A 57,671-nucleotide genomic window follows, 5' to 3' on the forward strand; every position below is an offset into this window, starting at 1 on the left:
ATCCAGATCTATTCAAACCTGAGTAATTGCAAACAAAGGCAGACTGAGTAAAGCAATGATCTGAGTATTCGATCATATTAAAAAGTTAGTTTTTGTTAGGTGTTAAAAATGTCGTTAATTAATTTTTTAAAATATATAAATTTATGACAGCAATGAGGTTTTTATTATTAATTTGGCTTTTTTTTACCCCGATTTTAATTTACACGTTACACTTTCATAAAAATGTAATACTTAGTCATAATAATGAAAACTTATTCGATAGCTTAAGAGATAAATTGGAATGTCACGTAAAGTACTAGTCGTAGACGACGAAGCACCTATCAGAGAGATGCTTGTTTTTGTATTAGAGCAAAATGGATTTCAGGCAATTGAAGCTGAAGATTATGATTCTGCTATTGCTGCAATGGTTGAGCCTTACCCCGATATGGTATTGCTTGATTGGATGTTGCCTGGCGGAAGCGGTATTCAAATTGCTAAAAAGTTTAAGCAAAACGAACACACGCGCCAAATACCTATTATTATGCTTACAGCCCGCGGCGAAGAAGAAGACAAAGTACGTGGCTTAGAAGTAGGTGCTGACGATTACGTGACTAAACCGTTTTCACCAAAAGAATTAATGGCGCGTATTAAAGCGGTTATTCGTCGTGTGTCGCCAACCTCTTTAGAAGAAGCTATTGAAGTGCATGGCTTGCGTTTAGACCCAATTTCCCACCGTGTTACTTCTGAAGGAAATGAGCTTGATATGGGCCCTACAGAGTTTAGGCTCCTTCACTTTTTTATGACTCATCCTGAACGGGTTTACAGCCGTGAACAATTGTTAGATCATGTGTGGGGAACCAATGTGTATGTTGAAGATCGTACTGTTGATGTTCATATTCGCCGTTTACGCAAAGCAATTGGCCCGTTAGGACACGATCGTTTGGTTCAAACCGTGCGTGGTGCAGGGTACCGTTTTTCAAGTAAACTATAACCTACTTAAACACCAGCTTAGTTTTATACGTGTATAACTACTCTAAGGTAAAGTGAGTGTATGTATCGAGTTGTTAATAAGCAGGCGTTAATAAAACGTCTGTTTATCTATTTTTTACCCTTACTATTAATTGGTGTGCTAATTGGCGCACCTTTTTTGCTTTTATTTTTAGGCTCTTTTTCACTTCTTGTTTGGCATTATCACCAATTATACCGTTTAAGCGATTGGCTTTTAAACCAGCGCAGTTTTAATCCGCCTGAAGGGGAAGGTGCATGGGAGCAAGTGTTTGAAGGCATTTACCACCTACAGCACCGTAACCGAAAAAAACGAAATGAACTGGCCGATTTAATTAGGCGATTTCGTGATGGGGCCGAAGCGGTACCCGATGCCGTTATTGTGCTTCAAAACGATTTAAGCATTGTGTGGTGCAATCAACTGGCGCTTAAAGTGTTAGGACTTCAGTGGCCAACCGATCATGGACAACGCTTAGATAACTTAATACGCGAACCTAAGTTTGCAAAATATATGCACAAAGGTAATTTTGACGAAGCATTAGAGCTTGATAACGGTCATGCTATTGAACAAGTGCTTGAGTTTAGAGTAATGCCTTATGCAACCACACAGCTAATGGTTGTGGTGCGCGACGTAACCCGTTTAAAGCAGCTTGAACAAATGCGTAAAGACTTTGTTGCTAATGTATCGCATGAGTTGCGTACGCCGCTTACGGTGGTTACAGGTTACCTTGAAATGATGGACAGTGATAACTTACCGCCCCCAGCAATGTGGAATAAAGCACAAACTACCATGCTTGAGCAGTGTAAACGCATGGATAGCTTGGTAAGCCAGTTATTATCTCTTTCCCGCATAGAAGGCTCACGCCGACAAGATAAAGATAAAGCCATTAATGTGCCCCAGTTACTGGGTTATATTCAAACTGAAGCGCAGTCAATTAACCAAGATAAAGGTCACGAATTAATATTCGATATAGATAGCACACTCGACATTAAAGGTTCTGAAGATGAACTACGCAGTGCGTTTTCTAACCTAGTATTTAATGCTATTCATTACACTAAACCAGATGGAAAAATACAGGTTAGTTGGCTTCGTAAAAATAATATGGCTTGTTTTACTGTTATTGATAACGGTGATGGTATTGCTGCAGAGCATATTAACCGACTTACTGAGCGCTTTTATCGTGTTGATAAAGCACGAAGCAGAACCACCGGTGGCTCAGGTTTAGGGTTGGCAATTACAAAACATGTATTAACACGACACGATAGTAAATTAAATATTACGAGTGAAGTGGGTAAAGGCTCTTGTTTTTCTTTCTATTTTTCAACAGATAAGATTGTTGATTTGATAAATAAACAACAAGATTCAGTAAAGTCATAAAATTGTCATTTAAGAGTCATATCATTGTCATGTACTCGCTTTAGAGTGAGCAGCAGTTAGAAAATGGGACGAACAAATCGGAGAACCCACATGAAATTTAAAAACTTAGTTGCCGCAATGGGTGTGGCTGTTACAACTTTCGTATCTGCTCAAGCAGTGGCTTTAGATCAAGACATTCCTGAGTATCAAAAAATCAGCGGCGTATCAGGCAACTTTTCATCAGTAGGTTCTGACACTTTAGCTAACATGATGACGTTTTGGGCTGAAGAGTACAAACGTATTTACCCAAATGTAAACATTCAAATTCAAGCGGCAGGTTCTTCTACAGCACCTCCAGCATTAACCGAAGGTACGGCTAACCTAGGTCCAATGAGCCGTGCAATGAAATCAAAAGAAATCGAAGCGTTTGAAAAACGTTACGGTTACAAACCAACGGCAGTTCGCGTAGCGATTGATGCACTTGCTGTTTACGTACATAAAGATAACCCAATTGAAGGCCTTCGTATTGACCAAGTTGATGCTATTTTCTCATCAACTCGTAAATGTGGTGCGCCAGAGCAAGTTAACCGTTGGAGCGATGTAGGCCTTGAAGGTAGCTGGGCAGCTCGTGATATTCAATTATACGGACGTAACTCTGTATCGGGTACTTACGGTTACTTTAAGAAAAAAGCACTGTGTAAAGGTGACTTCCGCAACAATGTAAACGAGCAACCGGGTTCTGCGTCTGTAGTACAATCAATTTCGTCTTCATTAAATGCAATTGGTTACTCAGGTATTGGTTACAAAACGTCAGGTGTACGTACAGTTCCATTATCTAAAAAAGGTACTAACTTTGTTGATGCAACACTTGATAACGTTGCGCAAGGCAAATACCCACTTTCTCGCTTTTTATACGTATATGTTAATAAGCACCCAAATAAAGCCTTGTCTCCAATGGAAGCTGAATTCTTAAAAATGATTCTTTCAAAAGACGGTCAACAAATTGTAGAAAAAGACGGTTATGTGCCTCTTTCTGCAAAGTTAGTTGAAGTAGAGCTTAAAAAGCTAGGTTTAAAATAATAAATCTAAGCAATAAAAAAACCGCTCATTGAGCGGTTTTTTTGTGTCTAAAATTTTAAGCTTGGGGGAATTAAATACCACCTAACTTTTCAGCGCGTGCTTTACATTGATTGTATGTTTCTACACATTTTGCAGAGCACACTTGTTGCTTAAGACCTTCAGCCGTTGTTTGTTGATCACAGGTGCTTTCGCAGCGAAAATTTTGTTGAGCACATTGGTTCATCTCAGCATTTTCAACGTGATTCTGACAACCCGCTAAAACAAAAAAAGTGAGCGCAACTACGCTTGTTTTTATTAATATATGCATTTTTAATCCTTAAAGTGAGCTCAATAAATTAAATATCGACCTGCATGTTGTCAATTAATCTAACAGAGCCTAGAAAGGCTGCGGCTAAAATAACAAAATGGTTATCATCGAGTGTAGCAGTTTTTAAGGTATCTCGTTGAGCTATCTCAAAATAGTCAGGCTTTAAGCCTGCTTGCTCTAGGCTATGTTTAGCGTGAGTTTTAAGCGCGGTGAAATCTTTATTGCCTTGTTTAAGCTGCTCGGCACAATGGGTTAGCGCTTTAAATAAAGCGGTTGCTGTTGTTTTTTGTTCGTCTGATAAGTAGCCATTACGTGAACTCATTGCCAAACCAGATATTTCACGCATGGTGGGTACGCCAATAATTTCAACTGGTATAGATAGGTCGCGAGCCATCGTTTTAATCACTTGCAGTTGCTGAAAGTCTTTTTCACCAAAGCAAGCGTAGTCAGGTTGCACCAAGTTAAATAGCTTAGTAACAACCGTAGCAACGCCTTTAAAGTGCCCAGGGCGCGAACCACCACAGTACCCAAGCGACACGCCAGGTACGTCAACAAAGCTCTGCTCGCCAAGCCCATTTGGGTAAATTGTGTCTACACTTGGGGTAAATACTATATCAGTGCCTAACTCTGCAAGGCCTTGTTTATCTTCTGATAATGTACGGGGGTAATTATCTAAATCTTCGTTAGCACCAAACTGCATCGGGTTTACAAAAATGCTAACAACCACTTTGTCGGCTACGTTTTTTGCTTTTTCAACGAGTGAAAAGTGTCCTCGATGTAAGTTGCCCATTGTTGGCACAAACGCCACACTTAAGCCGGCTTGTCGCCAGGCTTTAATTTGACTACGTAGTGATTTAATTTCAGTAATTGACTGCATTATTTAAACTCATGTTCAGCACTTGGAAAAGCGCCACTTTTTACATCGGAACAATATTTTTGAACAGCCGCTGGCATGTTACCAGTTTCTAATAAAAAGTTTTTTGAAAATTTTGGAATATAACCTGCCGAGATACCGACTAGGTCATGCATTACTAATATTTGACCGTCGGTAACATTACCCGCACCAATACCTATCGTTGGAATACTCAGCGCATCAGTGATTCGCTTTGCCAATACACTAGGAATACACTCAAGTACCAATAATTGTGCGCCAGCAGCTTCTAATGCTTTGGCGTCTTCAATCATTTTTTGTGCTTTGTCTTCTTCGCGGCCTTGGATTTTAAAACCGCCAAATACATGCACCGACTGTGGTGTCAGCCCTAAGTGCCCACACACAGGAATACCTTGTTCAGTAAGCGCTTTAATGCTGTCGTAAAGCCATTCACCACCTTCAAGTTTTACCATGTTTGCACCTGAACGCATAAGTTCTGCGGCATTTTTACAGGTGTCGTTAACGCTTGAATAAGTCATAAATGGCATATCGGCAATAACAAATAATTCACGGCTTCCTGCACGTACACAGCGAGTATGATAAGCAATATCCTGGTTGGTTACGCCAAGGGTGTCATCACCGCCTTGAAGCACCATACCTAACGAGTCACCGACTAAAATAACGTCAACGCTATTATCATGAAATAACTTTGCAAAGCTCGCATCGTAAGCGGTTAATGCCGTGATTTTGTTATTTTCTGCTTTCATTTTATTTAAAGTAGAAACGGTTATTTTAGACATAATATTCCTCGCAGGCATAAGCCTTGGTTAATTACAGAGGTAATTGTTGTAAGTCGTTGAGCGGTAAATTAGTTGCAATGGTTTTTAGTGCAATCCCGCTAGGTAAAATAAGTTCAGGCGCAAGTTCAAGCAACGGATACACAACAAACTCGCGCTCGTTCAAGCCATAATGGGGCACAGTCAAGCGTGCGGTATTAATAATTTTATTGCCAAACAAAAGGGTGTCTATGTCTAGCGTACGTGGACCCCAACGTTCGGCTTTTCTAACACGGCCATGCTTAAGTTCTATTTCTTGGGTTAAATCAAGTAGCTGTTCTGGTTTAAGGTGGGTATTAATACAGGCAACAGCGTTAACGTAGTCTGGCTGGTCTTGTGGCCCCATGGGCTTACTTGCGTAATAATGAGACACGCTTACAAGCTCGCTATGCGGCAGATTTTTAAGTGCCGCAACCGCATTATCAAGCTGCTTTTTAGGTGAGTTTAAGTTTGCACCTAATCCTAAATAAACACAGTTCATGTTATTACTCAGCTGGCTTTCTTGGTGCGCGGCGACGAGAGCGTTTACGCGGTTTTGGACCACCTTGATGACCTAAGTTTTTAACCATGTCTTTTTGACCGTTAATATCTTGGCTAAGGTATTGAGTCCACCACTGTGCAAGCTCTTCATGCTCAGTTTCACCTGCATCAACGCGCAGCAATAAAAAGTCGTAAGCGGCTTTAAAGCGGGGTTGTTGCGTTAACCTGTATGCACGTTGGCCTGCACGTTTATCTAAGCGATGTTGAATGTGCCAAATATCGCGAGCACCCAGTGTAAAGCGTTTTGGCACAGCAATATGTTGGGCGCTTTCGCTAAGTACTTTATTCATTGCTTGTGCAAATGCATCGTACTCGCTAAGTTGTTCTTCTGCTTGAAGCTTTTTGGTTATTGCTAAAAGCGGGAACCACAGTAGTGCGGCAAAAATAAATGCAGGTGTTACTTTTTTATCAGCGTTTATGCGTTTGTCGGTATTTTGAAACATTTGCTGAACAAAGGCATGCTCTAACCCACTAGGGTTGGCTTCTAAAATTTTATCAAGCGCTGGAAATAGCGCACGGAAAAGCCCGTATTGGCGAAGCATTAAAAAGTTAGCTTCAGCTTTACCGTTTAAAAACAGTTTTAGCACTTCTTCAAACAAACGCGCCGGTGGAATGTTATCAAGTAAGCTGGCAAGCTCGCTAATCGGCTTTTCGCTATTAGGCGCAATGCTCATATCAAGCTTTGTTGCAAATCGTATAGCGCGTAACATACGCACTGGATCTTCACGGTATCGTGTTTCGGGATCGCCAATAAGCTCTATTTGCTTTGCTTTAATAGCGGCCAAACCATTGGCGTAATCGTGAATGCTAAAGTCGTTAATTGAGTAATACAAAGCATTAATTGAAAAATCGCGGCGCTCGGCATCTTCTTCAATGCTACCAAATACGTTGTCACGTAATAATTGCCCTTCAGTACTTGATTGGCTTATTTGGTTTTTAGACTCAGGCGCTTCGTGATGGCCACGCATAGTTGCCACTTCAATAATTTCGCGGCCAAAAACAATGTGCGCTAAACGAAAGCGGCGACCAATTAATCGGCAGTTCCTAAATAGCTTTTTAACTTGGTCGGGTGTTGCGTTAGTGACTACATCAAAGTCTTTAGGTTGTTGGCCTAACAATATATCGCGAATACAACCACCAACCAGGTAGGCATCGTAGCCACCGTCTTTTAATCGGTATAACACTTTGATTGCATTTGGGCTAAATTGTTTACGAGAAATACCATGCTCACCGCGTGTGATTACTAATGGTTCGCTGCTTACAGAGGCATTTTCAGCACTCGTATTTGGGCCGATTATCTGTCGGCAAAATTGAAAAAGCTTGGAAATAATAATCCGTCTCCTAGAAGGTGTTGATTGGCATGTCATTGCAATCAAAAACAACCGCAAATAGTGGTATTAAACCCCAATACTTACTGTCTTACTCAAATAGCACATATTTAGGCGGCTATCATATACCAGCAGGGTTTAAAAATTAAGTTGATGTGTTGAAATTAAGCTGTTTTTCGCGATTTTATTTACATAGTTTAGTAAATTAGTTGACTTGAGTTGTTTGCTACTGAGAAATTTGTATTTCAGCAACTTTAGGTACTTGCTTTAACTCAAAGGTATTTACACCCCATTCAACCAGCTCCTCGGTGGTTAAATCCATTAAATCAGCATGAGTTGGCAAGTCTAAAAATTCAAAGGCACTTATTAATGCGGGTTTTGGCTCTATTTTACTAATTGCAGGGGCGTAGTTTTGTTTAGACAGTTTAAAGCCCGGCTTGGCAACGGCTAAAGGTAAGTGGGCAAACTCAGGGATAGGATGATTGAGCTGTTTAAATAAACTGATTTGTCGTGCTGTGGGTTCTATTAAATCGGCGCCTCTAACAATGCGATTTATGCCTTGATCAATATCGTCAACAACAACCACTAATTGGTAGGCAAATAAGCCATCACTTCGTTTTATTATGTAATCTTCGTGGGCCAGCTCACTACAAACACTAATATCACCTTGGATCAGATCGTTAAAATATGTGGTTGCATGGCATTGTGTTAAACGAAGTGCGCCTGAATCGGTTGAGTGCCCAAGATTTTTACACTGACCTTGATAAATTCCACCCAATGCTTTTATTTGTTTTCGGCTACATTGGCAGGCATAAACACATTTTTGATTTTCAAGTGAGCTGACGACGTCTTGGTATAAATCGAGCCGTTTGGTTTGATAAACAACCGGTTCATCCCAGTGGAGGCAATAGGCTTGTAAGGTATTTAGGATATCGGTGTCGGCATCTTTTACCACTCGAGTGGTGTCTATATCTTCGATACGGACGAGCCAAGACCCTTTATTTGATTTTGCATCAAGGTAGCTGCCTACAGCCGCAACAAGTGAGCCAAAATGAAGTGGCCCAGAAGGAGACGGTGCAAAACGACCGCGATAGTTGCGCATAGGCGCAGTAACGGCTGCAGGTGACATGCTAATTAATGAGGTTAATTAGCCGCGTCCAGCTTGTTTTTCTTTAATTTCTGCAAGTGTTTTACAGTCTACGCATAAATCAGCAGTTGGTCGCGCTTCTAAGCGGCGAATACCAATTTCGATTCCACAAGACTCACAAAAGCCAAAATCATCTTCTTTAATTAAAATAATTGTTTTTTCAATTTTTTTAATTAATTTGCGTTCGCGGTCACGAGTGCGAAGTTCTAAAGAGAACTCTTCTTCTTGTGCAGCGCGGTCAACTGGGTCAGGAAAGTTAGCAGCTTCGTCTTGCATATGCGACTTTGTACGATCAACTTCGTTACGTAAATCGTTACGCCAAGTTTCTAAAATCGTTTTGAAATGAGCACGTTGTGCTTCATTCATATACTCTTCGCCTGGTTTTTCTTGGTATGGTTCTAAACCGGCTTGAGCCAATAAACCATGTTTCTTTTGGTCTGGCATAACTCTCTCCTAAATCCTTAATTTAATGCCTCAGCATTAGCCGGCGGTATAAATAACAGAAACTTATAACCTAGGCAAATTTATTTTTAATTATACGAATTAGCTTCAACCATGCTTTGCGAGTAAAAAGTGCGTTAATGATGGTGCTTAATTAACTAACTTACTGGTTTGTAAAACTTGCCTTTATATATAGGCAAAATTTTAAAATACAAGGCTAACTCTGGAATTGATTTTTATTGCATCAATCATTTTCATCGCGTTGTTTGTTCTAATTACCTGATGTAATTGTTTGGTTATACATTACTGTATAAATGCTATTTTTTTATGAAGCACCACTTCATTCTCACAAATGAGTGCTTTATACACTACTACTTCAACACCGCTAGCCATGGCTTTTTGTAAAAGTTGTGCGTATTTTTCATCGATATGCGCTGCTGCGCTCACTGCATTTATACCTTCATGTAAAACAGCGAACAGTAGTACGGCGCGATGGCCTTGTTCGACCACTTCAATGAGCTCGCGAAGGTGTTTTTGTCCACGTAATGTTTGTGCATCAGGAAAATAGCCTTGGCCGCTATGCGGTTCATCTTGGCTTAGCAAGGTGACTGATTTAACTTCAACGTAGCAGTTTTTAGTATTTGGGCTTGTGAGTAAAAAGTCGATGCGACTGTTTTCACTGCCATATTTAACTTCACTTTGAAGTTGCTCATAGCCAGTTAGTTCATTAATTACATTATGATTAATTGCTTCTTCTACCACCTTATTAGCGACCGCTGTATTAACACATATTAATTGCCCTAAATTGTTTTTGGTCAGCTCTAATGAATGTGGATACTTTCGTTTTACGTTATCGCTGGTTGAATAAAAAGCAGTAAAGCCTGGCTCAGCGCAGCCAGTCATTTTTCCTGTGTTAGCACAATGCGCAGTAAACTCAGCGCCATCACCGAGTTTTAAATCAGCCAAAAACCGCTTGTAGCGTTTAATTAATGTGGCTGATTGCAATGCGGGTGTGTACTTCATGGTTATGTCCAATGTGGTTAATAGTGTGATGAGGGTTATTTATCTCAAGCTGTTGGGAACTTAGGCGCACTATAGTAAACTCAACAGCACATTTAAGTGCAAGGATATTCTAACATGAGTGAAAAATTTGTTGTTCAACTAAGCGAACACGCAGCACCGAGTCATTGGGGCGAAAGCGCAACGTTGTCATTTAACGAGCGTGGTGCAACCGTTCATTTATCTGAGCAAGAAACATTAAAAAGTGTTCAAAAAGCAGCGCGTACTATTGCCAATCAAGGTGTTAAGCACGTTGAACTTGCGGGCGATACATGGTGCACAGAAAGCCAATGGGCTTTTTATCAAGGTTTTGTCACACCTAAATTATTAAACGGTGTTGAGTTTGTTGATAACGCACAATCTGATCTTAAAGAACTTGCGCATTTAAAAAGCTCAGCAACGTGGGCGCGTGAAATGGTTAACGGCACTGCAGACGATATTTACCCTGAAAGCCTTGCTGAAAAAGCTGCTGAGTTTATCCAATCACTGGCCCCTGAGCACGTAAGCTATCAAATAATTAAAGGCGATGCGTTATTAGAGCAGCAATGGATTGGTATTCATGCTGTTGGTCGTGGAAGTGTTCGCCCACCGGTATTATTAGAGCTTGATTACAACCCTACAGGCGACGATAACGCACCCGTTAGTGCAGCCCTTGTGGGTAAAGGTATTACGTTTGATTCGGGCGGTTATTCAATTAAGTCAAGCGAAGGCATGCTAGGAATGAAGTGCGATATGGGCGGTGCTGCAACAGTAACAGCTGGTTTAGCACTTGCTATTAATCGCGGTATTGAAAAACGCATTAAATTATTTTTATGTTGTGCTGAGAACTTAATTTCTGGCCATGCTTACAAATTAGGCGACATTCTTACTTATAAAAATGGCACAACCGTTGAAATTGTAAACACGGATGCAGAAGGGCGTTTAGTGCTTGCTGATGGTCTAATGGCTGCTGGCGAAACGGGCGCACCTTTAATTATTGACGCAGCAACATTAACAGGTGCAGCGTTGGTTGCTGTTGGCCAAGAATACAATGCGTTGTTTGCACTTGATAAAGAGCTGGCACGCGAAGTTGAAGGCTTTGCTTCTCAAGAAATGGAAGCAGCTTGGCCATTACCACTTGAAAAGTGGCACCAACAAAACTGTCCATCACCTTATGCTGACACGGCTAATAGCCGCGCGCAAAAAGGTGGCGGCTATGGCGGTGCATCAAATGCTGCTGGCTTCTTATCACGCTTTGTACCAAACGATGGCAAAGGTTGGGTACACATTGACTTAGCGGCTGCATTTAACATGGGTAGCACAAGTCAGTGGGCAGCCGGCGCAACAACACAGGGTATGCGTACAGTTGCTCGTACGCTGCTTGAAAAAGCGTAACGCTAAAAAATACGCTATTGAGAGAAATTAGGCACCATTTGGTGCCTTTTTTGATCCACAAGCAAGCAATTTTATTTAATTTACGGTAAAATCCCTCGCCAACACCTGTTTGAGTGACTAATTTGGTTTTACTCTAAACTACACTCAAATATTATATCCACCACTGGGGTTTCTAACTATGTCAGATAAGTGCTATATCACAGCTCAACAGTTACTTGAAGATTCATTCCGCGTAGCGGCACAAGTATACAAAGACGGCTTTCGTCCTGATTTTATTATAGGTATTTGGCGAGGTGGTGCACCGATTGGTATTGCGGTTCAAGAATATTACGATTACAAAGGCATTGAAACTGACCATATTGCAGTGCGTACATCGTCTTATTACGGTATTGGCCAACAATCAAAAGAAATTAAAGTACATGGTTTACATTACATTGTAGAAAACGCTAATGCGGGTGATTCACTGCTTATTGTTGACGATGTATTTGACTCAGGACGCAGTATTGTTGCACTAAAAGAAAAGCTTTCAGAGCTAATGCGCTTAAACTTACCGCGCGATATTCGAATTGCTTGTCCATACTACAAACCAAAAAATTCAAAAGTAGATACCGTACCTGACTACTACATTCATGAGTCGGAAGAGTGGTTAGTATTCCCGCATGAGTTATCGGGTTTAACACCGGATGAAATTATTAAAGGTAAATCTGACTTAGTAAAAATTCACGACATTTTACTAGAAGATTAATACACCTAGCACATTAAATATACATTTAGCCTTATGGACTGATTATTCGTTTTTAGGGCAATAAAAAAGGCCTTAATTGGCCTTTTTTATTGCGTGTTTAAAGCTGTGCAAAGCTATCTACATATTCACTAAGCATTGGAATATCGACCGCTTGTAAACCTGTTGTGCTTCTTTGCACTAGGCCCTTTTCGACTAATTCTGTCACAACACGCCTGTAAGCTCGCTCAGTGGTCGCAAAGCGTTCGGCCTCAGCGTTAACCGTTGGGTAGGCTCTAAGCAGTGTAGGGTTATTGTTCTCGGCTCTCAGTAAGCAGTCTTTGGCTATGTTATAGCTAAGTGGCAGTAATAACTTATCTAAGTTGATTTTTTGGTTTTCTTGAAACTTAGCAGCAATAGTTTGTGCCGTGTATAAGCTAAGCTCTGGTTTTTCGAGCAATAATGCACGCCAGTGTCTTAATTCAATAAGGTTGTAAGTTACATCGCTAAAGCAGGTTACCGTATAAATACACGGATTGTTGTTGAGCGCTTCTATTTCGCCTATCAGGGTATTATTACAATCCAGTTGTCCTAGCAGCAGGCGTCGTCCGTTTCCTACGTCATAACTAAATGACACAGTGCCACTGCGCACAAGCACAAGCTTGCTTAAAGGCTGATCTTGATGGATCAGCACTTCTTTTTTTGATTGTTGATAACTACTACCGGCAAAGGTGAGTAACTGTTCAACAAGATAACTAGAAAAATGGTATTGAAACATCAATATGCTCTTCGGACATTTGTCCTATTTATTATGTTTTAATGACGGTAGCATTAACACATTAAGAATTTACGCTAACTTGCTACTAATACTTTTAGCTTTGCTATGGGTATTATTTTACCTTCATTTCCCGTGTAATGATTTAAGAATTTGTTGGTTTTTTTGCCGGCAAACTTTTTCAGGTTTTTAAGCAAGTTAGCTTTTTATTTACGTATGTCACTTCGCTTAATTATTAATATAAGAGAGCTACTCTCTTACTAGCCAATTATTTTCAAACTCTAAATAACGCTCATAATTAAGCAAAGTGCTATTACTTTGCAATACTTACAACTGTAATAAGTTAGCATTAGTGTAATGCTAACCCAAAGGTTAGGAGAGAACAATTGAGTTGGGAATATTTAGGCTATATTGCGTCAGCTTTATTGGTTGCATCACTCACTATGACCGATGTAGTAAAGCTTCGTTGGTACAACATGTTAGGGTGTATTGTGTTTACGGCTTATGGCGTAGCTATTGGTGCTGTTCCTGTTGTTTTTACCAACGCGCTACTGGCATTGGTTAACTTGTATCACATTGTAAAATTATATCGCCAGCCAAAAGTTGATCAGCCCGAGGCACAGCAGCCAAAAAGCTAAATGACATGGTTTGTATTAAAAGAGGGTTAACTTGCGTTAACCCTCTTTTTGTTTATTTAGCTGCGCTCTCTTTGTTATCGAATCGCTTCATACCGGCAATCCATGTCTGTAGTACTTGAGTTTTGTAAATATCTTCAACGGGTACTTTAAAATAATCTTTATCCACTAAAATAAAGTCGGCCCATTTGCCTTGCTCTAAGCTCCCTATTTTAAACTCTTGATGCGCGGCATAAGCTCCGCCCAGCGTGAAGGCACGTAGTGCATCTTCGCGGCTTAGTACTTCGCTTGGACGCCAGCCGTTTTCAGGCTGTTTGTTATGATCCATTCGTGTAATTGCTGAATATAAACCATCAAACGGATTTGCAAGTTCCACAGGGTAGTCAGAGCCCGCAGCAACGATTGAACCTTGTTGTAAGAATGTTTGCCATGCGTACGCAAAGCTAAGTTGCTTTTCAGTGAGACGCTGCTCGGCCATATGCATGTCAGATGTTGCATGTACAGGTTGCATAGACGGAATGATTTTTAGTGCTTTAAATCGAGGAATATCGTCTGGCGTTACTATTTGTGCGTGCTCAATTCGGTTGCGCAGTAAAATACCGCCTGTTTTTTTAAACACATTTTCGTAAGCGTCTAAAACCACACGATTGGCCTTGTCACCAATGGCATGTGTGTTGGCGGTAAAGCCATTTTTAAAGCTTTGTGTAAATAAAGCTTCGAGTTTCTCTTGGGTTTCAAGCATTAACCCATGATGGCCAGCACGGTCGGCATAATCTTCAATAAGCGCTGCGCCACGCGAGCCTAATGCACCATCGGCATATACTTTTACACTACGAATTTCCATAAAGTCGTAGTTATCGTGATATGGCCCAGCTTTTAGCATAGCCGGTAAGTCTGGGCTAGCACCGCTAAGCATTGCCACAATACGTAAAGGTAAATTGCCTTGTTCACCGCGCTCTTTGTACACTTCCCATGTGGCTTTATCTATCCCAGCATCGTGAGTAGAGGTAATACCTAAACTTAATAAATGCTTACCTGCGGCATCGAGTGAGTTGCTAATATCTTGTTTTGAAGGGGCAGGCATGTGCTGAACAATTAACGATTCAGCTTTATCAACAAAAATACCGGTAGGATTACCAAATTCATCTTTAATTACCTCACCGCCTTTTGGCGATTTTGTGTCGGCGTTAATACCTGCAAGTTCAAGCGCTTTTGTGTTAACCCAAATTGCATGGCTATCAACACGAGATAGAACAACCGGACGATCGCTTACTACTTTGTCTAAATCTTTAGCGCTAGGGAAGCGTGTATCTGGCCATAACTCTTGGTTCCAGCCACGGCCGATTATCCAACCTTGTTTGCCTTGCGCAAATTGCTTTAATTTATTTGTAACGTCATCAACTGACTTAGCACCACGTACATCTAACTGCGATAAGTTATCGCCTAGCCCAATAACATGGCCGTGGGCATCAATTAAGCCAGGTAGTAAGGTGTTGCCTTTCGCGTCTATTAGCTTGGCATCTGGAAAGCTTTCTTTTAGTGTGTCGCTGCCTACCTTTACAACTTTGCCATCTTTTATAACTAAAGTGCTAAATTGTTGAAGCTCGCCTTTTTGCATTTTGCCTTTATAAAGCGGGGTGTAGCCATTAGCATTATAAATAACTTTGGTTTGTGCAATAGCAAAGCTAGACCCTGCACAGAGACTGGCAAGCATAAGAGGTTTAAGTAATTTTTTGAGTAACATAAGGTACTGTTTTGTTATTTTTAGTGCAATAACACTAGCAAACCCTTTTTTAGAATACCAACAGGATGCGATAAGCTCGTAAAATAGACAGTTAAAGCTAAGCTAGCTGCTTAGCTATTAAATTAATTGCCTAAAACGTTGGGTTAAAAAGGTTAATTAAATTTGGGCTACTTGCTGGCATATAAATGGTATTCGCTCAGTGTTAGTTTTCCGTCTTTATCTTGGTCGTAACTTACAAATTTAGACCACAAGGCTGGGTCTATTGAGGCTTCAGAGCGAGTTAAAAATCCATCTTTATTTCTGTCTATTTTTTTAAATTGGCTGTTAATGCTGTCACTGATGGCAAAACTTGATGCGCTAAATACAGGTAGAGCGAATAAAATAAAAAAGTGTATGGGATTCATTAAAATACTCAGTAAAGATTGTTGGTAAGGTAATTTTTAAATTCAATTAATGAAATTTGTTTATCTTGATTTTTATCCCACATTATAAACGTGCTAAGTAACTGGGGCTGGCGTTCTAGTTCGTTATGAGTAAGGTAACCGTTTTTATCTGTATCGAGGTGATCAAAGCGCTGTTTTACATCAAGTGCAGAAGCATTAAAACTTAAAAGCAACGCTATGGTGGTTACAAAGTAACATATCTTCATGGTAGTCCTTCCAAAAGGGTAATTAAGTTGTATTGAATAACGAGGTATTACGCCTGATAAGATAAAGCACTTGCCATAATTTAACTCCCAACATTAAATCCTTTTACACACTCCCTCAGGGATTATGGCAAATGCTTTAGTACACTTTACAAGTTAAAAGCTTAAGCAAAACTTAATCTGTTATGGCTTAAAGTTTTCAAACTCAGCTTTAGAGATCATCTCGTTGTTGTCTTCGTCTAAATCGGTAAACTGTCTAAGTAGCTCTTTATCCTGCTTAGCTTCAACAAACGAGATGCTTCCGTCCATGTTTGTATCTAAGTGTGCAAATCGCACGGCCGAAGGAGAAGCTAATACCGTTGCACTGATAGCTAAAAATAATAATAAAAAAGCAGCAATAAGTTGTTTCATAATTTCATTCCTTTTGAAGTTAATTTATTGAATAAATTTTCTGAATTCATTTAGCGACAACTGACCATTTTGGTCTGTGTCTATTTGTGCAAAGTTTTCCTTAAGCACGGCGTCCATTTTTGCCTCGGCTTCGCTTAACAGGCCGTTGCTGTCCTTATCTAGTTCTTTAAACGTAGCGTCAACGTCCATAGCGTATGCGCCTGTATTCACAAAACCCAACGCAAGTAATGTTGAAAAAACCAAAGTGTTAATGTTCATGTGTATTTCCCTATTAAATTTATTTATTACACCCATTACAAAAAGGGTGCCAAATTTTATTTTTATTTACTTTCAATGAGTTGTGTTTTTTAGTTTGGGTTTGTAGGTAAAAATTACACTGACTGTGTGTAATTTTGTGTAAATACAGCAACAGGATTGAAGGTATTTTTTGTGATCTTAGTTAAATCAATCAGTTGTGCTGTTGCTGTTTAGCAACATTATGGCGATTTAAAATGAATATGGTTCAGCATGTGTATAGGCGGTATTGATAATAATAGGCGCGTTATTTACTTACAGAGTTTATTGCAATGGCTGCAACGTTTGCTAAACATTACAATGCAATGCTTAATTGGCGCCCTAATTTAATAGGGCAGTTTGCGTTAAGCATGCTGCTGTCGTTATTGCCACTGTCTATTGTGGTTATTGTTTTTTTAAATGCGTTAAATAAACAGCTAGCAACCACTCAGCAAATTGTGAGTAACCATTACCAGCTCACAAAATCGTTCGCTAATTTAAAGCAAGACCTTAATAGCCTTGAGCGCGCAACAAGGCAAAATTGGGTGTTAAAAAGTGATGCGCTCAACATCCTCATTGTTGATAAATGGCAATCGTCTGTGCAGAGCATAAATGAACTCAAACACATTAATGCAAACCCAGACTACATAAACCAATGGGCACAGCTTTTAACTATTTTGCAAACAGCACAACACCAGCTCGTTGAGAAAAAACAGCAAAAGGCAGAGCTCTTCTTACCCATAAGCGAGTCAATTACAGAGCTCACAGTGTGGCTCAAAAATAAAAACGAAGCGCAAATAACCCATAACCAAAACGAGCTAGCCAGCCTACAAGCGTCGTTTATAAATTGGCTAGTGGCACTTATTCCTCTTACTTTATTGGTTGGCGGCGGCTTTTTATGGCGTATAAGTTTGCGTTTAAAAGGGCTTACTAGGGTTATTGATAAGCTAGGGCAAGGGGATTGGCAGCAAAAAATAGCCGTAAAAGGCTCGTCAGAGTTAGTTGAACTCGGAGAAAAACTACAGTGGGTACAAACTCAGCTGCATATGCTTGAGCAACAAAAAGATACGTTTTTGCGCCATGTAACACACGAACTTAAAACACCACTTGCCTCTATGGTTGAAGGAACCGATTTACTAACCGATGAAATTGTTGGCCCTATTAATAATGAACAAAAAGCAGTGCTTGCCCTTATAACTCAATCTACGGTGCGCCTTCGCATGATGATAGACAGCCTACTCAGTTATAACGCTATTAGAACAACTAAAAACAGCTCAAGCGAGGTTAATATTGATCATTTAATTAAAAAAATTAATGGTCATTTCGAGCATCGTCTAACGGCTCGAAAGCAACGTATTCAGTGGCAAAACTCTGTTTCAAGCACTGTCCTTGCGCTTCCTAATGAACTAATAGAAATGATGCTAATTCAGTTAATTTCAAATAGCTTAAAATTTTCTGATGATAACCAAGGTGTGACTGTAAATTTAAAATGCGAGCAACATCAGCTGTGTTTGGAGGTGGCCGATAATGGCTGTGGCATTAAAGAGCACGAAATAAAGCATATTTTTAGTGCGTTTTATCAAGGTAAACATGAGCAAAGCATTACCTTACAAGGCAGTGGTTTGGGCTTAACAATAGTAAAAGAGACGGTTGAGCAGCTACAAGGCACATTAAGTGTTAAGAAAAATAAGCCACACGGTTGCCGTTTTTTAATAAAAATACCAATCAGTAAAAATTTAGGAGTTAATTAACAATGCGCATACTCACTATTTTATGTGTGCTTGCAGGTAGCCTAATTGTATCGGGTTGTGAGCTTAATGATGGCACGCAAGCGCTGGGCGATACTAAAATATCAAATACTAAAAATGTATCTCCTAGCCCCAAGCCAATGCCTAAATTAGCCCCTGTTTACCCCTCCGCTGAGCGGGTTATAGCGCTGCATGCAAATCAATGCGGCGGTTTTACATTGCCACCAACAAAGCGGTCATTTAAAGGTGAAAATGAGCTAAAAGCATTTTTTAAATTTATGTGCTTAAAAGTAAGTACTGACCCAAATACAGTAATGACCAAGTTACTTAAACTCGACTTAGCCTATTTTTGGCCTGATGATATAAAACAGTACTTATGGCTGCAAAAACAGCAAATCACCTTACAAATAAACGCGCAAAAAGAGCAGCAAGCTCTTAATACTCAAATGCAGAAAACCCTGTCGTCGCTGGCAGATATAGAGCAGCAGCTATTACTTCGCGAAGACACTAAGGAGCAGTAACCATGACCACAAATAGCCCGCACCAAGCAAAAGTGTTATTAGTTGATGACGATGCAAGTTTATTAAAGTTACTTGCTATTCGTATTGAATCAAAAGGCTATCAAGTAACAACTTGTGAAAGTGGCTTAGCAGCGCTACAAAGTTTAAAAAGCCACGTGTTTGATGCCGTCATTACCGACTTACGAATGGATGAAATGGACGGCATGGCGCTGCATCGTCAACTGCAAAGCCGTTACCCCGCATTACCAGTAATTATGATGACAGCGCATGGCTCTATTCCTGATGCGGTTGAAGCCACCAAACAAGGTGTTTTTGCTTTTATTACTAAACCGGTCGATAAAGACGAGCTATTCGATAGCCTTGCAAATGCAATAGACATTCATGGTGTAAATACCAATGAAGCTCCATCAAAAAGTAATATAGTAACGCGCAGTGGTGCCATGTTGCACTTGCTTGAACAAGTTAAGTTACTTGGGCCTACTCAAGTTAATGTGCTTATATCGGGAGCCAGCGGTACCGGTAAAGAATTACTAGCGCAAGCTATTCACCAGCATAGCCAAGTAAGTAACGGGCCCTTTGTGGCTATAAATTGCGGTGCTGTACCAGGGGAACTTTTAGAGTCTGAATTATTTGGCCACAAAAAAGGAGCGTTTACTGGTGCTGTAAAAGATCACCAAGGTTTATTTCAGCAAGCGCAGGGCGGTACATTATTTTTAGATGAAATTGGCGATATGCCCCTTAACTTACAAGTAAAGCTACTGCGTGTGCTACAAGAAAAAACCATTCGCCCAGTGGGTTTTCAAGAAGAGATCCCAATTGATGTGCGTATTGTATCGGCAACTCACAAAAACTTGCCCGAAGCCATTAAAAACCAACAGTTTAGAGAAGATTTATACTACCGCCTAAATGTGGTTAATTTAAAATTACCACCACTGTGTGAACGCCGTGAAGATATAAGCCTCTTGGCCCAATACTTTAGCGCAAGTATCGCTAAACGCATGAACCAAAATGAAAAACACTTTGCCAATGATGCCATGCACGCATTGGTACGTTATGATTGGCCGGGAAATATTCGTCAGTTACAAAATGTTGTTGAACAAGTGGTAGCCTTAACACCGGGCGAGGTTATTTCAGCGCATTTAGTGTTAGCCGCACTCGATAGTAACGAAAAAAGCGTAGAGCCACTCTCATTAAACGACGCTAAAAAAGAATTTGAACGTGATTACGTTATTAACACGCTAAAAATGGCCGGCGGCAACGTAGCAGAAGGCGCCAAACTTGCTAAGCGTAATCGTTCAGACTTTTATAAACTCATTAAAAAACACAATATTGATGTTGAGAGTTTGGCGTAAAAAACATTAAAGGAATCTTCATGCAGTTATTTATGGTGTATTTAGGCGGGCGAATTCAAGGTTGCCACATAGAAATGCACGACATTCGGTTTGTGGTCGGGCAAAACATAGAGCAAACCTACACCAAATTAAAAAGCCAATGGGTTGGCGATAAAAACAGCGTACACATGGATAGTTTTATGGCTGTTAATAATATTGATGGCTACAAAGTAGAAGTGGTAGACGACTATGTTGAACAAAATAAGCAGCTTTATTTTGTAAATTTAGGCGCTTACAGAAGCGACTCAATGGCGGAGCAACACGACTTTGCATTGTATGTAGCAAGCAGCAGTGAAGAGGCAAAACAGCGCGCTAAACACGATTTGCTCGCAGGCCTGAGCCATATTCATAAAGACGACTTACACGACGTGGACGATTGCTTTGCAATAGACTTGCTCGACAGTCAATTAACAATAAAGCTAACTCCAAGCGGGCTTTCTCAGCCCATAAAACCGGATTGGTTTGGTTACCATGTGTTATGAGTAAGCACCTGAACTTTGAATAATAAAGCTATCTCACGCTGCTATTTTTCTTGCTCGTTTTGCTCATCTTTTTCACTGTTTGATGCCAGCTTAAAGGCCACAATAACCAAGCCAAACATAGCGAACGGCAGTGCTGCTAACATGTATTCAACCATGTTGCTGTCTTGAAAATTAGCTTGCAATAAAAAGTGACCCGCTACACACATAACAATAACGACCAACAAAATTGGCAGCAGCATAAGTTCTTTTTTTGATGAATGATTTTTCATTGAATAATTGCTTAAACAAAAAATGATGCGCTATTGTAATGAGCTTACATATGCTTGGCAAACAGCAACGCTTTTAATGATATGATTGCTATAAATGAAGTTTGTAAATCAGTGTGGAAACAACGTGAAAAGTAGCTTAAAAAACGTTTACCTAGTTGGCGGGGCAGTACGCGACAAACTGCTAAACATTGCATCAAAAGATAACGATTATGTGGTTATTGGCGAAACGCCAAGTACCATGGAATCGCTTGGTTTCTTACCAATAGGTAGCGACTTTCCTGTTTATTTACACCCCAAAACAAAAGAAGAGTACGCATTAGGGCGTACCGAGCGAAAAAGCGGTAAAGGCTATACTGGCTTTGTTGTAGACGCCAGCCCTAGCGTAACACTTGAAGAAGACTTAGCAAGGCGCGACTTAACCATAAACTCTATGGCGCTTGACGAAAACGGTAAAATTATTGACCCCTTTAATGGGCAACACGATTTACAAAATAAAATACTGCGCCACACCACACACGCATTTGTAGAAGATCCGGTACGAGTGTTACGCATTGCGCGATTTTTAGCACGTTATGGCAGTGATTGGCAAATCCACCCAGGTACCTATGCGTTAATGCGAGAGCTTAAAAATAAAGGTGAGCTTAACCATTTAGTGCCTGAACGGGTATGGCTAGAAACCGAAAAAGCGCTTGGCGAAAAGTACCCCGAGCTTTATTTTCAAGCATTAGATGGGCTGGGCATTTTTCCAGAAATTGAACAAATGAAAAATATACCACAACCTGCCAATCATCATCCTGAAGGCGATGTGTTTGTGCATACAATGTTGGTGCTTAGGCGTGCGGCCGACTTAAATTTTAATTTAGAAACCCGCTTTGCTGCGCTTACCCACGATTTTGGTAAAGCCCTTAGCTATAAAATACACGGCAATTTACGCGGTCATGAACGCGAAGGTGTAGCGGTGGTAGAGTCATTTTGTAATCGTTTAAAAGTGCCTAATCGCTTTCGTGATATTGGCGTGCTTACCAGTGACAACCACACTTTATGCCATACGATTGATCAGCTTAGGCCGCAAACTATTCATAAATTAATTGTCACTAATTTAAATGGGTTGGTGCACCCTGAGCGCTTTTTAGCCTTTACCCAAGCCTGCCAATGTGATGCGCAAGGGCGCGGAGAAACACTGGTTAACAAGCCTTACCCGCAGGCAATTAAGCTGCGCGCCATTCATAGTAAATTACAGCAAATGGATAAAAAGCACATAGTGCAACAGGCACTTATAAGTGGCAAAAAAGGCCCTGAAATAGGCGAAGCGGTAAAGTTGGCTGAAATAAACTGTATCAAAGCGTTTTTAAGCGATGATCCAAGTACGGCAAATTAATTTGTGTAGATTAAATTAAGTACTGCGATACGCCTAGCACCTCAAGGCGCGGTACTTTTTAAAGGTCGTTTACCTGAGTATTCTGTGGTTTATTTGCCTCAGGCTCAGCGTTTTTATCTGATTTATATAAACTAAAAATAAAGTCGAGCTCTTCTCGTTCAAGTGATGGGGTCACGGCAAATCCTACTGCTTAATGTGTTAATATAGCCTCAGAGTATGTGAACGCGACTGAATTAAAAGTGAATAATTAAAATTAAGTAAATCTTAGTTATTCATACTTTCCTGTATCGTGTTCGGTTAAATTTAACCTACCCGTCAATGAATATTCGTACTTAAAATGGTTATTATGCTGCATACACTCGTTAATTGAATGGTAAAGCGAGCATTTGCTCATAGTTTCAATTCAGTGAGCGACGCGCACACATTGTTCTATTTAATTTTACTTTAAAGCATTAGAAAGCTTAGTGGTGCTTAATTCCTTAGATAATTTGCTAAGGTCTAAACTCATATATCGATTTTAAACTTAAAGAAAATGACACTAGGGATAAATGCATTAATTTGTCACTCTATCAACAGGAAAATAGATGGTGTTATTTTGAATATATCGACCTAAATTTTGAGACCAAATTTAATCATGTAAAAAAGATTACACTAAATTTTAATGTTACAGGGTCGCACCTACCAATTTTCTGGGCTCGTTATTAGCCTTAGAAGAAATCTTCTTCACAAAATCATCAATGATTTTCTTAATTTAATTAGAAAATGTGTAGTCGTAATTCCTAGTTGGTAAGCTAAAAATAATCATAAAGTATTAATAGTACTGTTAAGCGGAGGAGGAAATAACATATAAGTAATATTTTATTTAATTATTAAATTTATCTGAGCTATTGTAGAGTTAGGATTTTATTATGGCTGTGATGAATATGGTGATTATAAAGAAAAATATTTGGCTAGTATTTTATATTATGTCAATTATCTGGATATTTTTCGGTTGTGCTTCCGTATATTTTGTGGCTAACAATGTATTTGAGGAAGTTACGACAGAGCAAAGAAATGTTACATCGATGTCCTCTAATTCGTTAAAAGCAGTTTTAAATCAATATGAAGTTAAGATAGATATACTGGCTAGGCAATTACTTTATAAAAACCTATATTTAAATGAAAGGTCTGCTCAAAAGTCTATGGACCTTACCACTCAATTAGATCCAAGCATTAGGTATTTTGGACTTTTCAAGCCTGACGGGACTAATTTACTCGCTAGCTCTAATCTGCACAAAGAAGATTTTCCATCGTTACTGGATTTTGATAGAACAAGGGCGAGTTACCTTGATACGTTAAATTCGCCAGATATGATTATTGGCAGAACTTATTTATCAGAATATATACCTGGAAAAATAGCAATTATCCCGTTAAAAAAATCTGTAAGGGATGATGATGGTAATGTAATTTTCGTTATCTCTTTAGGTATTGATGCTCATAAAGGTTTTGATTTTTTTATCAATAATATGTCTGAAAATAAAAAATATACAACATATTTATACCGTGAAAGAGATAGATATTTTCAGCTTGCAAGTCAAAACAGACTAAAAACCGTCATTAATATATACGATTTTCAAATCCCAGAAGATGTCCTTAAAAAATCAATACAAGAGCTAGTTGCTAAAATAAACAAGCCATATGAGACTATCAAAAAAGAAGAAATATTAGTTTCAAATATTTCTAAAGACTCTGGTAAAGGTGAGCTTTTACTTACAAGTACCTACATTAAAAGATATGGTCTTTGGCTTACAACTGACATAGAAACCAAACATATTTATACTAAAATAATTTACCAGTCAACTTTGTTGTTCATTGTGTTTTTTGTTTCGCTGCTCATTTTATATTATATATTCAGACATGTGGCTGATATAGAAATGAAGAAACACGACGACCTGCTTTATCAAGCCTCACACGATGATATTACAAAACTTTATAATCGCTTTTTTTTAGACCGATCAATTTGTTTAAGTAATCAACATCAACCCTTTTGGGTCATTCTAATTGATATAGACAATTTTAAATCAATCAACACGAGCTATGGGAATGATAGAGGAGATCAGGTGCTTAAGATGATCAGTGTAAGGCTCAATGAGCATCTTCGTAATAATGATGTATTGATCCGCTACAGTGGTAATGAATTCATCATTATTCTTTATGAGGAAGTAATCTATGATATTAAGTTTTTTTGTGAAAAGGTATTAGCCGATCTCAGAAATCCCTACATTTTTCCTTGGGGAAATTTTATCCTTACAGCAAGCATCGGTGTATCTCATTATACTACAGATGGAAAAAACCTAGATGAGGTTAGACTAAGTGCTGCATTAGCAATGCAAAAAGCCAAAAAGATTAGAAATACGATAGTTGTTTTTCATGAGAGTATGAGAGATGAAGAAATTTATAATTACAAGCTAACACAGGAATTAAAGTCTGGTTTAGCTCGAAATGAGTTTTATATGTTGTACCAACCTAAAGTAAATTGCCAAGGGGTACTTCTAGGTGTAGAAGCTTTAGTGCGTTGGAAAAATCAATCTTTGGGAGTTGTTGGACCTGATAAATTTATCCCTATAGCTGAGACGTCAGGAGATATGGTTACTATAGGGGATTTTATTATCCAGCAGTCGCTATCTGACTTAGCTGCAGTGAACAATGCTTCAAATAGCAAACTTCATCTATCTTTGAATATATCGGTGAAGCAATTTTTAGAGGCTGATTTTATTGATAAGTTAGCGCATACTATCGGAAAAACCGGTTTTTCTCCTTCTAATTTAGTTATAGAGATAACCGAATCTCTTTTTATTGAAGATATTTTTGGTCTTAAAAATTTACTTAATCGGTTAAAAGAAATGGGTATTAGAATATCGTTAGATGATTTTGGTACCGGCTATTCATCATTAAATTTACTTACAAAACTACCTATTGATGAACTTAAAATTGATAAAAGTTTTATTGATGAAATTGAACAAGATATAAGTGCTAAACATATGGTTGAAGGCATAATCTCAATGGGCAAAAAGCTTAATTTTATAATTGTTGGTGAAGGTGTTGAATCAGAGGAGCAGCTAAATAAATTGAGAGCAATGGGGTGTGATTTGTTTCAAGGTTATTATTTTTCAAAACCTTTAAAAATAGAAGAGCTAAAACGTTACAAATAAAGTTCAAAAGGTAGAGTTTTATTTTCATATATAATGTTCTGGTCCAATGCAATTAGACCAGTTTTATACCAATATACTTAAAGAGCTGGCGGTAAACTCTAATAAAGCCGTTAAGAAAGACGTAAAAGCTTGGCTTGCGCTCATTCTTCACTGGTTATAGCCATGCATTTATTCGCCCCATATTGAGTCGTGAGTTTTCACAAGAAGTTTGACTTGTACACAGATGTAACTTTTCTATCTGATAAAATTGCCCTCTAAGGTATCCCTATCCGTATTTTGGATCCGCTACCAGCAGTCATAAAGTTCCATCAAAATTAGCCAACAACGCCGATACGAGTTCTGGGTCAAAGTGAGTACCACTTTCAGATTTTATGTATTGCAAAACATCATCAATACTCCATTCTTTTTCATATTTCACTAATGGTCTGGGTGTTACGTTAACATGAGTACCTACAATGAACCGTCAATCACGTAAATTGCAATAATTACCATTCCACTAAATCGCAGTAAAATAACGTTTACGTTCTTATGCCCGTTTACCCACTATTTTTTTGCTTTGCTCGTCGTTTTACTAATGATTTATAATCAGCAGCTGGTATTAAGCTCCTTGGTTTAATTAAGTCTTATTAGTTTCCCCCTGCTAGAGCAGGTTAAAACTAATGAAGACTAAAAGTTTATTCAACTAATTTGCTAACGGCAAACTTACTGTAAAAGTGACCCCATTATTTTGTGTGTTATTTTGCGCACTTACACTGCCTTTATGGTAATCGCACACTAGCCTTACAATATAAAGTCCTAAACCTAAATGCGGTTGTTGCTGCATGTGCTGACTACGCACTGATACCATAGAATCAAATATATGCTCGCTTAACCCTTCGGGTAATAATGGGCCTGTGTTACTTACGCCTAGAACTGCTTGTGAATCTTTGCTTTGTAACGTTACGTTAATTGCGGTTTTAGCTTGGCTAAACTCTAGTGCGTTATTAATGAGCTTATCAAGCAGCTGCGCTATAAACTCAGGTGCACCTTGCATAGGCAATGAATTTGGGCATATATCAAGCGTAAATAATTGCTTAGGGTAAGTGAGTAAATACCCTTGCATGCAGCCGTTAATAACAGAGCGTAAGTCAAATGGTTCGGGGTCATTGCTTTGAATGCTTTGCTCAAGGCGAGTAGCTTCACTCATGGTGGTAATTATTTTACCTAAGCGCTCTACGCCTTCACTGGCGCGATCGAGGTATTTTTGGCTAAGCTCGGTTTGCTCCAAACTTTGTAAGTTTTCAAGAGAAGAGCGCACTACCGCAACCGGCGTACGTAGTTCGTGAGATAAACGCGACGACATATTTTCTAAATAGTCGGTATAGCCGCCCAATCGGCTTACAATATTTGCAAAACTACGCGACAGGTCGCCAATTTCATCATTAGAATCACTGTAACTAATACTGCCAGTAACACGCCCTTGTGCGTCTATTGCTTGCTCTGCGGTATCGCGAAGGCGCCTGATACGGCTCGATATTCGTGATGCAAAAAAGAATAGAGTCACGGTACCAATCAGCATAACGGCTAAAATAACGTTAAATAACTTTTCGAGCGATTTATTACGAAGCGTACGGACACCATTTGTCGTTTCTTCAGCAATTACTGCACCAATGACTTTGTCTTCAATCCAAATAGGGTAGGCGGCAGATAAAATAACGGCTTTGCTATCGGGGGTGAGCCGCCAAGACGATGCAGGTTGGCCCTTTAGTGCATTGACTAAATGACTGCCTTGCATAGATGCTACGTCGTGTAGGGTATCTATAAATTCGTTTTCAGGGCGGGTTAAAATTTTATAATAAAGTGGGTGCAAATAGGTTTGCTCAAAACGTTGCCATGCATTTTGAGGCGGCTGATTTTTAAGGCCATCTGCCCATACACCATCAGCGTTTTGAATGGTGCCCGATTGCGCAAGCACGCGGTGGTGATTGTCTACTACCCATATACGGCTGCCGCTGTGGCCCATTCCTTTTAAAATTCGGCTAATTTCTGGTGAAGGCACAAGCACCGAGCCTAAATCGCTTGGGTTATTTAAGTTGGAGGTCGACATAACGTTAGGTAACTCGTTTAAGCTATCGGTATCTACAATAGCAAAGCCCAGTTTGTTTCCTAGCATGGCTAACGGAAAGCGCAGTTCAACGGTGTAACCTGTTTGAGTGCGTTTAAAATAGCCCTGAATTTTTGTAAATGGCGCTTTGGTGTTTGCATTAAATGCATTAACCCAGCCGTCTTGCCTCGGGGCTATGATATACGAATTAAACTGGCCATCAGGGGTTTTTAAACCAATTTTAAAATGGTCGTTATTAGTGATGCTTAAGCTGTTTTTAGCACGATAAATAAGTGTGTTGTCGGTCACATTAAAAACGGCGTATAAGTAGTTATCAAATTTACCTACCATGTGGTCGAACGATAAATCGCTGGCTTGGTGGTTTTTATTGGTTTTTTGTAAATAGCGTTTATCGTAATGCCAGAACAACGCTTTGTAGGGTTCCCAGTCGGTTAGTTTGCCATCAAGTTGAATAGGGTTTTTTAGGTTGTAGGCGTATAAATCGCGGCCTTTTATTACTTGGTCTAAAAAGTTGGTTTGCTCGTCAAATAAAGCAGGACGTTCGTGCAGAGCTGTGGCAAGTGCACGCGTTGTGCCTACGAGGGTTTTTTCTTGGCCTTGGCGTAAAAACTTCTCCATTTCCCACACGTATTCGTAACCTAGCCATGGCAGTAAAAATAAAAAACAAGAAAGCACAATAAACTTACTGCGCAGGCCAAATCTAAGCATTAATGTTGCTCCCACCTATAACCCATGCCATACACGGTATCGATACAGTCAAACTGCGAGTCAAGGGCGATAAACTTTTTACGAATGCGTTTTACGTGGGAGGTGATGGTGCTGTCGTCCACATATATTTTTGCATCGCTCATTAAATCGTTACGGCTTTTAACATGGCCCGGGCGCTGCGCCAGTGAATGTAGCATCCAAAACTCGGTCACGGTTAAATCCACTAATTGCTGTTGCCAAAATACCTGCATGCGCTGTGTGTCGAGCGTTAACTGCCCGCGTGTTATAAGTGCATTGGCATCGGCAGGTTGCTCAAGGGCTTCCATTCTGCGAAATAATGCGCCTATTCGTGCTGCTAAGTGTGCCAAGCTAATGTCTTTTGTTAGGTAGTCGTCGGCGCCCATACGCAGGCCGCAAACTGTGTCTATTTCGCTATCGCGGGCGGTTAAAAAAATAATAGGGAGCGTTTTAGATAAGGTACGTAGGGTTTGGCATAGTAAAAAGCCGCCATCAATTTCGTGGCCAAGGCCTATATCAACAATGGCTAAATCGGGAAGTGCGTCTTTAAACGCACTTTCTGCTGTTATACGGTCGCTGTAACCGCTAACCTGGTAGCCCTGTGCGCCTAACATTTCCATGTAGTTTTCGCGAATGGCGGTTTCATCTTCAATGATGGCTATTTTTTTCATTCTACACACCCTTGTTTATTTTAAAACGCACTATATCGAAGTTTTTCAGCTATGTACGGTTAAAAAGGCAATTGCCATTTTTTTGCCACAATTGCTCAGCGGTTTGCCATTTTTGCTCCCCTTTGTTGCCACTTGGTGTTGTTTTAATGCATCTATCGAAACAAAACATCACAAAGTTAAATCAATTTTAAGGATCATATTATGAAGAAGACATTAATCGCGCTAACACTTGTTACTAGTTTTTCTGCTCCGACATTTTCATCGGCTTCTGAACATTCGCCTTCTAAAGAGGCAACTCAAGAAACTGCAATAGGCTTAGGTACAGGCGCTATTATTGGTGGTGTAGTTGGTGGACCAATTGGTGCGTTTATAGGCGCATTTGCTGGTGGCTTGATTGGGGATGCAAAAGTTGCTGACAACAAAATTGACGAGCAGCAACGCGCCTTGGCAGTAATGAAACAAAAAACGAACGATTACCAACATGTGCTTAATCATAACAACTTATTAGAGCAGCAATTAGAGGTGCTCGCACAGCAAAACGAGCAGTTAACACAATCTCAAATTAATAACCTGCTTGCGATGACCGTTCAATTTAAAACGGGTTCAAGCAACATAGCCCCCCACTTTGCTAAACAGCTTGACCAGTTAGTTGTGCTTTTAAACAACCAACCTCAATTAGCGCTTGATTTAAGTGGCTTTGCCGACCAACGAGGAGATGAACAAGCTAATTTTTTACTGTCTAAAAAACGTGTAAATGCAGTGCAAAGTTATCTAATAAAACACGGCGTTAGCCACAAACGTTTAAGTACGCAAGCCTTTGGTGAGCAGCACACATTGGCAAATAGTAATACCACAGAAGATAACTTTTTTGACCGTCGAGTAACGCTGACTACCCGCTCACTAGCGCCTGTAAATGGCCAAACAGCGAGTAACTAATTTTAGCATTCGATGGAGTGATTTTATGTTGAGTAAACCAACCAAAATGCTTGTTAAGGCAAGCATTTTTATATTCACGGCAATAGCGCTATTAGCAAGTAAAAGCAGCTATGCGCAATCGCCAAAGCTTGAACTAACCGATACCTTAGGTAAGCCCGTTAGCCCTGCCATAATATTAAAAAGCGACGCTCACATGACAGTAACAGGGTTAATTAACCATGTTGTAGTTAAGCAAACTTATCAAAACGAAAACCCATTTGCGGTGAATGCACGTTATGTGTTTCCACTACCCGACGAAAGTGCAGTGCACGCCATGACAATGCGCATTGGTGAGCGCGTTATTAAAGGGCATATTGATAAAAAAATAGAGGCCGAAAAAAAATACGCACAAGCTCAAAAGGCAGGAGAGCAGGCTGCATTGGTGCGTCAACAACGGGCAAATATGTTTGTCACTAATGTGGCAAATATTGGTCCTGGTGAACAGGTGGCCATTGAGCTTGAGTATCAAGAAATTATTAGTTACCGCAGTGGCACTTTTGCCATTCGTTTTCCTACCACCATTACGCCACGTTACCACGCAATTAGCGGTGAAGTTGAGTTTAATGAGCAAAACCAAGCTCCCGTCAATACTGCACCAAGCGGCTGGTTAAGCCCTGTTTACAGTATACAAAGCGCGGCGTATAACGATGACGACGCACCGAGTAGTAAATTTAGTTTAAATATAGATATAGACGTTGGGTTAGAGTTGGTGGATATAAACTCTAAATTTCATAACGTAGATATTCATAACCCTGCATTTGGCCAATACACCGTTGCATTAAACGAGCAAAATGCCATAAACCGCGACTTTGTTCTTGAGTTTAAACCGCTGCAAAAAGAAAGCGCGCAAGCTGCCTTTTTTACCCAGCAGTTTAAAAACGGAGATCGTTATGGCCTTGCTATGCTAATGCCGCCTGCTGATCACTTTACGCAAACTCAACGCTTACCCCGAGAAATGGTATTTGTAGTAGATACCTCAGGCTCAATGCATGGGCAGTCTATTGAGCAGGCAAAAAAAGCGTTATTTTATGCGCTGTCTTTACTCGATAGCGACGACAGCTTTAACATTATTGGTTTTGATAACGTGGTTACCCCCATGAGCGATAGTCCTCTTATTGCTAGCGACTTTAACTTACGCCGAGCAGAACGTTTTATTTACAGCCTAGAGGCCGATGGCGGCACAGAAATACAAGGTGCGCTTGATGCGGTGCTTGATGGCAGTACTTTTGATGGTTTTGTACGCCAAGTGGTGTTTTTAACCGATGGTAGTGTAAGTAATGAAGCCGCTTTATTTAAAAATATTCAGGATAAATTAGGTGATAGCCGGTTATTTACGGTAGGAATTGGCAGTGCACCCAATAGCTTTTTTATGCGTCGCGCAGCCGATATAGGCAAAGGGTCATTTACTTTTATTGGCAGCACACAAGAAGTACAGCCTAAAATGCAGCAGTTATTTGATAAGCTCGCCCACCCAGCCATTACAGATCTCGCTTTAAGCGATGAAAACGGTAACCGTTTAGATTTTTGGCCATCACCCTTACCCGATTTATATTTTGGCGAGCCAGTTATGGTTGCTATAAAACTCAATGGCACCGGTAATATTTTGCTCAGCGGGCAAACGGCGCAGGGGCCACTTAACATTAAACTTAGCGCGCATAATAGCTCTCAAGCCAATGGCATAGCAAAACTGTGGGCGCGTCAAAAAATTAAATCATTACTTTTATATAACGAGCAAAGTAGTGTTAAAGACGAGGTGCAAAAATTAGCTTTAACGCATCAGCTTTTAAGTCCATTTACTGCGTTTATTGCCATTGAACACACTCAAATTAAAGACGTTGCAGATCAAACTGCGCAAGCCGCTAACGAAGTGCCGCAAGGAATGGAAATGCGTTTGCCGCAAACCGATGGTCAAAGTAGGCTGCATATAATGTTGGGCAGTATGTTACTTATAACGTTTGGTGCTCTTAAATTAAAAAGACGCGTTAAAACATGAAAAAGTGGTTAAGTGCAGGGCTATTAATTGCTGGGCTCAGCTTGTTTGGCCACGGTTTTTATATGCAAGCAAAGGCATGGCTTGCACAAGTGTTGATTGAGCAAGCGTGGCAGCAAGCGCTTGCAGAGCCGGGTAAAAAAGTAAAACCGTGGTTTTATGCTGATAGTTTTGTAACCGCGCAGCTTCATTTTCCATCGCATAATAAAACGTTAAGTGTGCTCGGTGGTGCGAGTGGTCGAAATTTAGCATTTGCACCAAGCCATTTTTTGCCCGCGGGGGAATTGGGCAATCGCCAGAAGGGAGCGTTAATAGCAGGTCATAACGACACCCACTTTGCGTTTTTACAGCACGCCAAAGTGGGTGAACAGTTTACTATGCAGTTACAAAGCGGGGAGTTACAGCAGTATAAAGTCACGGCGGTTGATATAATTCATCAATCGCAGCATGATTTTTTACGCACTCCGGGGCTTTATTTACTTACCTGTTATCCCTTTGATGCATTAGCGTCGGGCACCGATTTGAGGTTATTGGTATCGGCAGAAATATCTTCACCGGATTCACTAAGTGGTATATCAACAACAAGCTCTTGATGGCGCTGGCTAACCATAACGCCAATAAAGACTACAAAAATACTAAGCCACTGCCAAAGTGTAAGTACCTCTCCCAAAATAATAGCCGATAAAATAAGTGTAAATATGGGGATTAAATTTGAATACGCCGCTGCTGTAAGCACCGATACCTTGCTTATGGCATAGTTGTACATACCGTAGCCGCCCAGGGTAACGCAAGAGCCTAAATATAAAATACTCATAAGTGCCGTTAGGTCGTGTTGATTTTCGCTGGGTAGTTCAATAAAAAATAAAAAGGGTGCAAAAAACAAACTTCCGCTAATGCCTTGTAATGCAATTAAAGTCAGTGGTGAATACCGGTTTGCTAAGTGTTTAATGCTAACGGTATAAAAAGCAGCGCACACCATAGCCATTAGCTCTAAAAAGTTACCTAATATAGGGTTAGGCGCTTGTTCTGAGCTAGGAGAGAGAAGCGTAAGTAAAATACTGCCGCCAATACATAGCGTAAAGCCCACCACAATGGCTCTACTTATGTATTCTTTAAGCATAAAAAACGCTAAAAACGCCACTATAATTGGTAAGCAAGACACAATAACACCCGCCTGAGATGCCGATGTATATTCCATTGCGTGGCCTTCAAATAAAAAGTATAAGCAAGGCTCAGCAAGCGACATACCGACTAAATATTTCCAATCACCTTTTTGGTATTCAAAACGAATAACATAACGCCATAAGCACAATGAAATAACGAGCGTAGTAAGCATACGTAAAAATATCACTAATGCTGGATCGTAAATGGCAATGGAGTATTTAAGCGCTATAAACGAACTGCCCCATAAAAAAGTGGCAATAATTAAACATAAACTGGCAGGCATAAGACGTAATTTAAACAATAAAATATAGCGCGATCCTAGCATGAAAATTTTTAACTTGTTCAAAAATACCGAGCTGGTATAAGTTAAATCATAATAAAATTTTAATAGTTAAAAACAATGCAAAGGGAACAGATAATAGTTGTAAAGTTAGGTACAAGCGTACTAACTGGTGGCACCGATAAACTAGATAAAGCTCATATGGTTGAGTTAGTTCGCCAATGCTTTGAGCTTAAAAAGCAGGGGCATCAGGTTGTTATGGTATCAAGCGGCGCCGTAGCTGCAGGCCGTGAGCAACTATTAACACCCTGTGGTACGAGCTTAGTGAATAAACAAATGTTAGCTGCAATAGGGCAGGGCCAACTTATTCATATATGGCAAAGTTTATTTGCATTGTATGGTGTAAACGTAGGGCAAATGCTGCTAACACGCGCTGATGTTGATGACAGAGAGCGTTACTTAAACGCACGTGATACATTAACGGCCTTACTTAGCTACGATGTGGTGCCTATTATAAATGAAAATGACGCCGTTGCCACAAGCGAAATAAAAGTGGGTGATAACGATAACCTATCGGCCTTGGTGGCTATATTAGCTAATGCAGACAAATTGCTATTACTTACCGATCAAGACGGCTTGTTCACCAGCGATCCCCGCACCAATGCCGATGCAAAGCTTATTGACGAAGTAACCCACATAAACGATGAACTGCGTCAACTTGCTGGTGGCAGTGGTACTAACTTAGGCACTGGCGGTATGGCAACAAAGCTGCAAGCGGCTGATATAGCAAGGCGTGCAGGCGTTGAAGTTATTATTGCCAAAGGCGCTGGCAGCAACGTTATTTTAAAATGCATGAGCGAGCAATTACCGGGTACGCGCTTTTTAAAGTTAACGGCGCCTAAAGATGGTCGCAAAAAATGGTTATTAGCCGGGCCTAAAAGTAATGGGCAAATAGCAATAGATACAGGGGCTATTAGTGCGCTGCAAAATAATGGGGCAAGTTTATTGGCCAAAGGAGTCACCAGTGCATTTGGGGATTTTGAGCGTGGCGATTTAATAGATTTAATTGATAGCAATAATGTTGTAATTGCGCGTGGTTTAACCCGCTTTAGTCGCTCGGAGGTTAATAAAATTAAAGGCGCACATTCAAAAAATATTGCACAGTTACTTAGTTATGACGCTGGTTCAGAAGTATTGCATAGAGACGACTTAGTGCTACTTTAATACTTGGTCAAAAAGGATGTATTTAAATTAAATGTCTAATTATTTAGTAAAGCTATAGATTACGTCTAAACTGGTTAAAAATTATTCAAATTGGGTGTGGCAATGCAAGCCAATTCATGTGGCCACGAGTGGGTAGTCGAACTCACTTGTCAGGAAGACGAAAGCCATTTAGATTCGGCTTTAATAGACGTGCTAGGTGACTTACTAAGCGTCGATAATTTTGCGATTTACATAAACAAGCACGTTACCTTGCAAGCCCCACCTATACTGATAAACACACACAGCAACTTAACATACTTAGAGCCCAGTCAAGCCCAATTAATCCTTAATAAAGCAACGCCTAGTAAAACAAGGGTTATTCATACGACCGATGATGTAACAACATACATCCCGGTTAATCATAGCGATACCATTCTGGGTGTTTTAATTATTAAAACCAAGCAGTTAATAACCGATAGAATAAGTGCATTAGCGATGTACATTTTAAATGTATACGCGAATCAATTATGGATTTTGCATAAGTCGCGGCTTGATCCTTTAACGGGGCTTTTAAATCGCCAAACCTTTGACAAAAAGGTAATGGAAATAGTCACAGGTAATGGTTTTTTATTACCCCGAGAGCAAGCAGATACAAAACGCTGTTGGTATTTAGCCATTGTTGACATTGATTTATTTAAAAATGTTAACGATACATTTGGCCATGTAGTTGGCGACGGTGTGATTGCACAAGTTGCTAAACTCATAAAAAATAATTTTAGAATTGAAGATTATGCTTTTAGATATGGAGGGGAAGAGTTTGCAATCGTATTTCAGTCGCAAACAAATACAGATGCACTTAATGCACTCACTCGTTTACGACAGCGAGTAGCCAGTCATGATTTTGAGCACATACAGCAGTTAACAATTAGCATTGGCTTTTTAGAGCTACAGAGCGCTGATACCGTTTCAAGCATAGTAAACCAAGCCGACATGGCGTTATATCACTCAAAAAAAACAGGACGGAATAAGGTGACATCATGTCACGAACTTACGCTCAGAAAAGAAGTCAGGATTTCTCAATAGTATTGAGCTTTTTTGATTGTAAAATTGTGCTAAAATCTGGCTCCTTAAATTGTTGTAGTCAGAGTATTAAGCATGAAATTCGTTCGTTGGTTTTTAGGTTGTATAATTTTATTCTTTAATTTTATATTTACTCCTCGTAGTAAAAAGCGTGCAAGCGAAGAGCAAGCCAAGCTTGATCTGCAAACCTCTCATTTTAAACTTTACCAATTTAAAGCATGCCCGTTTTGTGTGAAAGTACGCCGTGCTATCAAGCGCGAAGGCTTAAACATAGAAACACGCGATGCAAAAGACAATGAGCAATATCGTCAAGAGCTACTAGAGCAAGGTGGCAAAATTAAAGTGCCTTGTTTACGTATAGAGCAAAATGGCCAAACTCAATGGCTTTACGAATCTAACGATATTATTGCGTACTTAAATAAAGTAGCTGCTTAAACGATTCATTTAATTTTTATCTCACTTATTTAAAGAGACATTATCATGACAATCCGTACTCGTGTTGCCCCGTCACCTACTGGTGACCCGCATCTTGGCACCGCTTATATTGCATTATTTAACTACTGTTTTGCTAAGCAGCAAGGCGGGGAATTTGTTCTTCGTATCGAAGATACAGACCAAGTACGAAGCACACCTGAGTCGGAACAAGCGATAATGAATAGCCTGCGTTGGTTAGGTCTTGAGTGGGATCATGGCCCTGATGTAGGCGGTGAATTTGGCCCGTACCGTCAGTCTGAGCGTAGCGACTTATATAAAAAATACGCGCACCAACTTGTTGAGCAAGGCAAAGCATTTTACTGTTTTGCAACCAGCGAAGAACTTGACCAAATGCGCGAAGAGCAAATGGCTGAAGGTCTGCGTCCTAAATACGACGGTCGTGGTTTAAACCACACAGAAGACGAAATTAAAGCTAACCTAGCTGCAGGAAAGCCTTACGTTATCCGTATGAAAATTCCAAGTGAAGGCACCTTTAAGTTTAACGACTACCTACGCGACGAAATTGAGATCCCGTGGGAAAACGTAGACATGCAAGTGCTATTAAAAGCCGATGGTTTTCCAACGTACTTTTTAGCAAACGTGGTAGACGATCACCACATGCAAATTAGCCATATTTTCCGTGGTGAAGAGTGGATTAACTCAGCACCTAAACTATTAAAGCTTTACGAAGATTTTGGTTGGGAAGCGCCAGTATTAGGTCATTTACCATTATTGCGTAACCCAGATAAATCAAAGCTTTCAAAGCGTAAAAACCCAACCAGTATTAACTACTACAAAGAAATGGGTTACCTACCAGAAGCCGTGCTCAACTACTTAGGCCGCATGGGCTGGTCAATGCCAGACGAGCGTGAAAAGTTCACACTTGATGAAATGATTGAACACTTTGACATGAAGCGTGTATCGCTTGGTGGCCCAGTATTTGACGTAGATAAGTTAAGCTGGTTAAACGGTACGTGGATCCGCGAAAACCTAACCGACGAAGAGCTTGTGAAGCGCTTTGTTGATTGGAAGTTTAACGGTGACATGCTAGCTAAAGTATTACCAGAAGCTAAAACGCGTATTAACACGCTGTCGGATATGGTTGATTTAGCCGGTCACTTTGTAGGCGGCATTCCAACTTACGACCCAGCACTGTTAACTGCGGGCAAAGCCGACGAAAATGTAATACGCCAAGCGCTACAATTTTTTGTATGGCAATTAGAAGGCTTACGTAGCTTTGATAAGCCAGCTATTTTTACCATTGCAAAAGAGGTTGCTACATTCCACGAGCTAAAAATTAAAGACTTCTTAGAGCCAATATTTGTAGCAATCACGGGTAAAACGTCATCAACGTCGGTACTTGATGCAATGGAAATTTTAGGCTCTGATCTATCACGTGCGCGTTTACGTGTAGCACTTGCTCATTTAGGTATTTCTAAAAAGCAGGCTAAAAATATTGAGCGTGCGTACCGTACATACCCAAGCGTATAATCTTTAGTCATACTTTGTTAAAAAGCCGAGCTTATTAAATAAGCTTGGCTTTTTTGTTTTAGGGAGCCAGTGTTAATTAGTTCTGGTATTACTGCATTTATTTCAAGTCGTAAGCTTGACCCGTACAAGTAACCGAAATGTCGCAATAAGATTGAGGAGTTTCTCTACAAGAATTAATAGTAAAGGCATTACCGCCTCTGCGCATTGCATCCGCTTTAAGTGAATCAATGGCACTTGATTTAGCGCGATTGTAACTAACGTTACTGTTTGCACCTCGGCCATCTCCATTACAGCTCTCGCCTTCAATTCGACCTAATAATGAAGCACCACTTTCGTGGGCTTGTTGGTCACTATAAAATTGGTGAAGGTCTCTTTTATTTACATAAATACCAATTTCATCGCCTAAAATATCGTTGTCTATATTGGTATGGTAAGTAACGCCAGAACACCCTGTTAGAGCAGTTAGCACACAGGTTACAGCAAAAATACGCAGCATAATGATTAATCCCTTAGTTATTGTTAGCTTAAGAACAAATTATCAATAAAAACAAAAGCAAGCAAAGCAAAAACAAAAGTAAGTTGTATCATTTTGTAAGTGATTCGACCTCTCTTTAAATTTTTTCTGGTAGTATGGGTAAGTTATAAGCAGTTTAAGCAGTGAACAAACTATGTTAAGTCCTTACTTTCAGCAGCACGCTGATTATGTTTCTATCTCTCGTGAGCAAGGGTGTCGTTTCGCAAAGTGCGTTGCCGATGATTACAATCCGCTTCATGATAAAGATGCCAAAAAGTTTTGCGCGCCAGGAGACTTGCTTTTTTCTTTAGTGTTAGACCGCTATGGTATTAGTGAACGAATGGAATTTACCTTTGCTGGTATGGTTGACGAAAACACCAAACTTAGCTTCCCAGAAGGGGGGGACGAGTTTGATGTAACCAATGGCGATAAAGTAATTTTAAAGGTAAAACGCGAAGGTAAAACAAGCAAATGCCCAACACTTACTAATAGCCTAATAAAAAACTATGTTGAGTTTTCTGGTACGGCTTTCCCACATGTCATTATTCCACTAATGGGCAAGCAAGAGGTGATGATTAACCCAGCGCGCCCTATGGTTATTTACGAGTCAATGATTATTAACCTCGATAACATTGATATTCAAGCACCAATCCTTGAGTTTGCTGAGCCAAGTTTTGAATACACAGGCAAGCGCGGCAAAATTACCTTACGCTTTAATTTACTAGAAAACGGCGAAAAAGTCGGTTTTGGTGAAAAGCACATGGTGGTGTCGGGTATTCGTGAATACTGCCAAACAACGGTTGATGATTTAATTACATTTTATAACGAGCGAAAAGCGACCTTAAAACCGGTTTAACATTAGCATTTAAACGGGGCGCTATTGATAGCGCCTTTTTTATTGCTAAAGCTCAGGTATAATGGCGCTCTTTGTTATTTTAAAGCTAAGCCTATGTCTGCCACATCATTTTCATCACTTAATCTCGATTCGTTATTACTAACAGCGATTGAGCAAAATAATTACACCACGCCTACCGCAATTCAGATTAAAACTATTCCGCCTATTTTAGCGGGCAACGATGTAATGGGTAGCGCGCAAACAGGCACAGGTAAAACAGCAGCCTTTGTATTACCGCTTCTTCATAAGCTTTTAAATACACCAAAAAAAGATGAGCCAGGTATTGCTCGCGTGGTTATTTTAACGCCAACACGAGAGCTTGCTCAGCAAGTATTTGCAAGTTTTGAAAAATACGCCCAAGGCAGCAATATTAATGGCGCTTTAGCGTATGGTGGTGCAAGTATTGGCCCGCAAATTAAAGCACTTAAAACGGCGCAAGTAATAGTCGCAACGCCAGGGCGTTTACTTGATCATATAGTTAAAGGCAGTGTGGTGCTTTCAAGTGTTGATTCATTGGTATTTGATGAAGCAGACCGTATGCTCGACATGGGCTTTATTGATGAAATAAAACGTATTTTGCGCCACATTCCAGGCGATCGCCAAACCTTATTATTCTCAGCTACCTTTGATGATGGCGTGTTTGAGCTAAGTAAAAAGCTACTTAAAAACCCTGAGTTGATTGAAGTAGATAAACGTAACTCGGCTGCCGTTGAAGTCGAACAGGTTATTTACGCTGTTGATGAAGACAGAAAACGCGAGCTGGTATCGCACATGATTGGCATGAAAAATTGGCGCCAAGTACTTATATTCACGCGCACCAAGCAAATGGCCGATAAGCTTGCCAAAGAAATGTGTAAAGACGGTTTAAAAACAGAATCTATTCATGGCGATAAATCGCAAGGCGCGCGCGACCGTGCACTACAAAACTTTAAAGAAGGCACTACACGCGTATTAGTTGCCACTGATGTAGCAGCACGCGGGCTTGATATTCCAGCGCTTAAATATGTAATAAATTTTGAACTACCATATATAGCAGAAGACTACGTTCACCGCATAGGCCGCACAGGTCGTGCAGGTGAGCAAGGGCTTGCTATGTCATTAGTTAGTATTGACGAGCAATGGCTACTTGAAGAAATTGAAGTACTGCTTGATACCCGTTTAACACCTCAATGGCTTGAAGGTTATGAACCTGATTTAAATAAGCCACCTAAAGATAACCGCAAAAACACCAACAAAGCGCGTAAAGATCGCGATAAAAAACGTATTACAGGAAAAAGGGCTCCAAGCAGGCGCCGTAAGTAATAGCCAATAGTATGGGGCTGTTAATGCCCCATTTAGTGATAAAAAATTAGTTTTTAAATAGTATTTAGCAATTTTATACACATCAGCTGCGCTTATTTTAATAGTCACTTTCACACAAAGCGGCTAAATAAGTAAAACCCCCTTTAAATAGCAATACATTGTAAGTGTTTTTTCTTCTTACAAATGTGCATTATTACAGTTTAAATCTATACTTAATCTACGACTAATAAGTTGGTAGAGCGATGAAAGGCATTATTTTTACTGAATTTTTAGAAATGGTCGAGATCACATTTTCACCTGCCGTTGCCGATCAAATCATTGAGCAAAACGAACTGGACTCTAATGGGGTTTACACCAGTGTCGGTAACTATAACAAGCAAGAGCTTTTAAAATTAGTAACTTCATTGAGTGGCATTGTTAATATTCCGGTTGATGTACTTGTTAAAGAGTACGGGAAATATCTGTTAAAGCGTTTTTTAGTCTACTATCCACAATTTTTTGAAGAGCTCACTACCACATTTGATTTTTTAGATACCATAGATAGGCATGTGCATGTAGAAGTTGAAAAACTATATACCGACGTTGAGTTACCTAGCTTTCAAACCAAACGATTAAGTGATACCCAAATGCGGATGATTTACCATTCGAGTAACCCCTTTGCTGTACTTGCTGAAGGGTTAATAGAAGGTGCAGCCGAACATTTTAAGGAAAATATAAGCATCAGCAGCGATATCAGTGACGATCATCAAGTGGCTACGTTTAACTTAACACTGGTAGGTTAAATATGGATGTAGCCCTTTTACAGCGAAGGTTAGAGCGAGAGCGCTTGGCGCGAAAAGAAGCCGAAAAGCTGCTTGAAGCCAAATCATTACAGCTTTACGAAGCCAATGAGGTGCTTAAAGGTGCGGCTGAGAACTTGGAGCAAGAAGTTGCCAATAGGACCCACGATCTTAAACTTGCTAAACAAGATGCAGAGGCTGCTAATGAGGCTAAATCAGACTTTTTAGCAAACATGAGCCATGAGATTCGCACCCCGATGAATGCCATAATAGGTATGGCTTATTTGGCTTTAGATACTGAACTTTCGGATAAACAGCGCGACTATGTTGAAAAAATTCATTATTCGGCAGAGTCTTTATTAGGGATAATTAATGATATTTTAGACTTTTCAAAGGTCGAAGCGGGTAAAATAGAGCTTGAACAAAAAGAATTTAATTTTAATACCTTCCTAGAAAATCTTGTTAATATTATTAGTACGTTAGCATCACAAAGAAAAATTGAAGTGGTGTTTGATATTGACCCTCTGCTGCCTGACTTTTTTATTGGCGATGCATTAAGGCTTAACCAAGTGCTGTTAAACCTACTTAATAACGCACTTAAATTTTCGACCCGCGGTAAGGTTATTCTAGCTGTTAAATTAGTTCAAAAAGTAGATAGCTGTTGCAGTGTCACTTTTTCTATTTCAGATAACGGCATTGGGATGACCCAAACACAAGTTGACTCACTGTTTAAACCTTTTACTCAGGCTGATGTATCAACAACCCGAAAGTTTGGTGGAACGGGACTTGGCTTGGTAATAAGTAAAACATTAGTTGAGCTAATGCAGGGAGATATTGTAGTAAGTAGCAAGTTAAATAAAGGGAGCTGCTTTAGTTTTACTATTCCACTTAATTATTCGACTAAGCAAAGTGAGTTTGACGTATCACATATTAGAGCCAAGCGGGCACTTGTTATTGAAAGTTCAGATAGTCAGTTAACATCATTACAAACGCTGCTTTTAGGTTTTGAAGTGAAATTTGATATTGTAAATAACATCAACCAAGTACTAGACCGGTTAAGCGGACTGCAAAATTACGATTTTATATTTATAGATTGGCGAACGTTAAATTTAAATCATGACAGTGCTGCTCAGTCTCTTCGTAATGAGCTTAAGTTAAATGCAAAAAAACTTATTGTAGTAGCGCCTTGTGAAAATAAAGCACTTAACGAAAGCCTATTAGGGTTTGGTGAAAACACTTATAAAGTACTTATAAAACCAATAATTAAAAGCACATTGCATAACGTGCTTTTACAAATTATGCATATAAAAACACTAAAAAAACCAGAATCATTAGAGAGCTCAAATACACAAAATACACTACAAAAACTGCAAGGTATTCATATTTTATTGGTTGAAGATAACCCACTTAATCAACAAGTAGCAACACAAATACTTCGTAAGAATGGCCTAATTGTTGATATTGCCAATGATGGCTTTGAGGCGTTAGACGCGCTAAAACAAAAAACTTACGATGGGGTGTTGATGGATTGCCAAATGCCTCGAATGGATGGCTATACGGCAGCCATAGAAATAAAAAAACAAGCTAAGTTTAAAAACTTACCCATTATTGCGATGACTGCTAATACTAGAGAAACCGATTTATTAAAGGCGCAAGACTGCGGTATGAATGGCTATATTTCAAAACCCATTAAAGTTGAAAGTATGTTTGAGGTAATAGCAAAGTGGGTGTGTATTTAATTTTTGTTTTAAAGTTGTTTTTTAAATAAGTTGGTGAGATAAAAAAGGCAAGCCTGTAGCTTGCCAAGAAGGGTGTAAATTAGTTTAACTATTAAGCAATTTGTTTTTCAGCTAGGTTGAGTTCCATTGTTGCTTTTAATAAACGGTATAAGTTTATTGATGCGTCAATTTCTTCTTTTCGGTTTGTTAAGCTTTCAATGTTTAAACCTAGTGGCACGTCTAAGTGTGCACAGCTTTTTAAAATTGAATCGAGATTTTCGCGGCAAATACGCACCGATTCACTCAAGGTGTTGTCGGCGTCAAGCATGCGCCATTTAGTCGCCTCTGGTACTGAAATACCTAGCCACTGCATGAACTCTAGGGTTTTTTCACCGCCACATGGTGTAAACGTGAGTATAATACGTTTTGGTGCAACGCCTTGTGCCTTGCAGGTACGCGCGTAACTTGTTATTAAATCAATAGTGGCTTGTGCGTTATAAACTGCTTGCGATATAAAAAACTGACAACCTTGCGTTGTTTTTTCTATTAAGCGTTCGTGTTCATTACGTTTACTTGCATGTCGCTCTGCAATGGTTACGCCTCCTAAAAAGAAGTCATCACTTTGCTCTGCTAATGTTTTATAAGCGTCGGGTAGGCTTAGTTTTATATCACCTACTGACGATGGGCTACCTACTAAAACAACGTTTTTTAAATCAAATTCATTTTTAGTTTCATTTAGCCAATCTTTAAATTCTGCTACACCGCGCTGAGCTACACTTTTATATGTAATCACATCTAGGCGTGATAAATCTTTTAACAACTTACTGTATTCACGCGGATCAACAGTTTGCTTAAATGGAAACGGACGAGCCTGATTAGTGCGGCTACTCTCATCTTGAATATCGTAAATAACAACACCGTCGTACTCAATTTCGTGTAAGCGGCCCAGTAGTTTTTCTGCAATGGTTTTTAATTGCGCTTTATCAGTGCCTATTTTAGGGGGCGTTGTACCAATAAGATAAACACCTTGATTGGTGTCCTCAATTTTCTCTTGCAGTGATAAAGCCATAATCCTCATTCCAGCTCAATGGTTGATGGAATTAATATAGCAGCCATTTAGACGTCTAGATAGATTTTTTAAGTGAAAGTTTTTCAAGCAACGTGAGGATTATTCATACAAAGATGTTCCTAAATTAAGTGCATGACACAGTTGTTTACATAATAAAGTCGCTGAGGGCTCTTATATTTATTGGCTTTGGGGCATAATTAGCAGTGAAATTGTAAATATTTTGACAACAACTTTGCTCAATTTACTAAAGGACAATTATGAAATTTAAATTATTAGCAACAAGCCTTGCGGTATCACTCGCTTTAACTGGCTGTGCAATGCAAAAAAATGAAACAACGCAAGCAGCAAAACAAGAACAAATAAAAAAAGCTGATGACCGTGTTTTTTCACAAGATTACCTAATTGAAGAGCTTGATAATGGCCTTCGAGTCATGGTTGTTAAAACGGATTACCCAGATGTAGTTTCGCTGCAAATACCGGTTTCTGTTGGATCTCGCAACGAAGTTGAGGCAGGCAAGACCGGCTTTGCTCACTTTTTTGAGCATATGGTATTTAAAGGCTCTAAAAAATTTCCGCAAGACGAATACACCGCCATATTCAAAAATGCAGGGGTTGATAACCGCGCATACACCACCAACGATTACACTAACTACCATTTAAACTTTTCAAAGCAGCACCTTGATAAAGTACTTGAGATTGAAGCTGATATTTTCCAAAACTTAACCTACACCGAAGAGCAATTTAGAACCGAAGCATTGACGGTAAAAGGTGAGTACTTAAAAAATAACGCTAGCCCGATTCGCAAGTTATTAAGTGCTGTGCGTGCAGAGGCTTTTGAAAAGCATACTTACAAACACACCACAATGGGCTTTTTTGAAGACATAGAAGCCATGCCAGACCAAATGGCTTACGGTAAAGAGTTTTTTGATAAGTTTTATAAGCCAGAATATGTATCGCTAGTTATTGTGGGTGATGTTGACCCTAAAGCTACTATGGCAATGGTTAAAAAGCACTGGGGTGGTTGGGAAAAAGGCGATTACGTTGCCGATATTAAAGCTGAGCCAAAACAGCAAGCACCTAAATATTTACATGAGCAAAATAAAGCCTTACCAGGGCATTGGTTAATGGTATCGTACAAAGGTGCGCCGTGGGAGCCTGCTAAAAAAGACAGAGCTGCGCTTGATTTAATCTCACAGCTTTATTTTTCAAATAACTCAGATTTATACCAAGAGCTGGTTGTTGATAAACAAATTGCTAGCCAAATGTTTACCTATAATCCAGAAACCAAAGATCCGGGCCTACTGCATGTATTTGTAAAAGTAGAAAACGAAGAAGATTTAGCTAAAGCACGCGATGCAATTAATCGCACTTACGCAAAAGCACGAACAGAACTGGTCGATGCACAAAAATTAAGTGACTTAAAATCTAATCTTAAATATAGCTTTATTAATGGTTTAGATTCGTCGCAAGCAATAGCATCAACGCTTGCGAGTTACATGCATTTTGAGCGCGACCCTGAGGTTATTAACCAGCTTTATAAATCAGCCGACAACATCACCGCTGAGGATATTAAAGCGGTTGCCAATAAATACTTTGTAGATAACGCCCGCACTACAGTGACAATGTCGGCACTTGAGAAAGCACCGGGGTTTGAGCAAGAGGCGAGTTTAAGCGAGGTGGTTGCAAAGCTTGAGCAAGCGCCAGAGGCACCGTCATTTAAAGTGCTTGATAAAACTAATAGCTCGGTGCTGATTGATGTAAACTTTTTATTCAATACAGGTGCAGCTGCTGATCCGAAGGGTAAAAAAGGTGTAGCCGCGCTTACCGCCGCTATGCTTGCTCGAGGTGGTTCGCAAAGTACCAGCTACAAAGAAATCCAAAAAGCGCTTTATCCGCTTGCGGGTAGCTTTGGTTACCAAATAGATAAAGAAATGCTGTCGTTCCAGGGGCGTATTCATAAAGATAACGCTGAAACTTGGTATGCACTTATAAGCGAGCAACTACTTAACCCAGGTTTTAGAGACGATGACTTTAAACGCCTTAAAAAAGAAATGATCGACGGTATTAAGTCGGGCTTAAAAGCCTCTAATGATGAAGAGCTAGGTAAAGAAGTACTTTACAGTACGCTTTATAAAGGCCACCCATACGAGAGCTACAACTATGGTGATATTTCAGACTTAGAAGCACTTACTCTTGATGATGTAAAAGCATTTTACAACACAGAGCTTACCCAATCTAAACTAACATTGGGTTTAATTGGCGCTGTGCCTAACGCGCTTAAAGCCGAAATGATGAGCGATTTAGCAACCCTACCTAAAGGCGAGCAAAGCCGTTTAAGTATCCCTGATGCACCAGAACTTAAAGGTCATCATGCTACTATTGTTGAAAAATCGGCGCAATCTACGGCGGTATCGTTTGGTTTCCCAATTGATACTATTCGCAGCAGCGAAGATTGGACAGCACTTTGGCTTGTGCGCTCATACTTTGGTGAGCATCGTAGTTCTAACTCATACTTGTATGAGCGAATTCGTCAAACACGCGGTATGAATTACGGTGATTATTCGTACATAGAATACTTCCCACGTGGTATGTTTCAAACTAAACCAGATGCAAATTTAGGACGCTCTGAGCAAATATTCCAAATTTGGTTGCGCCCGCTGCGCTCTAATAACGATGCACACTTTGCAACGCGTACCGCATTATTTGAGCTAGATAAATTAATTAAAAATGGCATGACCGAAAAAGACTTTGAGGCAACACGTAATTTTTTAATTAACTACGTGCCGCAGCTTGTAGCAAGTCAAAACCGTCAGTTAGGTTATGCATTGGATAGCGAATTTTATAACACAGAATCGTTTGTAAAATACGTGACAAGTAAGCTTGAAAAGCTAACGCTTGGTGATGTGAATCGCGTAATTAAAGATAATCTGCAAACTGATAACGTGCAGTATGTGTTTATTACCGGTGACGGCGAAGACATGAAAAAACGTTTAGCGTCAGAGCAAACCTCGCCAATGGTTTACAACACAGAAAAACCAGCAGAGCTTGTTGCAGAAGATAAAATCATTGCCGATTATAAATTAGCCATTGAGGCTAACAACATCGAAGTAGTAAAAGTGGACAGTGTTTTTAAATAAAACATTAAACGAAAACGACTTGTAGATAATGAAAAGCCCCACGTTTGGGGCTTTTTATAGCATTGAGCCAACCTTTATCCCTAACCCTAAAAGTATTATTGCGCTTGCTATGGCTATTAAAGTAATGGGCCTCGTCGTTCTTTTGCTTTATATTTCGACATTTTTTGCTACCTTAACTCATTATAAAAAATACAGTGATCATCCCTAATATAAAGCTGATGACTGACGACAATGCTAAAATTGAGGTTATATTTTGTGTGCTTAAAGCTGGATTAACAGTAGAAGAGTTAGTGTCATCTTCAAGTTTAATTAATTCACCTTGACGTACTTCTAATACTGCACATAAAGCCATCGTTGTTTCTTTTGATGCTGCACCTTCTTTCTCTACCCGTTGAATTGTTCGTAAACTAATATCGCAGGCGTCAGCAAGTTGCTGCTGAGTCCAATTTAACTGGCCTCTGAGTGATTTAACAGTTGTAGGATTTAATTGCACGTTAAAGCTTTCCTACAAATAGTTCAACAATGGTTGCAATTGCATAGCCAAACACCGCACCGCCTAATGCGCAACCAGCAATAAAAAAGAAAGCCTTTTTAGGATCGTCAGGAAGACTGCATTGAATTTGTTTGGCAACGACTTTTGTATCTTTATAAAGTGTGCACTCCATTCGCCCTGTGAGTATGTTGAGCATGTCAAACTTTACTTGGTACTGTGAGCTCTCAAAATCAAAAGAGTGGGTGCTTGTACAATTTATATTGCGCTTTTTACTAAATAAATCATCATTTATAAACACTTCTTCTTTACCGGTAAAGTAACTTCCAAAGCAGGCTATCTGATTATCACCATCGTGAAAGTAAAATTTATAGCCGAGTTTTTTAGTATTTAATATGTCGTTTTTCATCATCGTTATCCTTGTTGAGTTGATGATGCTAATTTAGCGTTTATTATTATTTTTTACGCCGTCAGGAGTATGCCAGCAAACAGTTTGGCATATGACACTGTGTATGTCATGTATGTTTAATTACTGATTTTAATATGTTTTATTTACTTTTTGATCTGATTGAAAATTAGTGTTGCTGTCATGTCATTTTTAACTAGTGGTTAGGTAAATAAAAAAATTAAAGAAAAGTACGGATTTATTTTTGTCAAAAAAACGCTAAGTACATATACTTTCTGACGATTATTCTAATAAATCTGAAGGTAAGCGTGCTAGATGATAAATTATTTTTAAAGTTGGTATTGGATACCATGCCAGAACAGGTTGTCGTAATAAACAAAGAAGGAGATATCGTTTTTATAAATAAGGGATGGCAAAACTTTGGTGAAGAAAATGACTGCTCATGCGGTGCTTGGGAAAAAGAAAATTATTTATTTACCTGTAAAAAAGCAGCAGACAATGGTGACGAAATAGGCGTAAGGGCATTGGAAGGAATTAATGCTGTCATTAACGAACAGCAAGACGATTTATATTTAGAATACCCATGTCATAGTGATGATGAAAAACGCTGGTTTATGATGCGTGTTGTACCATTTAAACTTAATACCGATTTTTACTATGTAATTACGCATCAAAATATTACAGAGCGAAAACTCGCTGAAGAAGAAGTTCAGCAACTGGCAAATATTGATGGATTAACCGATATATTTAATCGAGGTTATTTTGATAGCTTTTTAGAGCAAGAGTGGAATAGGTGCAAGCGTTTAAATATGCCCCTTTCATTAGCAATCATTGACTTAGACGATTTTAAATTACTAAACGACACTTATGGTCATCAACAAGGTGATGAGTGTTTAAAGCAAGTTGCGGCAATTCTTGAGCAATATACAAAAAGACCTAGTGATATTTGTGCTCGTTTTGGCGGGGAGGAGTTTGCACTTGTTTATGGCAACACAAGCTCTGAACAAGCAACCACGGTTATTAACGCTATTGTAGAGCAGCTAAAACAGCTTAACATTTGTAACGAACTGTCTTTACCCAGCAAAACACTTACAGTCAGTATTGGTTTAGCAAGTGTTATTCCCTGTAGTGATTACACGATAGAAAGTATGATTAAAGAGGCTGATGACTTATTGTACAAAGCAAAAGCCACAGGTAAAAACTTATTATGTGTGGCCGATTTAACAGTGGTTGACTAAATGATAAGTTGTTATGAGTTATGCTTTGTTATACCTAATAACCAGAACAAATAACTAAGGCGTTAACACTTAGAGCTTTAAATCCGTTAGACTTGACCAAAGGCTCTTTTTTATATCAATTTAAGGCAGTTCAGTATTATGCGTCATGAAATTTGGCAACAGCTTCGAAGTGAAGCAAATGAAGTCGTCACTCGCGAACCTCTTTTGGCAAGTCACGTGTATTCATGTATTTTGAATCATGAGTGCTTGGGTTCGGCGTTAAGCTTTATTGTTGCTAATAAATTGGCGGATGCAGTTGTATCGGCATTCACTATTCGCGAATTATTCGATCAATCATTTGTAAAATGCGACCGTATGCTGTCTTTTGTTGCAGAAGACATAAAAGCTGTGAAAGATAGAGACCCTGCCGCTGAAACCTACCTCACTGTTATTTTAAACTTAAAAGGTTTTCATGCTATTCAGGCTCACCGATTAGCTAATTGCCTATGGCGACAGAATCGTAAAGAACTGGCGCGCTTTATTCAAAGTCGAACTTCTGAAGTGTTTGGCGTAGATATTCATCCAGCCTGTAAAGTTGGTAAAGGCATCATGTTTGACCACGCAACGGGTATTGTCATCGGTGAAACGGCAGTTATTGAAGATAATGTATCAATACTGCAATCGGTAACGCTTGGTGGTACTGGTAATGAGCAGGGCGATCGTCATCCTAAAATTAGAGCCGGTGTGTTAATTGGCGCAGGTGCAAAAGTGCTGGGTAATATTGAAGTGGGTGAGGGCGCACGTATTGGTGCCGGGTCGGTGGTATTAACTGCTGTGCCACCTCATACAACGGCCGTTGGCGTACCGGCCAAAATTATTGGCAGACCTGAATGCCCGTGTCCTGCGCAAAGTATGAACCAAAACTTTTTAGCTACACCAGAGCCAGAAAACGAATCGCACACCAGCGCTATGCTGTGACATAGAATAAAAAATAAAATTTAAAAGGAATTAAGATGAACAAAAATAACGTTTTAACACTTGGAGTTGGGTTTATTGCTGGTGTGGGTTTAACTTGGGGATATTTTAATTTGGCTTCAAATGATTTAGAGCCAGATAAGTTGCAGCAAAGTAATACTCTTTTGCAGAAAACTCATACTCCACAACCAACAAGTCACGAAGTAGCAGCAAACAATACTGTACCAGCTGTAACTCAACAAGCCGTTAGCTTAGAACAAAATGAAAATACCACCTCCACCGCTTTAGAACCTCAAGAAATTGATGGGCTCCCCCTAGAAGAACAAGTTACACAACTTAAGCTGCAATTAGCTAAGCAAAAGTCGTTAATGGAAAATGTGGTGAAGCAGTTGCGTGCCCCAAATGATGTTGAAGCCGCTTTACAGGCTCAGTTTGATGAACAACAACGTAATGAAGAATGGGCTTATCAAACTGAAACCGCATTGCAGGATTTTTTACTTACCGCAGATTTAACCTCAATGCCTGATATTGTGAGCGCAGAATGTAAGTCATCGGTTTGTAAATTTAAACTAGCAGCGCCAACGGGTAACGATACATTTGATCATACCCATTGGCGAGAGCTTAACGATAAGTTAATGAAGCAAGAGTTTTGGTTACAGTTTAAAAGAACAACCTCCACCTCGAGCGACAGTGAATTAACCCTATTAATGACAACAGAGCTTTAACTGAAAGCGTATTTTATAATGCTGTTGATTTTATTATGCCATCGCCAAGCTCTGTAATTAACACATCGCCTGTTTTAATTTGGCCCACCGATTTAACTACTTTCCCCTGTGGCGTTTTAGTGATGCTGTAACCACGCGCTAAAACATTGAGGGGGCTTACTGAGTCGAGCTTACTTGCTTGTAATGCTAGGCTATTATTGGCTTGCTGTAATTGCTGTTGAATAGCCTGGTATAACCTTGCTTGTAACTGCGACAGTTGATGCGAAGCCTGCGCTAGCTTTTTATCCGGTGATTGGCGCATTAAGCGCGGTGTTAAACTGTTTAGATTACGTTCTTGTTGGTACAAACGCTGCAGCATTGCTTGTTGCAAAGCAATGCTTAGCTCGTCTAATCGTTGCGCTTTTTGATTGAGCTGATTGCGCGGATGGCACAAGTTAAGACGGTGCTGTAATTGCGTAGCAAGCGCGCGCTTATCAGCAATATCGTGTTTAAAGGCATTGCTTAAACGGTTAATGAGTTGCGTTACTTTGTTATGTAGCTCTTGGGTGTTAGGGCTTACAAGCTCAGCAGCCGCTGATGGAGTTGCAGCGCGAACATCGGCAACATAATCGCTAATGGTTGTGTCTATCTCGTGGCCTACCGCACTGACTATGGGTAATTTACTTTGATAAATAGCACGCGAAAGTTGTTCGTGGTTAAAACACCATAAATCTTCAAGTGAACCGCCGCCGCGTCCTAAAATAAGTACGTCTACTTCATTACGTGCATTAGCTAATTCTATTTGATTAATTAAATGCACATGAGCTTCTTTGCCCTGCACCATAGCAGGATAAATGATAACTTCTAATTGCGGCGCACGGCGTTTAAGTACGGTTAAAATATCTTTTATGGCAGCGCCGGTTGCTGAGGTAACCACACCAATGCGGTTTATATTTAGCGGTAAAGGCTTTTTATGCGCAGAGCTAAACAGTCCTTCAGCAGCAAGGCGCATTTTTAGCGCGTCAAACTCTTGTTTAAGTTGGCCCTCACCTGCGGGTTCCATATGCTCAACAATAAGCTGGTAATCGCCGCGAGGCTCATAAAGTGAGACGCGTGCCTTTACGCTAACTTGTGCGCCATTTGCAGGGCGGTAACTTTGGCTTCGGTTGTTACCTCGCCACATAGCGGCTTTAATTTGTGCTTTGTCATCTTTTAACGAAAAATACCAATGCCCAGATGCTGGCGCAATAAAATTAGAAATTTCGCCAGTCAGCACTAATGAAGCAAAGCCTTGCTCTAATACTGCTCTGATCTCTCTATTAAGGCGCGAAACGGTATAAACCGTCTGCGAAGGCTTCGAAAACATAAAAAACAACCTAAAACTATTTATGAGGCAAGTTTATCATAAATATTTGCGAAATATTATTTACGAATGCCAACAACGCTGTTAAAATTTGGCCGCAATTCCTTATCTTAGATCCACATGTGAGAAGTTGCCAAAATGCTTAGAATTGCTAAAGAAGCTCTTACCTTTGATGACGTACTTTTAGTACCTGGTCATTCTACTGTTTTGCCACACACGGCAAATATTTCAACTCGCTTAACGCGTGGTATCAAACTTAACTTGCCGCTTATTTCAGCATCTATGGATACTGTTACAGAAGCTCGTTTAGCTATTGCCCTTGCGCAAGAAGGTGGTCTTGGTTTTATTCATAAAAACATGACTATTGAAGAACAAGCGAAAAACGTACGTAAAGTTAAAACCTACGAAGCGGGTATTGTGTCTTACCCGGTAACAGTGACTGCTGATTTAACAATTGCAGATGCTATGGACCTTGCTGAAGAAAAAGGGTTTTCAGGCTTTCCAGTTACCGACCCAGAAAACACCTTAGTAGGTATTGTTACGAGTCGCGATATGCGTTTTGAAACAAAACTTGAACAGCCAATTTCGACTGTTATGACTAAAAAAGAAAAGCTTGTTACCGTTAAGGAAGGCGCAGCTCGCGAAGAAATTTTAGGCCTAATGCATGAGCATCGTATTGAGAAGATTTTAGTTGTTGATGATGCGTTTAAACTTAAAGGCATGATCACAGTAAAAGATTACCAAAAAGCGCAAGATAAACCACATGCATGTAAAGACGAGTTAGGTCGTTTACGTGTAGGTGCTGCTGTAGGTGTTGGTGCCGGTACTGATGAGCGTATTGCTGCATTAGTTGAGGCGGGTGTTGATGTATTACTTATTGATACTTCTCATGGCCACTCTCAAGGCGTAATTGACCGTGTATCGCAAACTCGTCAAGCTTATCCAGACCTTCAAATTGTAGCGGGTAATGTTGCAACTGCTGAAGGAGCAATAGCGCTTGCTGATGCAGGTGTTGATGCAGTAAAAGTAGGTATCGGCCCAGGTTCAATTTGTACAACGCGTATTGTTACTGGTTGTGGTGTACCACAAATTACGGCTATTTCTGATGCAGTTGATGGTTTAAAAGGTCGCGACATTCCAGTAATTGCTGATGGCGGTATTCGTTTCTCTGGCGACATCGTAAAAGCGCTTGTTGCAGGTGCATCGTGTGTGATGGTGGGCTCAATGCTTGCTGGTACTGAAGAGGCGCCTGGTGAAGTAGAACTATACCAAGGGCGTTACTACAAATCATACCGTGGTATGGGCAGCTTAGGCGCGATGGACCAAAAAGAAGGTTCATCGGATCGTTACTTCCAAAAATCAAACGAAGCAGACAAGTTGGTACCTGAAGGTATTGAAGGTCGCGTAGCTTATAAAGGGCCAATTGCGACTATTATTCACCAGCAGGTAGGCGGTCTTCGTAGTGCAATGGGCTTAACGGGTTGTGCAACTATTGAAGAGCTTAATACAAAACCTCAGTTTGTACGTGTTACATCTGCAGGTATGGGTGAGTCGCACGTACATGATGTGCAAATTACCAAAGAAGCACCAAATTACCGCTTAGGTTAAGCGCGTAATTAATAATTTATTGGGCTTGCTTTGCAAGCCCTCTTTTTAGTCGTTTATATAAATACCAATTGCATTAATAAAGTGGTCAATTATTGCGACAGATAAATGGCTCAATAACGAGGCAGAAATTTCGATTTTTAGTTTCTTCTAAATATGAAGTTTTTAACGTGGTTAGTGAGTTATTTAGCCTGCAAGAATTAGTAATGTTTAATAAAATTGGTATTCAAAGCGGCATTTAGCATTAGCATCTACTTTACGAGATACTCCATGAGCAAAGATATTCACGATTCACGAATTCTCATTTTAGACTTTGGTTCACAATACACGCAATTAATCGCGCGCCGTATCCGCGAAATTGGTGTTTACTGTGAGCTGTGGGCATGGGATGTGACTGAAGAGCAAATCCGCGAGTTTAACCCACAAGGTATCATTCTTTCTGGTGGCCCAGAATCAACAACACTTGAAAACAGCCCGCGTGCTCCTGAGTATGTGTTTAATGCAGGCGTTCCTGTATTAGGCATTTGTTACGGTATGCAAACAATGGCAACTCAACTTGGTGGCAGCGTTCACAGCTCTGACAAAAAAGAATTTGGTTACGCGCAAGTTGAAAAGGTCGGCAATTGTGCATTGTTTGATGCAATTGAAGATCATATTACCGATGGCGGCAACGGCGTTTTAGACGTATGGATGAGCCACGGCGATAAAGTTATGGAAGTACCAGCAAGCTTTAGCACAACAGCTAAAACACCAACGTGTCCGCATGCTGCTATGTCTAATGAAGAAAAACGTTTTTACGGCGTGCAGTTTCACCCAGAAGTAACGCACACTCATCAAGGGCAACGTTTACTAGAGCGCTTTGCAATTGATATTTGTGGTTGTGAAAAACTGTGGACTCCTGCAAAAATTATTGATGATGCCATTGAGCGTATCAAAGACACTGTTGGCGATGATGAAGTTATTTTAGGCTTATCAGGTGGTGTTGATTCATCGGTTGTGGCTATGCTTATTCATCGTGCTATTGGTGAGCGACTAACCTGTGTATTTGTTGATAACGGGCTGCTTCGTTTAAACGAAGGTCAGCAAGTAATGGATATGTTTGGCAATAAATTTGGCTTAAACATTGTAAAAGTAGATGCTGAAGATCAATTCTTAAATGACCTTGCCGGTAAATCAGATCCAGAAGATAAGCGTAAGGCTATTGGCCACACGTTTATTAATGTATTTGATGAGCAAGCTAAAAAGCTTAAAAACGCAAAATGGTTAGGTCAAGGTACTATTTACCCTGACGTAATTGAATCAGCGGCTTCAGCGACTGGTAAAGCGCACGTTATTAAATCTCACCACAATGTGGGCGGATTACCAGATGACATGAAAATGGGCCTAGTTGAGCCACTTCGTGAGTTATTTAAAGATGAAGTACGTAAAATTGGTTTAGAGTTAGGTTTACCGTACGACATGCTTTACCGCCACCCATTCCCTGGACCAGGTTTAGGTGTACGTGTACTAGGTGAAATTAAAAAAGAGTACTGTGATTTATTACGCCGTGCTGATGCTATCTTCATTGAAGAGCTACACAAAGCCGACCTATACCATAAAGTAAGCCAAGCGTTTACTGTGTTCTTACCGGTTAAATCGGTAGGGGTTATGGGTGATGCACGTAAATACGATTGGGTTGTTTCACTTCGTTGTGTTGAAACTATCGACTTTATGACTGCGCGTTGGTCACATTTACCCTATGAGTTTTTAGGTGTGGTTTCTAACCGTATCATTAACGAGATAGATGGTATTTCACGTGTAGTTTACGATATTTCTGGTAAGCCACCTGCAACTATTGAGTGGGAATAATTTACCCTGAATTAAGTTTGGTAAATTAAACTGATAAAAACGGTGAATTAGCATGCTAATTCACCGTTTTGCTTATTAAAAAAGCAGTTGAACTAAATGTGTGATTTTTCTCTTTACCTTTAGCGAAACTTCTCTATAATTCGACGTCATTGCAGGGGCGTAGTTCCAATTGGTAGAACAGCGGTCTCCAAAACCGACGGTTGGGAGTTCGAATCTCTCCGCCCCTGCCATTTCTTCTTTACATCGTATTTATTAATTCTTATATTACCTTACTTACTAATTTCATCGAGTCGTTATGCATTCACGGTACGCAGCTGTTTTTGGTATTGAAAACCTCGAACTAAATACTCATTTTTTACCTGCCAGCTCTGAAAATCCTATAAGTAATGTGGAAAAAGAATTAACACCTGTTTTACTTGAATCCCTTGAGCTTTCTAGCTCATTACTTGCAGATATTCATCGTGCAGCAGTGCCTGTAGCTATAAATAGTGTGGTTAAAGGTGAGCACATGCAATTAACGGGTGATCAGCTCGAATTACCATCCTCACAACTCAATGCAACCGAAAAACGTGCTTTGTGGGCTTTAATAAGTGAACACCTTGATAAACTTTAAACCTGTAAATAACGATGCTGTAGAGACGCTTATGGCTATCGAAAAGGCATGCCACAGTCATCCTTGGACTTTAAAAACAATGAGTTCTTGTATTGGTGGACGTTATTTTAATTTAGCCGCCTTTGATGGTGATGTACTCGTTGGTTTTTACATTGGTGAAAAAGCGGGGCCTGATTTTACGCTTATGGATATATGCGTGACGCCTGAGCATCAAGGTAAGGGGATTGCTAAGCAGCTATTGAGTAAATTTATAGAGCACGGTGAACAGCAAAATGCCGAGAATTTATTTTTAGAAGTACGCGAGTCAAATACACGTGCAATTAAGCTTTATGGGCAAGCCGGATTTATAGAGATGTCGGTACGAAAGAATTATTACCCAAGTGACGATGCAACTAAAAACGGCTTTGAAGATGCCATTTTAATGGGTATGGCATTAAGCTTAGGGTTTATGTGATCTTTAGTTGCGGGCAGCTAACGGTTTTATTTTGAGTTAATTGCCTGCTGTATTGCCACTATTACTGAGTTTATAATTTCATCTCTTTGTGATTTATCGTTACTTTTTAGGTTTTCTTCAAGGTCGCCTGCGCTTTTGTAAATAGCATCAAAGTTAAAACATCCTGCGCTGCCTTTAACACTATGTGCTACTGCTTTTAGGCTTTCCCAATCTTGCGTGTGATGCAACGTTTTTATTTGCTTCAAATAATCAGGTAAATTAGCTAAGTAATTATTAGATATTTGCTGAAATTTTTCACTTTTCAATAAATCATCCCACTTATTTTGATTATCTTTTTCAAGATGCAAGTAGCTAACAAGTACGTTTTCGAGCGCATCTTTGTCTATTGGTTTTCCTAAAGCTTTGTCGCAGCCAGCCTCAATATAGGTGCCAATATCGTGATTCATTACGTTTGCGGTAAGCGCAATAATAGGACCGTCGTACGCAGCATGTCGCAGCATTTTAGTGGCTTCAAGCCCACCCATAACAGGCATTTGCATATCCATAATAATTAGCTGATAGTCGTTTACTAGTGCCATTTCTACGGCTTGTGCACCATTATTTGCTATATCAGGCTCAAGCCCCCAAGTTTGCAAAAGCAACTTAATGAGTAACTGATTATCTGGGTTATCTTCGGCTACCAAAATATTTGCGTCAAAGCTGTTGGTAGCAAATGATAAAAGAGGGTCTTTTTCAGGGGTTAATTGTGCATGCTCTACAAGGAGCTCAAGCGCTGGTGTTTTGCCTTTTAAGTGGCAAGCAGCACTAATAGAAAATTTACTTCCTTCGCCGACTTCGCTTTCTAGTTTTATGTCGCCGCCAAGTAATTGTGCAAGGTTTTTAGATATGCATAATCCTAATCCTGTACCACCAAAG

Annotated in this window: 55 protein-coding genes and 1 tRNA gene (1 of these 56 only partly in view); 32 read left to right on the forward strand and 24 right to left on the reverse strand. The window is 39.8% G+C overall.

The window, feature by feature from the left end:
* The first annotated feature begins 280 nt into the window (after window positions 1-280).
* The 3 genes from phoB to ATS76_RS01855 all read left to right on the forward strand — a co-directional run bounded on the left by phoB (window position 281) and on the right by ATS76_RS01855 (window position 3,421).
* Window positions 281-970 (forward strand): phosphate regulon transcriptional regulator PhoB, encoded by a 690-nt coding sequence (gene phoB, locus ATS76_RS01845; protein ID WP_006791869.1) that lies wholly within the window; start codon window positions 281-283, stop codon window positions 968-970.
* Window positions 971-1,030: 60 nt separating this feature from the next.
* The gene (gene phoR, locus ATS76_RS01850; RefSeq protein WP_058550809.1) at window positions 1,031-2,362 is read left to right on the forward strand and encodes a phosphate regulon sensor histidine kinase PhoR; all 1,332 of its coding nucleotides are present in this window, start codon (window positions 1,031-1,033) and stop codon (window positions 2,360-2,362) included.
* Between the two features lie 90 nt (window positions 2,363-2,452).
* Window positions 2,453-3,421, forward strand: a complete 969-nt coding sequence (locus ATS76_RS01855; protein ID WP_058403099.1) for a PstS family phosphate ABC transporter substrate-binding protein — start codon at window positions 2,453-2,455, stop codon at window positions 3,419-3,421.
* A gap of 70 nt (window positions 3,422-3,491) precedes the next feature.
* Here the strand turns inward: ATS76_RS01855 and ATS76_RS01860 are convergent, their stop codons facing one another.
* From ATS76_RS01860 to sfsA, 8 genes are all read right to left on the reverse strand, one after another.
* Entirely contained in the window at window positions 3,492-3,728 is a 237-nt protein-coding gene (locus tag ATS76_RS01860; RefSeq protein ID WP_058403098.1) for a hypothetical protein, read from the reverse strand.
* A gap of 28 nt (window positions 3,729-3,756) precedes the next feature.
* Entirely contained in the window at window positions 3,757-4,605 is an 849-nt protein-coding gene (gene panC / locus ATS76_RS01865; protein ID WP_058550810.1) for a pantoate--beta-alanine ligase, read from the reverse strand.
* Window positions 4,605-5,399, reverse strand: a complete 795-nt coding sequence (panB, locus tag ATS76_RS01870) for a 3-methyl-2-oxobutanoate hydroxymethyltransferase (RefSeq protein WP_058550811.1) — start codon at window positions 5,397-5,399, stop codon at window positions 4,605-4,607. The genes panC and panB overlap by 1 nt, the downstream gene beginning before the upstream one ends.
* 31 nt (window positions 5,400-5,430) lie before the next feature.
* A complete protein-coding gene (gene folK, locus ATS76_RS01875) occupies window positions 5,431-5,916 on the reverse strand; it encodes a 2-amino-4-hydroxy-6-hydroxymethyldihydropteridine diphosphokinase (protein WP_058550812.1) in 486 nt (161 codons plus the stop codon).
* Window positions 5,917-5,920: 4 nt separating this feature from the next.
* Window positions 5,921-7,342 carry a polynucleotide adenylyltransferase PcnB gene (pcnB, locus tag ATS76_RS01880; protein WP_201023487.1) on the reverse strand — a complete coding sequence of 474 codons (1,422 nt, stop codon included), beginning with the start codon at window positions 7,340-7,342 and terminating at the stop codon, window positions 5,921-5,923.
* Between the two features lie 187 nt (window positions 7,343-7,529).
* Window positions 7,530-8,432, reverse strand: coding sequence for a tRNA glutamyl-Q(34) synthetase GluQRS (gene gluQRS, locus ATS76_RS01885; protein WP_058550813.1), 903 nt, complete (start codon window positions 8,430-8,432; stop codon window positions 7,530-7,532).
* 18 nt (window positions 8,433-8,450) lie between these two features.
* Complete coding sequence (gene dksA / locus ATS76_RS01890; protein ID WP_006791878.1) at window positions 8,451-8,894, reverse strand: RNA polymerase-binding protein DksA; 444 nt, start codon at window positions 8,892-8,894, stop codon at window positions 8,451-8,453.
* 300 nt (window positions 8,895-9,194) lie between these two features.
* Window positions 9,195-9,914: a DNA/RNA nuclease SfsA gene (sfsA, locus tag ATS76_RS01895; RefSeq protein ID WP_058550814.1), complete on the reverse strand. Its 720-nt coding sequence runs from the start codon at window positions 9,912-9,914 to the stop codon at window positions 9,195-9,197.
* 114 nt (window positions 9,915-10,028) lie between these two features.
* Between sfsA and pepB the strand changes: the two genes are divergently transcribed.
* On the forward strand, window positions 10,029-11,324 hold the full coding sequence (gene pepB, locus ATS76_RS01900; RefSeq protein ID WP_058550815.1) for an aminopeptidase PepB: 1,296 nt from the start codon (window positions 10,029-10,031) through the stop codon (window positions 11,322-11,324).
* A 178-nt stretch (window positions 11,325-11,502) separates the two neighbouring features.
* Window positions 11,503-12,069: a phosphoribosyltransferase gene (locus ATS76_RS01905; RefSeq protein ID WP_058550816.1), complete on the forward strand. Its 567-nt coding sequence runs from the start codon at window positions 11,503-11,505 to the stop codon at window positions 12,067-12,069.
* A gap of 97 nt (window positions 12,070-12,166) precedes the next feature.
* On the opposite strand, the gene ATS76_RS01910 is transcribed toward ATS76_RS01905, so the two are convergent.
* Window positions 12,167-12,823 carry a Crp/Fnr family transcriptional regulator gene (locus ATS76_RS01910; protein WP_008130963.1) on the reverse strand — a complete coding sequence of 219 codons (657 nt, stop codon included), beginning with the start codon at window positions 12,821-12,823 and terminating at the stop codon, window positions 12,167-12,169.
* Window positions 12,824-13,206: 383 nt separating this feature from the next.
* Between ATS76_RS01910 and ATS76_RS01915 the strand changes: the two genes are divergently transcribed.
* Complete coding sequence (locus ATS76_RS01915; protein ID WP_058403091.1) at window positions 13,207-13,458, forward strand: YgjV family protein; 252 nt, start codon at window positions 13,207-13,209, stop codon at window positions 13,456-13,458.
* A 52-nt stretch (window positions 13,459-13,510) separates the two neighbouring features.
* On the opposite strand, the gene ATS76_RS01920 is transcribed toward ATS76_RS01915, so the two are convergent.
* The 5 genes from ATS76_RS01920 to ATS76_RS01940 form a co-directional block, all read right to left on the reverse strand.
* The gene (locus ATS76_RS01920; protein ID WP_058550817.1) at window positions 13,511-15,199 is read right to left on the reverse strand and encodes an amidohydrolase; all 1,689 of its coding nucleotides are present in this window, start codon (window positions 15,197-15,199) and stop codon (window positions 13,511-13,513) included.
* A 167-nt stretch (window positions 15,200-15,366) separates the two neighbouring features.
* Complete coding sequence (locus ATS76_RS01925) at window positions 15,367-15,603, reverse strand: calcium-binding protein (protein WP_058550818.1); 237 nt, start codon at window positions 15,601-15,603, stop codon at window positions 15,367-15,369.
* A gap of 8 nt (window positions 15,604-15,611) precedes the next feature.
* Window positions 15,612-15,848: an EF-hand domain-containing protein gene (locus ATS76_RS01930; RefSeq protein ID WP_058550819.1), complete on the reverse strand. Its 237-nt coding sequence runs from the start codon at window positions 15,846-15,848 to the stop codon at window positions 15,612-15,614.
* 180 nt (window positions 15,849-16,028) lie between these two features.
* Window positions 16,029-16,256: a hypothetical protein gene (locus ATS76_RS01935; RefSeq protein WP_058550820.1), complete on the reverse strand. Its 228-nt coding sequence runs from the start codon at window positions 16,254-16,256 to the stop codon at window positions 16,029-16,031.
* 24 nt (window positions 16,257-16,280) lie between these two features.
* Entirely contained in the window at window positions 16,281-16,514 is a 234-nt protein-coding gene (locus ATS76_RS01940; protein WP_058550821.1) for an EF-hand domain-containing protein, read from the reverse strand.
* Between the two features lie 308 nt (window positions 16,515-16,822).
* Here ATS76_RS01940 and ATS76_RS01945 point away from each other — a divergent pair, with 308 nt between their 5' ends.
* Genes ATS76_RS01945 through ATS76_RS01960 form a run of 4 tightly spaced genes read left to right on the forward strand, consistent with a single transcriptional unit; the run spans window position 16,823 to window position 20,671 of the window.
* Window positions 16,823-18,280 carry a sensor histidine kinase gene (locus ATS76_RS01945; RefSeq protein ID WP_058550822.1) on the forward strand — a complete coding sequence of 486 codons (1,458 nt, stop codon included), beginning with the start codon at window positions 16,823-16,825 and terminating at the stop codon, window positions 18,278-18,280.
* 2 nt (window positions 18,281-18,282) lie between these two features.
* A complete protein-coding gene (locus tag ATS76_RS01950) occupies window positions 18,283-18,798 on the forward strand; it encodes a hypothetical protein (protein ID WP_058550823.1) in 516 nt (171 codons plus the stop codon).
* A gap of 2 nt (window positions 18,799-18,800) precedes the next feature.
* A complete protein-coding gene (locus tag ATS76_RS01955) occupies window positions 18,801-20,150 on the forward strand; it encodes a sigma 54-interacting transcriptional regulator (protein ID WP_058550824.1) in 1,350 nt (449 codons plus the stop codon).
* A 20-nt stretch (window positions 20,151-20,170) separates the two neighbouring features.
* On the forward strand, window positions 20,171-20,671 hold the full coding sequence (locus ATS76_RS01960) for a DUF1543 domain-containing protein (RefSeq protein WP_058550825.1): 501 nt from the start codon (window positions 20,171-20,173) through the stop codon (window positions 20,669-20,671).
* 41 nt (window positions 20,672-20,712) lie between these two features.
* On the opposite strand, the gene ATS76_RS01965 is transcribed toward ATS76_RS01960, so the two are convergent.
* Window positions 20,713-20,940, reverse strand: coding sequence for a hypothetical protein (locus tag ATS76_RS01965; protein ID WP_058403081.1), 228 nt, complete (start codon window positions 20,938-20,940; stop codon window positions 20,713-20,715).
* A gap of 124 nt (window positions 20,941-21,064) precedes the next feature.
* Between ATS76_RS01965 and ATS76_RS01970 the strand changes: the two genes are divergently transcribed.
* Window positions 21,065-22,318 (forward strand): multifunctional CCA addition/repair protein, encoded by a 1,254-nt coding sequence (locus ATS76_RS01970; RefSeq protein WP_058550826.1) that lies wholly within the window; start codon window positions 21,065-21,067, stop codon window positions 22,316-22,318.
* Between the two features lie 908 nt (window positions 22,319-23,226).
* Window positions 23,227-25,509 carry a bifunctional diguanylate cyclase/phosphodiesterase gene (locus tag ATS76_RS01975; RefSeq protein WP_082664311.1) on the forward strand — a complete coding sequence of 761 codons (2,283 nt, stop codon included), beginning with the start codon at window positions 23,227-23,229 and terminating at the stop codon, window positions 25,507-25,509.
* A 682-nt stretch (window positions 25,510-26,191) separates the two neighbouring features.
* Here the strand turns inward: ATS76_RS01975 and pdsS are convergent.
* On the reverse strand, window positions 26,192-28,321 hold the full coding sequence (gene pdsS / locus ATS76_RS01980) for a proteobacterial dedicated sortase system histidine kinase (RefSeq protein ID WP_058550827.1): 2,130 nt from the start codon (window positions 28,319-28,321) through the stop codon (window positions 26,192-26,194).
* The gene (gene pdsR, locus ATS76_RS01985; protein ID WP_058550828.1) at window positions 28,321-29,010 is read right to left on the reverse strand and encodes a proteobacterial dedicated sortase system response regulator; all 690 of its coding nucleotides are present in this window, start codon (window positions 29,008-29,010) and stop codon (window positions 28,321-28,323) included. The genes pdsS and pdsR overlap by 1 nt, the downstream gene beginning before the upstream one ends.
* A gap of 201 nt (window positions 29,011-29,211) precedes the next feature.
* On the opposite strand from pdsR, the gene pdsO reads away from it, so the two are divergent.
* The 3 genes from pdsO to ATS76_RS02005 are packed head-to-tail and all read left to right on the forward strand — an operon-like array spanning window position 29,212 to window position 32,568.
* The gene (pdsO, locus tag ATS76_RS01995) at window positions 29,212-29,946 is read left to right on the forward strand and encodes a sortase-associated OmpA-like protein PdsO (RefSeq protein ID WP_058550830.1); all 735 of its coding nucleotides are present in this window, start codon (window positions 29,212-29,214) and stop codon (window positions 29,944-29,946) included.
* Between the two features lie 25 nt (window positions 29,947-29,971).
* The gene (locus tag ATS76_RS02000) at window positions 29,972-31,978 is read left to right on the forward strand and encodes a marine proteobacterial sortase target protein (RefSeq protein WP_058551051.1); all 2,007 of its coding nucleotides are present in this window, start codon (window positions 29,972-29,974) and stop codon (window positions 31,976-31,978) included.
* Entirely contained in the window at window positions 31,975-32,568 is a 594-nt protein-coding gene (locus ATS76_RS02005) for a class GN sortase (protein ID WP_058550831.1), read from the forward strand. Before ATS76_RS02000 ends, ATS76_RS02005 begins: the two co-directional genes overlap by 4 nt.
* Here ATS76_RS02005 and ATS76_RS02010 read toward each other — a convergent pair.
* A complete protein-coding gene (locus tag ATS76_RS02010) occupies window positions 32,463-33,422 on the reverse strand; it encodes a DMT family transporter (RefSeq protein ID WP_058550832.1) in 960 nt (319 codons plus the stop codon). The two genes, ATS76_RS02005 and ATS76_RS02010, sit on opposite strands and share 106 nt — an antisense overlap.
* Window positions 33,423-33,539: 117 nt before the next feature.
* On the opposite strand from ATS76_RS02010, the gene proB reads away from it, so the two are divergent.
* The 4 genes from proB (at window position 33,540) to gltX (ending at window position 37,667) form a co-directional block, all read left to right on the forward strand.
* The gene (gene proB, locus ATS76_RS02015; protein ID WP_058550833.1) at window positions 33,540-34,643 is read left to right on the forward strand and encodes a glutamate 5-kinase; all 1,104 of its coding nucleotides are present in this window, start codon (window positions 33,540-33,542) and stop codon (window positions 34,641-34,643) included.
* Between the two features lie 102 nt (window positions 34,644-34,745).
* On the forward strand, window positions 34,746-35,705 hold the full coding sequence (locus ATS76_RS02020; protein ID WP_058550834.1) for a GGDEF domain-containing protein: 960 nt from the start codon (window positions 34,746-34,748) through the stop codon (window positions 35,703-35,705).
* Window positions 35,706-35,777: 72 nt separating this feature from the next.
* Window positions 35,778-36,137 carry a glutaredoxin family protein gene (locus ATS76_RS02025; protein WP_006791909.1) on the forward strand — a complete coding sequence of 120 codons (360 nt, stop codon included), beginning with the start codon at window positions 35,778-35,780 and terminating at the stop codon, window positions 36,135-36,137.
* A 45-nt stretch (window positions 36,138-36,182) separates the two neighbouring features.
* Window positions 36,183-37,667, forward strand: a complete 1,485-nt coding sequence (gene gltX, locus ATS76_RS02030; RefSeq protein WP_058550835.1) for a glutamate--tRNA ligase — start codon at window positions 36,183-36,185, stop codon at window positions 37,665-37,667.
* A gap of 97 nt (window positions 37,668-37,764) precedes the next feature.
* Here the strand turns inward: gltX and ATS76_RS02035 are convergent, their stop codons facing one another.
* Window positions 37,765-38,163, reverse strand: a complete 399-nt coding sequence (locus ATS76_RS02035) for a hypothetical protein (protein WP_058550836.1) — start codon at window positions 38,161-38,163, stop codon at window positions 37,765-37,767.
* 172 nt (window positions 38,164-38,335) lie between these two features.
* Between ATS76_RS02035 and ATS76_RS02040 the strand changes: the two genes are divergently transcribed.
* The 4 genes from ATS76_RS02040 to ATS76_RS02055 all read left to right on the forward strand — a co-directional run bounded on the left by ATS76_RS02040 (window position 38,336) and on the right by ATS76_RS02055 (window position 42,896).
* On the forward strand, window positions 38,336-39,037 hold the full coding sequence (locus ATS76_RS02040; RefSeq protein ID WP_058550837.1) for a DUF3581 domain-containing protein: 702 nt from the start codon (window positions 38,336-38,338) through the stop codon (window positions 39,035-39,037).
* Between the two features lie 93 nt (window positions 39,038-39,130).
* The gene (locus tag ATS76_RS02045) at window positions 39,131-40,378 is read left to right on the forward strand and encodes a DEAD/DEAH box helicase (protein ID WP_058550838.1); all 1,248 of its coding nucleotides are present in this window, start codon (window positions 39,131-39,133) and stop codon (window positions 40,376-40,378) included.
* Window positions 40,379-40,620: 242 nt separating this feature from the next.
* A complete protein-coding gene (locus ATS76_RS02050) occupies window positions 40,621-41,160 on the forward strand; it encodes a heme NO-binding domain-containing protein (protein ID WP_058550839.1) in 540 nt (179 codons plus the stop codon).
* A gap of 2 nt (window positions 41,161-41,162) precedes the next feature.
* Complete coding sequence (locus ATS76_RS02055; RefSeq protein ID WP_058550840.1) at window positions 41,163-42,896, forward strand: response regulator; 1,734 nt, start codon at window positions 41,163-41,165, stop codon at window positions 42,894-42,896.
* Between the two features lie 91 nt (window positions 42,897-42,987).
* On the opposite strand, the gene ATS76_RS02060 is transcribed toward ATS76_RS02055, so the two are convergent.
* Window positions 42,988-43,944 carry a methylenetetrahydrofolate reductase gene (locus tag ATS76_RS02060; RefSeq protein ID WP_058550841.1) on the reverse strand — a complete coding sequence of 319 codons (957 nt, stop codon included), beginning with the start codon at window positions 43,942-43,944 and terminating at the stop codon, window positions 42,988-42,990.
* 257 nt (window positions 43,945-44,201) lie between these two features.
* Here ATS76_RS02060 and ATS76_RS02065 point away from each other — a divergent pair, with 257 nt between their 5' ends.
* Window positions 44,202-47,081 carry a M16 family metallopeptidase gene (locus ATS76_RS02065; protein WP_058550842.1) on the forward strand — a complete coding sequence of 960 codons (2,880 nt, stop codon included), beginning with the start codon at window positions 44,202-44,204 and terminating at the stop codon, window positions 47,079-47,081.
* Window positions 47,082-47,253: 172 nt separating this feature from the next.
* On the opposite strand, the gene ATS76_RS02070 is transcribed toward ATS76_RS02065, so the two are convergent.
* On the reverse strand, window positions 47,254-47,574 hold the full coding sequence (locus tag ATS76_RS02070) for a helix-turn-helix domain-containing protein (RefSeq protein ID WP_058550843.1): 321 nt from the start codon (window positions 47,572-47,574) through the stop codon (window positions 47,254-47,256).
* Window position 47,575: 1 nt separating this feature from the next.
* Window positions 47,576-47,983 carry a hypothetical protein gene (locus ATS76_RS02075; protein ID WP_058550844.1) on the reverse strand — a complete coding sequence of 136 codons (408 nt, stop codon included), beginning with the start codon at window positions 47,981-47,983 and terminating at the stop codon, window positions 47,576-47,578.
* Between the two features lie 302 nt (window positions 47,984-48,285).
* On the opposite strand from ATS76_RS02075, the gene ATS76_RS02080 reads away from it, so the two are divergent.
* The 3 genes from ATS76_RS02080 (at window position 48,286) to ATS76_RS02090 (ending at window position 50,894) form a co-directional block, all read left to right on the forward strand.
* The gene (locus ATS76_RS02080) at window positions 48,286-49,215 is read left to right on the forward strand and encodes a sensor domain-containing diguanylate cyclase (protein WP_058550845.1); all 930 of its coding nucleotides are present in this window, start codon (window positions 48,286-48,288) and stop codon (window positions 49,213-49,215) included.
* Between the two features lie 138 nt (window positions 49,216-49,353).
* Complete coding sequence (gene cysE / locus ATS76_RS02085) at window positions 49,354-50,172, forward strand: serine O-acetyltransferase (protein ID WP_058550846.1); 819 nt, start codon at window positions 49,354-49,356, stop codon at window positions 50,170-50,172.
* Between the two features lie 35 nt (window positions 50,173-50,207).
* Complete coding sequence (locus ATS76_RS02090; RefSeq protein ID WP_058550847.1) at window positions 50,208-50,894, forward strand: hypothetical protein; 687 nt, start codon at window positions 50,208-50,210, stop codon at window positions 50,892-50,894.
* Between the two features lie 13 nt (window positions 50,895-50,907).
* Here ATS76_RS02090 and xseA read toward each other — a convergent pair whose 3' ends face one another.
* Entirely contained in the window at window positions 50,908-52,239 is a 1,332-nt protein-coding gene (xseA, locus tag ATS76_RS02095) for an exodeoxyribonuclease VII large subunit (RefSeq protein WP_058550848.1), read from the reverse strand.
* Between the two features lie 135 nt (window positions 52,240-52,374).
* On the opposite strand from xseA, the gene guaB reads away from it, so the two are divergent.
* The 5 genes from guaB (at window position 52,375) to rimI (ending at window position 56,756) form a co-directional block, all read left to right on the forward strand.
* Window positions 52,375-53,844 (forward strand): IMP dehydrogenase, encoded by a 1,470-nt coding sequence (gene guaB / locus ATS76_RS02100; protein WP_058550849.1) that lies wholly within the window; start codon window positions 52,375-52,377, stop codon window positions 53,842-53,844.
* A 267-nt stretch (window positions 53,845-54,111) separates the two neighbouring features.
* A complete protein-coding gene (gene guaA / locus ATS76_RS02105; protein ID WP_058550850.1) occupies window positions 54,112-55,689 on the forward strand; it encodes a glutamine-hydrolyzing GMP synthase in 1,578 nt (525 codons plus the stop codon).
* 153 nt (window positions 55,690-55,842) lie between these two features.
* Window positions 55,843-55,919, forward strand: a tRNA-Trp gene (locus ATS76_RS02110).
* A gap of 65 nt (window positions 55,920-55,984) precedes the next feature.
* Window positions 55,985-56,302, forward strand: coding sequence for a hypothetical protein (locus tag ATS76_RS02115; RefSeq protein ID WP_058550851.1), 318 nt, complete (start codon window positions 55,985-55,987; stop codon window positions 56,300-56,302).
* The gene (gene rimI, locus ATS76_RS02120; protein WP_058550852.1) at window positions 56,289-56,756 is read left to right on the forward strand and encodes a ribosomal protein S18-alanine N-acetyltransferase; all 468 of its coding nucleotides are present in this window, start codon (window positions 56,289-56,291) and stop codon (window positions 56,754-56,756) included. Before ATS76_RS02115 ends, rimI begins: the two co-directional genes overlap by 14 nt.
* A 26-nt stretch (window positions 56,757-56,782) precedes the next feature.
* On the opposite strand, the gene ATS76_RS02125 is transcribed toward rimI, so the two are convergent.
* Window positions 56,783-57,671: the 3' portion of an ATP-binding protein gene (locus ATS76_RS02125; RefSeq protein WP_058550853.1), read on the reverse strand. 1,772 nt of this gene lie beyond the right edge of the window; only the last 889 of its 2,661 coding nucleotides appear in the window; its start codon lies off the right edge, out of view; it ends in the stop codon at window positions 56,783-56,785.

It is taken from the genome of Pseudoalteromonas sp. 10-33, assembly GCF_001469195.1.
Taxonomy (GTDB): Bacteria; Pseudomonadota; Gammaproteobacteria; order Enterobacterales; family Alteromonadaceae; genus Pseudoalteromonas.

Excerpts from the sequence above, each read along its gene's own strand:
- phoB (WP_006791869.1), top strand. The coding sequence starts at position 281 with ATGTCACGTAAAGTACTAGTCGTAGACGACGAAGCACCTATCAGAGAG.
- phoR (WP_058550809.1), top strand. The coding sequence starts at position 1,031 with ATGTATCGAGTTGTTAATAAGCAGGCGTTAATAAAACGTCTGTTTATC.
- ATS76_RS01855 (WP_058403099.1), top strand. The coding sequence starts at position 2,453 with ATGAAATTTAAAAACTTAGTTGCCGCAATGGGTGTGGCTGTTACAACT.
- ATS76_RS01860 (WP_058403098.1), bottom strand. The coding sequence starts at position 3,728 with ATGCATATATTAATAAAAACAAGCGTAGTTGCGCTCACTTTTTTTGTT.
- panC (WP_058550810.1), bottom strand. The coding sequence starts at position 4,605 with ATGCAGTCAATTACTGAAATTAAATCACTACGTAGTCAAATTAAAGCC.
- panB (WP_058550811.1), bottom strand. The coding sequence starts at position 5,399 with ATGTCTAAAATAACCGTTTCTACTTTAAATAAAATGAAAGCAGAAAAT.
- folK (WP_058550812.1), bottom strand. The coding sequence starts at position 5,916 with ATGAACTGTGTTTATTTAGGATTAGGTGCAAACTTAAACTCACCTAAA.
- pcnB (WP_201023487.1), bottom strand. The coding sequence starts at position 7,342 with ATGACATGCCAATCAACACCTTCTAGGAGACGGATTATTATTTCCAAG.
- gluQRS (WP_058550813.1), bottom strand. The coding sequence starts at position 8,432 with ATGTCACCTGCAGCCGTTACTGCGCCTATGCGCAACTATCGCGGTCGT.
- dksA (WP_006791878.1), bottom strand. The coding sequence starts at position 8,894 with ATGCCAGACCAAAAGAAACATGGTTTATTGGCTCAAGCCGGTTTAGAA.
- sfsA (WP_058550814.1), bottom strand. The coding sequence starts at position 9,914 with ATGAAGTACACACCCGCATTGCAATCAGCCACATTAATTAAACGCTAC.
- pepB (WP_058550815.1), top strand. The coding sequence starts at position 10,029 with ATGAGTGAAAAATTTGTTGTTCAACTAAGCGAACACGCAGCACCGAGT.
- ATS76_RS01905 (WP_058550816.1), top strand. The coding sequence starts at position 11,503 with ATGTCAGATAAGTGCTATATCACAGCTCAACAGTTACTTGAAGATTCA.
- ATS76_RS01910 (WP_008130963.1), bottom strand. The coding sequence starts at position 12,823 with ATGTTTCAATACCATTTTTCTAGTTATCTTGTTGAACAGTTACTCACC.
- ATS76_RS01920 (WP_058550817.1), bottom strand. The coding sequence starts at position 15,199 with ATGTTACTCAAAAAATTACTTAAACCTCTTATGCTTGCCAGTCTCTGT.
- ATS76_RS01925 (WP_058550818.1), bottom strand. The coding sequence starts at position 15,603 with ATGAATCCCATACACTTTTTTATTTTATTCGCTCTACCTGTATTTAGC.
- ATS76_RS01930 (WP_058550819.1), bottom strand. The coding sequence starts at position 15,848 with ATGAAGATATGTTACTTTGTAACCACCATAGCGTTGCTTTTAAGTTTT.
- ATS76_RS01935 (WP_058550820.1), bottom strand. The coding sequence starts at position 16,256 with ATGAAACAACTTATTGCTGCTTTTTTATTATTATTTTTAGCTATCAGT.
- ATS76_RS01940 (WP_058550821.1), bottom strand. The coding sequence starts at position 16,514 with ATGAACATTAACACTTTGGTTTTTTCAACATTACTTGCGTTGGGTTTT.
- ATS76_RS01945 (WP_058550822.1), top strand. The coding sequence starts at position 16,823 with ATGGCTGCAACGTTTGCTAAACATTACAATGCAATGCTTAATTGGCGC.
- ATS76_RS01950 (WP_058550823.1), top strand. The coding sequence starts at position 18,283 with ATGCGCATACTCACTATTTTATGTGTGCTTGCAGGTAGCCTAATTGTA.
- ATS76_RS01955 (WP_058550824.1), top strand. The coding sequence starts at position 18,801 with ATGACCACAAATAGCCCGCACCAAGCAAAAGTGTTATTAGTTGATGAC.
- ATS76_RS01960 (WP_058550825.1), top strand. The coding sequence starts at position 20,171 with ATGCAGTTATTTATGGTGTATTTAGGCGGGCGAATTCAAGGTTGCCAC.
- ATS76_RS01965 (WP_058403081.1), bottom strand. The coding sequence starts at position 20,940 with ATGAAAAATCATTCATCAAAAAAAGAACTTATGCTGCTGCCAATTTTG.
- ATS76_RS01975 (WP_082664311.1), top strand. The coding sequence starts at position 23,227 with ATGGCTGTGATGAATATGGTGATTATAAAGAAAAATATTTGGCTAGTA.
- pdsS (WP_058550827.1), bottom strand. The coding sequence starts at position 28,321 with ATGCTTAGATTTGGCCTGCGCAGTAAGTTTATTGTGCTTTCTTGTTTT.
- pdsR (WP_058550828.1), bottom strand. The coding sequence starts at position 29,010 with ATGAAAAAAATAGCCATCATTGAAGATGAAACCGCCATTCGCGAAAAC.
- pdsO (WP_058550830.1), top strand. The coding sequence starts at position 29,212 with ATGAAGAAGACATTAATCGCGCTAACACTTGTTACTAGTTTTTCTGCT.
- ATS76_RS02000 (WP_058551051.1), top strand. The coding sequence starts at position 29,972 with ATGTTGAGTAAACCAACCAAAATGCTTGTTAAGGCAAGCATTTTTATA.
- ATS76_RS02005 (WP_058550831.1), top strand. The coding sequence starts at position 31,975 with ATGAAAAAGTGGTTAAGTGCAGGGCTATTAATTGCTGGGCTCAGCTTG.
- ATS76_RS02010 (WP_058550832.1), bottom strand. The coding sequence starts at position 33,422 with ATGCCTGCCAGTTTATGTTTAATTATTGCCACTTTTTTATGGGGCAGT.
- proB (WP_058550833.1), top strand. The coding sequence starts at position 33,540 with ATGCAAAGGGAACAGATAATAGTTGTAAAGTTAGGTACAAGCGTACTA.
- ATS76_RS02020 (WP_058550834.1), top strand. The coding sequence starts at position 34,746 with ATGCAAGCCAATTCATGTGGCCACGAGTGGGTAGTCGAACTCACTTGT.
- ATS76_RS02025 (WP_006791909.1), top strand. The coding sequence starts at position 35,778 with ATGAAATTCGTTCGTTGGTTTTTAGGTTGTATAATTTTATTCTTTAAT.
- gltX (WP_058550835.1), top strand. The coding sequence starts at position 36,183 with ATGACAATCCGTACTCGTGTTGCCCCGTCACCTACTGGTGACCCGCAT.
- ATS76_RS02035 (WP_058550836.1), bottom strand. The coding sequence starts at position 38,163 with ATGCTGCGTATTTTTGCTGTAACCTGTGTGCTAACTGCTCTAACAGGG.
- ATS76_RS02040 (WP_058550837.1), top strand. The coding sequence starts at position 38,336 with ATGTTAAGTCCTTACTTTCAGCAGCACGCTGATTATGTTTCTATCTCT.
- ATS76_RS02045 (WP_058550838.1), top strand. The coding sequence starts at position 39,131 with ATGTCTGCCACATCATTTTCATCACTTAATCTCGATTCGTTATTACTA.
- ATS76_RS02050 (WP_058550839.1), top strand. The coding sequence starts at position 40,621 with ATGAAAGGCATTATTTTTACTGAATTTTTAGAAATGGTCGAGATCACA.
- ATS76_RS02055 (WP_058550840.1), top strand. The coding sequence starts at position 41,163 with ATGGATGTAGCCCTTTTACAGCGAAGGTTAGAGCGAGAGCGCTTGGCG.
- ATS76_RS02060 (WP_058550841.1), bottom strand. The coding sequence starts at position 43,944 with ATGGCTTTATCACTGCAAGAGAAAATTGAGGACACCAATCAAGGTGTT.
- ATS76_RS02065 (WP_058550842.1), top strand. The coding sequence starts at position 44,202 with ATGAAATTTAAATTATTAGCAACAAGCCTTGCGGTATCACTCGCTTTA.
- ATS76_RS02075 (WP_058550844.1), bottom strand. The coding sequence starts at position 47,983 with ATGATGAAAAACGACATATTAAATACTAAAAAACTCGGCTATAAATTT.
- cysE (WP_058550846.1), top strand. The coding sequence starts at position 49,354 with ATGCGTCATGAAATTTGGCAACAGCTTCGAAGTGAAGCAAATGAAGTC.
- ATS76_RS02090 (WP_058550847.1), top strand. The coding sequence starts at position 50,208 with ATGAACAAAAATAACGTTTTAACACTTGGAGTTGGGTTTATTGCTGGT.
- xseA (WP_058550848.1), bottom strand. The coding sequence starts at position 52,239 with ATGTTTTCGAAGCCTTCGCAGACGGTTTATACCGTTTCGCGCCTTAAT.
- guaB (WP_058550849.1), top strand. The coding sequence starts at position 52,375 with ATGCTTAGAATTGCTAAAGAAGCTCTTACCTTTGATGACGTACTTTTA.
- guaA (WP_058550850.1), top strand. The coding sequence starts at position 54,112 with ATGAGCAAAGATATTCACGATTCACGAATTCTCATTTTAGACTTTGGT.
- ATS76_RS02115 (WP_058550851.1), top strand. The coding sequence starts at position 55,985 with ATGCATTCACGGTACGCAGCTGTTTTTGGTATTGAAAACCTCGAACTA.